Source organism: Xanthomonas sp. CFBP 8152 (genome assembly GCF_014199025.1).
GTDB classification, from domain to species: domain Bacteria; phylum Pseudomonadota; class Gammaproteobacteria; order Xanthomonadales; family Xanthomonadaceae; genus Xanthomonas; species Xanthomonas arboricola_B.
On sequence record NZ_JACHNO010000002.1, the window covers coordinates 1 to 57,671 of the forward strand.

Annotated in this window: 36 protein-coding genes, 3 pseudogenes and 1 riboswitch (1 of these 40 running past the window's edge); of the genes and pseudogenes, 18 read left to right on the top strand and 21 right to left on the bottom strand. The window is 66.8% G+C overall.

The genetic code is table 11. The features are described 5' to 3' along the window. Positions 1–384 precede the first annotated feature (384 nt). Positions 385–2,403: a M2 family metallopeptidase gene (locus FHT09_RS07550; protein ID WP_104604581.1), complete on the top strand. Its 2,019-nt coding sequence runs from the start codon at positions 385–387 to the stop codon at positions 2,401–2,403. Between the two features lie 130 nt (positions 2,404–2,533). Next, positions 2,534–4,468 carry an XVIPCD domain-containing protein gene (locus tag FHT09_RS07555; RefSeq protein ID WP_104604579.1) on the top strand — a complete coding sequence of 645 codons (1,935 nt, stop codon included), beginning with the start codon at positions 2,534–2,536 and terminating at the stop codon, positions 4,466–4,468. Positions 4,469–4,589: 121 nt separating this feature from the next. On the opposite strand, the gene FHT09_RS07560 is transcribed toward FHT09_RS07555, so the two are convergent. Together FHT09_RS07560 and FHT09_RS07565 are read right to left on the bottom strand one after the other, a co-directional pair. Next, on the bottom strand, positions 4,590–4,991 hold the full coding sequence (locus FHT09_RS07560) for a hypothetical protein (RefSeq protein ID WP_104604577.1): 402 nt from the start codon (positions 4,989–4,991) through the stop codon (positions 4,590–4,592). A gap of 16 nt (positions 4,992–5,007) precedes the next feature. Next, positions 5,008–6,261, bottom strand: a complete 1,254-nt coding sequence (locus FHT09_RS07565; RefSeq protein ID WP_104604575.1) for a multidrug effflux MFS transporter — start codon at positions 6,259–6,261, stop codon at positions 5,008–5,010. Positions 6,262–6,516: 255 nt separating this feature from the next. Next, positions 6,517–6,632: riboswitch (glycine riboswitch) on the top strand. A 98-nt stretch (positions 6,633–6,730) separates the two neighbouring features. On the opposite strand from FHT09_RS07565, the gene gcvP reads away from it, so the two are divergent. From gcvP to FHT09_RS07585, 4 genes are all read left to right on the top strand, one after another. Further along, positions 6,731–9,664 (top strand): aminomethyl-transferring glycine dehydrogenase, encoded by a 2,934-nt coding sequence (gene gcvP / locus FHT09_RS07570; RefSeq protein WP_104604612.1) that lies wholly within the window; start codon positions 6,731–6,733, stop codon positions 9,662–9,664. A 427-nt stretch (positions 9,665–10,091) separates the two neighbouring features. Next, positions 10,092–11,741, top strand: a complete 1,650-nt coding sequence (locus FHT09_RS07575) for a carboxylesterase family protein (RefSeq protein WP_104604610.1) — start codon at positions 10,092–10,094, stop codon at positions 11,739–11,741. 22 nt (positions 11,742–11,763) lie between these two features. Further along, entirely contained in the window at positions 11,764–12,618 is an 855-nt protein-coding gene (locus FHT09_RS07580; RefSeq protein ID WP_104604573.1) for an aldo/keto reductase, read from the top strand. A 206-nt stretch (positions 12,619–12,824) separates the two neighbouring features. Next, positions 12,825–14,933, top strand: coding sequence for a catalase (locus tag FHT09_RS07585; RefSeq protein ID WP_104604571.1), 2,109 nt, complete (start codon positions 12,825–12,827; stop codon positions 14,931–14,933). A gap of 818 nt (positions 14,934–15,751) precedes the next feature. Here the strand turns inward: FHT09_RS07585 and FHT09_RS07590 are convergent. Beyond that, complete coding sequence (locus FHT09_RS07590; protein WP_104604567.1) at positions 15,752–16,477, bottom strand: AraC family transcriptional regulator; 726 nt, start codon at positions 16,475–16,477, stop codon at positions 15,752–15,754. Positions 16,478–16,605: 128 nt separating this feature from the next. After that, positions 16,606–17,076, bottom strand: a complete 471-nt coding sequence (locus FHT09_RS07595) for a hypothetical protein (protein ID WP_104604565.1) — start codon at positions 17,074–17,076, stop codon at positions 16,606–16,608. A 320-nt stretch (positions 17,077–17,396) separates the two neighbouring features. On the opposite strand from FHT09_RS07595, the gene FHT09_RS07600 reads away from it, so the two are divergent. Beyond that, positions 17,397–17,801 (top strand): hypothetical protein, encoded by a 405-nt coding sequence (locus tag FHT09_RS07600; RefSeq protein ID WP_104604608.1) that lies wholly within the window; start codon positions 17,397–17,399, stop codon positions 17,799–17,801. A gap of 104 nt (positions 17,802–17,905) precedes the next feature. On the opposite strand, the gene FHT09_RS07605 is transcribed toward FHT09_RS07600, so the two are convergent. The 9 genes and pseudogenes from FHT09_RS07605 to lexA form a co-directional block, all read right to left on the bottom strand. Beyond that, complete coding sequence (locus FHT09_RS07605) at positions 17,906–20,026, bottom strand: S9 family peptidase (RefSeq protein WP_104604563.1); 2,121 nt, start codon at positions 20,024–20,026, stop codon at positions 17,906–17,908. Positions 20,027–20,387: 361 nt separating this feature from the next. Beyond that, on the bottom strand, positions 20,388–21,233 hold the full coding sequence (locus tag FHT09_RS07610; protein WP_104604606.1) for a transporter: 846 nt from the start codon (positions 21,231–21,233) through the stop codon (positions 20,388–20,390). Between the two features lie 657 nt (positions 21,234–21,890). After that, a complete protein-coding gene (locus FHT09_RS07615; protein ID WP_104604561.1) occupies positions 21,891–23,843 on the bottom strand; it encodes an oligopeptide transporter, OPT family in 1,953 nt (650 codons plus the stop codon). 591 nt (positions 23,844–24,434) lie between these two features. Further along, positions 24,435–25,253, bottom strand: coding sequence for an HDOD domain-containing protein (locus FHT09_RS07620; protein ID WP_104604604.1), 819 nt, complete (start codon positions 25,251–25,253; stop codon positions 24,435–24,437). 330 nt (positions 25,254–25,583) lie between these two features. After that, a pseudogene (locus FHT09_RS20225) lies at positions 25,584–25,802 on the bottom strand (S9 family peptidase); the annotation flags it as partial. A 251-nt stretch (positions 25,803–26,053) separates the two neighbouring features. After that, on the bottom strand, positions 26,054–29,302 hold the full coding sequence (locus tag FHT09_RS07630; protein ID WP_181141203.1) for an error-prone DNA polymerase: 3,249 nt from the start codon (positions 29,300–29,302) through the stop codon (positions 26,054–26,056). A gap of 156 nt (positions 29,303–29,458) precedes the next feature. Then, a complete protein-coding gene (locus FHT09_RS07635; RefSeq protein ID WP_104604559.1) occupies positions 29,459–30,877 on the bottom strand; it encodes a DNA polymerase Y family protein in 1,419 nt (472 codons plus the stop codon). A gap of 9 nt (positions 30,878–30,886) precedes the next feature. Then, positions 30,887–31,540 carry a translesion DNA synthesis-associated protein ImuA gene (gene imuA / locus FHT09_RS07640; RefSeq protein WP_181141202.1) on the bottom strand — a complete coding sequence of 218 codons (654 nt, stop codon included), beginning with the start codon at positions 31,538–31,540 and terminating at the stop codon, positions 30,887–30,889. A gap of 1 nt (position 31,541) precedes the next feature. After that, positions 31,542–32,147, bottom strand: a complete 606-nt coding sequence (lexA, locus tag FHT09_RS07645; RefSeq protein WP_104604557.1) for a transcriptional repressor LexA — start codon at positions 32,145–32,147, stop codon at positions 31,542–31,544. Between the two features lie 154 nt (positions 32,148–32,301). On the opposite strand from lexA, the pseudogene FHT09_RS07650 reads away from it, so the two are divergent. Both FHT09_RS07650 and FHT09_RS07655 read left to right on the top strand, forming a co-directional pair. After that, a pseudogene (locus tag FHT09_RS07650) lies at positions 32,302–32,515 on the top strand (AbrB/MazE/SpoVT family DNA-binding domain-containing protein). Positions 32,516–32,523: 8 nt separating this feature from the next. After that, positions 32,524–32,933: pseudogene (locus FHT09_RS07655) on the top strand (Fic family protein). A 61-nt stretch (positions 32,934–32,994) separates the two neighbouring features. Here FHT09_RS07655 and FHT09_RS07660 read toward each other — a convergent pair. The 4 genes from FHT09_RS07660 to FHT09_RS07675 form a co-directional block, all read right to left on the bottom strand. Further along, the gene (locus tag FHT09_RS07660) at positions 32,995–33,498 is read right to left on the bottom strand and encodes a DUF6496 domain-containing protein (protein ID WP_104604555.1); all 504 of its coding nucleotides are present in this window, start codon (positions 33,496–33,498) and stop codon (positions 32,995–32,997) included. 162 nt (positions 33,499–33,660) lie between these two features. Continuing rightward, positions 33,661–34,002, bottom strand: coding sequence for a cupin domain-containing protein (locus tag FHT09_RS07665; protein ID WP_104604553.1), 342 nt, complete (start codon positions 34,000–34,002; stop codon positions 33,661–33,663). Between the two features lie 64 nt (positions 34,003–34,066). Continuing rightward, a complete protein-coding gene (locus tag FHT09_RS07670) occupies positions 34,067–34,657 on the bottom strand; it encodes a GIY-YIG nuclease family protein (RefSeq protein WP_104538292.1) in 591 nt (196 codons plus the stop codon). Then, positions 34,654–35,982 carry a DUF763 domain-containing protein gene (locus FHT09_RS07675; protein ID WP_104604551.1) on the bottom strand — a complete coding sequence of 443 codons (1,329 nt, stop codon included), beginning with the start codon at positions 35,980–35,982 and terminating at the stop codon, positions 34,654–34,656. Before FHT09_RS07675 ends, FHT09_RS07670 begins: the two co-directional genes overlap by 4 nt. A gap of 287 nt (positions 35,983–36,269) precedes the next feature. Here FHT09_RS07675 and FHT09_RS07680 point away from each other — a divergent pair, with 287 nt between their 5' ends. Genes FHT09_RS07680 through FHT09_RS07690 form a run of 3 tightly spaced genes read left to right on the top strand, consistent with a single transcriptional unit; the run spans position 36,270 to position 40,200 of the window. Continuing rightward, entirely contained in the window at positions 36,270–36,845 is a 576-nt protein-coding gene (locus tag FHT09_RS07680) for a (2Fe-2S)-binding protein (RefSeq protein WP_104604549.1), read from the top strand. Continuing rightward, a complete protein-coding gene (locus FHT09_RS07685) occupies positions 36,818–37,906 on the top strand; it encodes a xanthine dehydrogenase family protein subunit M (RefSeq protein ID WP_181141201.1) in 1,089 nt (362 codons plus the stop codon). The genes FHT09_RS07680 and FHT09_RS07685 overlap by 28 nt, the downstream gene beginning before the upstream one ends. Next, positions 37,903–40,200: a xanthine dehydrogenase family protein molybdopterin-binding subunit gene (locus FHT09_RS07690; protein WP_104604547.1), complete on the top strand. Its 2,298-nt coding sequence runs from the start codon at positions 37,903–37,905 to the stop codon at positions 40,198–40,200. Before FHT09_RS07685 ends, FHT09_RS07690 begins: the two co-directional genes overlap by 4 nt. A 261-nt stretch (positions 40,201–40,461) precedes the next feature. On the opposite strand, the gene FHT09_RS07695 is transcribed toward FHT09_RS07690, so the two are convergent. Further along, the gene (locus FHT09_RS07695; protein WP_047124158.1) at positions 40,462–41,205 is read right to left on the bottom strand and encodes an FCD domain-containing protein; all 744 of its coding nucleotides are present in this window, start codon (positions 41,203–41,205) and stop codon (positions 40,462–40,464) included. Positions 41,206–41,289: 84 nt separating this feature from the next. Beyond that, positions 41,290–44,073: a TonB-dependent receptor gene (locus FHT09_RS07700; RefSeq protein WP_308686680.1), complete on the bottom strand. Its 2,784-nt coding sequence runs from the start codon at positions 44,071–44,073 to the stop codon at positions 41,290–41,292. 364 nt (positions 44,074–44,437) lie between these two features. On the opposite strand from FHT09_RS07700, the gene FHT09_RS07705 reads away from it, so the two are divergent. Genes FHT09_RS07705 through FHT09_RS07725 form a run of 5 tightly spaced genes read left to right on the top strand, consistent with a single transcriptional unit; the run spans position 44,438 to position 52,177 of the window. Continuing rightward, positions 44,438–46,630 carry a polysaccharide lyase 6 family protein gene (locus FHT09_RS07705; RefSeq protein ID WP_258077159.1) on the top strand — a complete coding sequence of 731 codons (2,193 nt, stop codon included), beginning with the start codon at positions 44,438–44,440 and terminating at the stop codon, positions 46,628–46,630. Continuing rightward, positions 46,627–48,870, top strand: a complete 2,244-nt coding sequence (locus FHT09_RS07710) for an oligoalginate lyase (protein ID WP_104604541.1) — start codon at positions 46,627–46,629, stop codon at positions 48,868–48,870. Before FHT09_RS07705 ends, FHT09_RS07710 begins: the two co-directional genes overlap by 4 nt. Then, the gene (locus FHT09_RS07715) at positions 48,867–50,177 is read left to right on the top strand and encodes an MFS transporter (RefSeq protein ID WP_104604540.1); all 1,311 of its coding nucleotides are present in this window, start codon (positions 48,867–48,869) and stop codon (positions 50,175–50,177) included. The genes FHT09_RS07710 and FHT09_RS07715 overlap by 4 nt, the downstream gene beginning before the upstream one ends. Before the next feature lie 50 nt (positions 50,178–50,227). After that, positions 50,228–50,980 carry a glucose 1-dehydrogenase gene (locus FHT09_RS07720; protein WP_104604539.1) on the top strand — a complete coding sequence of 251 codons (753 nt, stop codon included), beginning with the start codon at positions 50,228–50,230 and terminating at the stop codon, positions 50,978–50,980. 18 nt (positions 50,981–50,998) lie between these two features. Next, positions 50,999–52,177, top strand: coding sequence for an SGNH/GDSL hydrolase family protein (locus FHT09_RS07725; protein ID WP_258077158.1), 1,179 nt, complete (start codon positions 50,999–51,001; stop codon positions 52,175–52,177). Between the two features lie 90 nt (positions 52,178–52,267). On the opposite strand, the gene FHT09_RS07730 is transcribed toward FHT09_RS07725, so the two are convergent. Then, positions 52,268–52,768 (bottom strand): YetF domain-containing protein, encoded by a 501-nt coding sequence (locus FHT09_RS07730; protein ID WP_104604537.1) that lies wholly within the window; start codon positions 52,766–52,768, stop codon positions 52,268–52,270. Between the two features lie 173 nt (positions 52,769–52,941). On the opposite strand from FHT09_RS07730, the gene FHT09_RS07735 reads away from it, so the two are divergent. Further along, positions 52,942–55,224 carry a glycoside hydrolase family 3 N-terminal domain-containing protein gene (locus FHT09_RS07735; RefSeq protein ID WP_104604600.1) on the top strand — a complete coding sequence of 761 codons (2,283 nt, stop codon included), beginning with the start codon at positions 52,942–52,944 and terminating at the stop codon, positions 55,222–55,224. A 504-nt stretch (positions 55,225–55,728) separates the two neighbouring features. Here the strand turns inward: FHT09_RS07735 and FHT09_RS07740 are convergent. Beyond that, on the bottom strand, positions 55,729–57,671 hold the 3' portion of the coding sequence (locus FHT09_RS07740) for an excinuclease ABC subunit UvrA (RefSeq protein ID WP_104604535.1). 595 nt of this gene lie beyond the right edge of the window; 1,943 of the gene's 2,538 nt are visible here — the last part of the coding sequence; its start codon lies beyond the right edge, outside the window; it ends in the stop codon at positions 55,729–55,731.

Sequence of the window (57,671 nt, forward strand, 5' to 3'; positions counted from 1 at the left end):
CACCGTCGCGGGACCTTACGCGGCATGGATGCCGCGTAAGAGCCTACAGGGACGTACTTGCGGCGTGTCCTGCGATGGTGGGCGGGCAAGGGCCCTGCAACCAAGCGGCAGATCATCCGCTCTGCAACTGATCCGCCTGCACCGTTCCATCAACCCAATGCAACCGGTCCCCCAGTCTTGAAGCAGCTGGCAGTACATCGCGAGCAAACAGGTAACGGCCGTGCCCGCCCGCGGTGGGCATGCAATGTGGCGCTTGCTCTGACGAGCACACATGGCGAGCACAGATGGATTTGCAGCCCACCCAAGTCGCGTGCACCGTGACAGCGCTTGCGGTGGAACCCGACGCGCTCTAGCCTGCGTCGGACTTCACCGCAAGGACCATCTGTGAATCCTCGTTTGTTGTGGCTGGCACTGGCCGTGGCCACCGGCACCCTGTCACTGTCGGCCTGCCGTCAGGACGCGGCAGCACCCGCCAAGCCTACTGCCACCAAAACTGCGCCGGAGGAAAGCGCCGACCAATTCGTCGCACGCATCAGCGCCGAGTACAAGGCCGCGTATCCGGAACTCACCGCCGCGCAGTGGTTGTCTTCGACCTATATCAACGGCGATTCGCAGCTGCTGGCCGCCAAAGCCAACGAGCGCTCGCTGACACAACTGGACCGCTGGATCGCACAATCCAAGCAGTATGCAGGCACCCCGATGTCGGCCGACAGCGCGCGTGCATTGCAACTGCTGAAATTGATGAGCGCCCTGCCCGCCCCACGCGACCCGGCCAAGCTGGCAGAGCTCACCCGGATCGCCGCCAAGATGGAAGGCGATTATGGTGCGGCCAGTTATTGCGTGGGCGATGGCGAACAACGCCGCTGCCGCCAGCTTGGCGAGCTGGAACACGTGCTGGCCAGTAGCCGCGATTACGCCGAACAGCTGGATGCCTGGCAGGGCTGGCATGGCACCGCAATCCCGATGCGCAAGGACTACCAGCGGTTTGTCGAGCTCGCCAACGAGGGCGCGCGCGGGTTGGGCTTTGCCGATGTCGGCGTGCTGTGGCGCAGTGGTTACGACATGCCGCCAGCGCAACTGGCCAGCGAAACCGACCGTCTCTGGGAGCAGGTCAAGCCGCTGTACGCACAACTGCAGTGCTATGCGCGCGGCAAGCTCGATACGCAATACGGCAAGGACAGGGGCGAACTCGCCGGTGGCATGTTGCCCGCGCATCTGATGGGCAATATGTGGCAGCAGGACTGGAGCAATCTGTGGGACCTGCTGCAGCCGTACCCGGGTGCGGGCGATCTGGACATCACCGCGGCGCTGGAAAAACAATACCAGGGCAACCTGAGTGCGGTGCTGGCACGCAATACCGGCACAGACGGCGGCAGCGGCGCCCGCTTCCAGGCCGAGCGCGAAGCGCAGCTGCGTACCGCAAAACAGATGACCGAGCGTGCGCAGGATTTCTACACCTCGCTCGGCATGCCCAAGCTTCCCGACACCTATTGGCAGCGTTCGCAGTTCATCAAACCGCTGGACCGCGACGTGGTCTGCCACGCCAGCGCGTGGGACATGAACATGGGCGGCGAAGCGACGCAGAACATCGGTGCGGACGTGCGCACCAAGATGTGCATCAAGCCGACCGAAGAGGATTTCACCACCATCTATCACGAGCTTGGGCACATCTATTACGACCTGGCTTACAACCCGCTGCCGCCCCTGTTTCAGAACGGTGCCAACGATGGCTTCCACGAAGCGATCGGCGACACCATCGTGCTGGCGATGACGCCCAAGTATCTACAGTCGATCGGCATGGTGGGCGAACAGCAAACCAGCCGCGAGGCGCTGATCAATTCCCAGATGCGCATGGCGCTGAGCAAGGTCGCCTTTCTGCCGTTCGGCCTGATGATCGACCGCTGGCGCTGGGGCGTGTTCGACGGGTCGATCCCCCCCGAGCATTACAACCAGGCCTGGTGGGAACTGAAAGCCAGGTACCAGGGCGTGGCACCGGCGAGCCCACGCGGCGAAGAGTTCTTCGATGCCGGCGCCAAGTACCATGTGCCCGGCAACACGCCGTACACCCGGTATTTTCTCGCGCACATCCTGCAGTTCCAGTTCTACAAGGGCCTGTGCGAAGCCGCCGGCCATCAGGGCCCCTTGTACGAGTGCAGTTTCTACGGCAACAAGGACGCCGGGCAGAAGTTCTGGTCGATGCTGCAACGTGGTTCCAGCCAACCCTGGCAGACCACGCTGAAGGAACTCACCGGCAACGACCGCCTGGATGCCGGCCCGATGCTGGACTACTTCGCACCGATGAGCGAGTGGCTGAAGCAACAGAACCAGGGGAAATTGTGCGGCTGGCAGGCAAGCGCACCCGCGGCCACCAGCACTACGCCTGTGCCTGCCGCAACGCACTGACGCACGCGCTTCTCGCGGCATGCGGCGGCCGTCACCCTGGCCGCCGCATAACGTTGATTTGATAAACGCATAAAACGCCGGCGATATACTGCGCGCCCGCTGCACCGGCGCAGCATGCAGGACGCATCCAATGAACAACGCCTCCACCGGCCCGGACCCGCGCGACGTAGACCGCGACAAGCAGTTCATCGACGACGCAAACGACCGCGCATTCGACCCGATCTACAGCAGCAAGCGCAGCGACTACGCGCTGGAAGTGGGTGGCAGCAACATCGAGCTCAGCCCCGAAGATCAGACGGTCAAGTATTCCCATACCAGCCAGCACAGCAGCGGCAGTCCGACGCAGCCGCTGGGCGAGAACAGCCTGCGCAGCAGCCGCTCGCTCGGCCTGGGCAAGCTCAGCGACGCCGAGGCGAAGACCACCACCTTCAACCTCGAGGCCGATGCCAACACCGGCCAGCAGCAACGCCTGCAGACCAGGCTCGGCGACAGCAAACTGAGCATCGAGGCCAGCACCAGTGCCGGGCAGCGCATGCGGTACGCCCTGACGCTGCCCGGTGCCGACCAGCCTGCAGAGGCGGCCACCCGCGTCAATCCGCTGCAGCCGGAAAGCCTGCCGATCGGCGCGCGCGCGGTGATGGACGCTCAGACCTACACTCAGCGCGACGCCTCGGCGAGTCTGCAACACCTCACCATGCAGAGCGAGATCACCGAAGCCAGCGGCCGCAGCTACCTGATCGAGCGGGTGGACGAGCGCCACGTGCGTGTGGTGACCGGGCCCAACGCAGCCATCGAGGCGGTGAACGCCGTTGGCCTGAAGGCGGGACCGGCGCAGGCCCTGCTCGGGCGCGCCGACGCCCTGGGCCAGTCGCGTGTAGAAAGCGCGCAGTTCGACCTGGCCGATCCGCGTGCGCGCGCAGCCATGGGCGCGTTCATGCGCGAGGGCAAGATGGCACCGGGCGTGCCCGGCGTCGATGAACTGCAGACGCTGGAGCGGGTCGACTTCAGCTCGCAGCAGCGTCTGCAGCTGGAATTGGGCCCGCTCAGCGCCGATGTGGCCGGCAACCGCAACCAGGGCAGCCAGGTGCGCATCAGCACACCGGGCCAGGACGGCTACACCGTGGTGCAGCAGCTGCAATACGGCGACAATGTGCCGCTGACGATCGTGCGCCAGTACGACGGCAACGACACCGAACGCGTGCAGGAACGCAGCTACCGCTTCGAGATCGATGGCGATGTTGCCGCGCCGGGGCTGCTGCAACGCCTGAGCGGGCGCAACGAGGCCAGCGAGGAAAAGGCGATTGCACAGAATCTCAACAGCGCGCTGAGCGGCGACATGGCGGGCACCGGTGCGATCGTGCCAGGGCAGAAGACCACGCTGGCCTTCAGCGAGGCGCAGATGCAGGCGCTGCTGCAGCAGACCCAGGCCGGGGTGGAAGCCGGCAGGATCGGCGGCAGCGCGCTGACGGCGCTGGTCGGCGACCGCAACGCCGCGCCGCAGTCACCCGAACGCTTCGCGATCGCGATGGCCCGCAATGTGGGCGGCGAGCCGTATGCATTCGTCGAGCGGCTGCAGCGCATCGCCGACGGCGCCGATGGAACATACGACGGCCAGTTGCAGCGCATCGATGCCGAGGTACTTCCGCGCCAGGCGGGTACGGCAAGCGCGGCTTCGGACCTGCGCAATCCGGCCAGTCCGGACCATGCGCTGCTGAGCCAATGCACCGCAGCCGTGGAACAACTGGAAGCCGCGCGCGGCCGCGTACCCGATGCGGACAGCGAGCGCCTGGCAGCCGGCGCGCTGGTGGCCGCACGCGAGCACGGGCTGCAGCGTGTCGATCACGTGGTGCTCGGCCGCGACCCGGCGCAGGGCTTCGTGGTCCAGGGAGCGCTGGATTCGCCGGCGCACCTGCGCGGACCCTTCGATGCCCGGGCCGCGCAGCAGACGCCGGTGGACAACAGCCTGCAGCGCGCGCAGGCACTGGGTGCCCAGCAGGAGCGCAACGCCGCCGCGCAGGAACAGGCGCAGCAGCAGGACGTCCAGCGACAGGCGCCGGCGCGCTGATCCAGCGCAGCATTGGCCAATGCTGCGATGAGCGCTGGCGCACTTCGGTCTCCAACACCGCCCATCGACGTTGAATGGGCAGTGTCCGAGCCGGCGTCGCTGACACCGCGGCGTGTACGCCTCAGTTGGTACGCGCGGGCACCAGCTTCTGCGCGAACTCGATCCGGAACGCCTCGAAATCCCTGCCGTCGGCGGCCGCCTCGGCATGCGCCGCGTCCTTGAGTGCGTCCGAATAGGTCAGCCGTACCGGCGTGCCCTGGAGTTCGTGCAGCTCGGCCGCGCGCATGATCAGGGCCAGCACCTGGGCGGCACTGGTGCTCTCGCCGGCGATGCGGCCGTCCATGCCCAGCACCCATTCGCCGTCGCGGCGGACGATGCCGGCCAGCAGCGTGCGCTGCTGGTCGCGCAGTTCGGCATGCGGCTCGATCGGCGAGACCGGCGCGGGATTGGCGGCGGCCTGGTTGCGCTGGCGCTCGGCGGCGCGCTTGCGGGCATCGCGGCGCAGCTTGGAATCGGTGGACATGCAGGCTCCTGTGAGGTCAGAGATGGTCGGCCGGCTCCAGAGGCACTGCCTCTTCGGCCTGGCGGCGGCGCAGACGGCGGCCGCTGCGGCGTTCCCAACGCCAGAATAGCCAGCCCAGCAGGAAAAAACCGGTCATGCCGATCGCCAGATGGCGCGGGTGTTCACTCAGCAGCGGCGACAGCACCCCGGCCACCAGCGTATTGGTCATCAGCTGGGTGAAGGCCTGCAGCGAGGAGGCCAGGCCGCGCTGATGCGGATACATGTCCAGTACGGCCAGCGCCAGGATCGGGAAGATCAGCGCCATGCCCAAGCCGGCCAGGAAGATCGGCAGCACCGCCCAGGGCAGGGCGATCTGCGCCGCCGTCATGGTGTAGCCCAGATTCGCCAGCGCCGCCACGCCGCAGCAGATGAAGCCGATGCGGATCTGCCGCACCGGCTCCATGCTGCCGGCCATGCGCCCGGACAGGAACGAGCCCAGGGTCATGCCGCCGATGGTGGGAATGAACAGCCAGGCGAAGTCGCCCTCGCCCAGGTGCAGGTGGCGCATGATCAGCACCGGCGCCGAGGCGATGTACAGGAAGATGCCGGCGAAGTTGAACGCACCGGCCGCGGCCAGCCGCTGGAAACGCGGGTTGAAGCCGATCCGCACGTAGTCGTGCATCAGGCGGCGCAGCTGCAGCGGCGTGCGCGCCTCCGGCGGATGGGTCTCCGGCAGCCAGGTCAGCGTAGCGATCAGCAACACCAGCCCGAATGCCACCAGAAACCAGAAGATCAGCGGCCAGCCGGCACCGCTGAGCAGGATCCAGCCGCCGATGATCGGCGCGATCGCCGGGGCGATGCCGAAGATCATCGACACCTGGCTCATCAGCCGTTGCGCGTCCGCGCCGTGGAACAGGTCGCGGATCACCGCCCGCCCGACGATCATGCCCACCCCGGCCGACAGGCCCTGCAATGCGCGGAACGCCAGCAGGGTGGACAGATCCTGCGACAGCGCGCAGCCCACCGAGCCGACGATGAACAGCACCAGCCCGCCCAGGATCACCCGCTTGCGGCCCCAGGCATCGGACAACGGGCCGTGCGCGATGCTCATCAGCCCGTAGGCGAGCAGATAGACGCTGATGGTCTGCTGGATCGCCACCTCGTCCACCGCCAGGCTGCGGCTGAGCCGCGAGAACGCCGGGAAGATGGTGTCGATGGAAAACGGGCCGAACATCGCCAACCCGGCGAGCAGCAGCGCCATGCGACGGGTGGAAGGCGTGGTGGGGGGCATGCAGGGATCCGAAACGTGGTGCATCGGGGGGACGCACGCCGGCGCTGGCCTGGGGGCAGCGTCGGGATGAGCACAGGGGCGTCGATGATAGGCGCTCGCCGTTGCAAGGTTAAGCAACCCCGGTGACTGCGCCCGCCTGCCACCGCTCCTGGGGCCCCCCGCAGGCTATAATCGGCCGGCAACATGGTGGGAGAAGCGGCACTGCCGCTGCCGAAGGCGCAACAGCCCGTAATCGCTCAGGCCCGATACCATCCGCAGTACAACTCTGGAGAGACCGGCCGATGCCGGCGCCGAAGGGGCACGGAACGCAGGCAGGCCCCAGCGCCATGCCGCGTTCTTAAACTCTCAGGCAAAAGGACAGAGGGGCGCGAGGAAGACTGTCGCTGCGACAGGAGGTGATGCGCTGCGCGCGTCACGCCGGTCCGGTGGCGGTCGACCATTCGTCTGCCCTCTGCCCCGGATGCCCGCCATGTCCCAGACCACGTCCTGCTTGCGCGACCTCGAACATCACAGCGCGTTCGTCGAACGCCATATCGGCCCCAATGACGCAGAAATCGCACAGATGCTGGAGGTGGTCGGTCACGCCTCGCTGGATGCGATGACCGATGCGATCGTGCCCGGCAACATCAAGTCGCCAGCGGCGCTGGCGCTGCCGGAGGCGATCACCGAAGAAGAGGCGCTGGCCAAGATCCGCGCCATCGCCAGCAGGAACCAGGTGCAGCGCAGCTTTATCGGCCAGGGCTATTACGGGACCCATACGCCGAAGGTGATCCTGCGCAATATCCTGGAAAACCCGGCCTGGTACACCGCCTACACCCCCTACCAGGCGGAAATCTCGCAGGGCCGGATGGAAGCGCTGATCAACTTCCAGACCCTGTGCGCCGACCTCACCGGCATGCAGATCGCCAATGCCTCGCTGCTGGATGAGGCCACTGCCGCGGCCGAAGCGATGACGCTGGCCAAGCGCTCGGCCAAGTCGAAGTCGGACACCTTCTTCGTGCACGACGCGGTGCACCCGCAGACGCTGGAACTGCTGCGCACCCGCGCCGAGCCGCTGGGCATCGTGCTGCGCGTCGGCACGCCGGAAGAAGCCTTGCAGGCCGAGTGCTTCGGCGTGCTGCTGCAGTATCCGGACAGCTTCGGGCACATCGGCGATCACGCCGCGCTGGCCGATGCCGTGCACGCGCGCGGCGGCCTGGTCGCGGTGGCCACCGACCTGCTGGCACTGACCCTGATCGCCGCGCCCGGCGAATGGGGCGCCGATATCGTGGTCGGCAACTCGCAGCGCTTTGGCGTGCCGTTCGGCTTCGGTGGCCCGCATGCGGCCTTCATGGCCTGCCGCGATGCCTACAAGCGCTCGATGCCGGGCCGGTTGATCGGCGTGTCGATCGATGCCGCCGGCAACCCGGCGTACCGCCTCACCTTGCAGACGCGCGAACAACACATCCGCCGCGAGAAGGCCACCTCCAACATCTGCACCGCGCAGGTGCTACTGGCGGTGATGGCCTCGATGTACGCGGTCTACCACGGCCCCGAGGGCCTGACCCGCATCGCACGCCGCACGCATCGCCTTGCTGCGATCCTGGCCGCCGCCCTGCGCGGTGCCGGCGTCACTGTGGGGGAGCATTTCTTCGACACCCTGCATGTCAAGGCGATCGATGCCGACGCCATCCACGCCAAGGCCCGCGCGGCCGGCATCAACCTGCGCGCGATCGACAGCGAAGCGGTCGGCATCAGCCTGGATGAAACCAGCACGCGTGCCGATGTGGTCGCACTGGCCGCGCTGTTCGGTGCGCAGGCAGACGTGGACGCGCTCGATGCGGCCACTGCCGACGCGTTGCCGCACGGCCTGCTGCGCAGCAGCGCGTTCCTGACCCACCCGGTATTCAACACCCACCACAGCGAGCACGAACTGCTGCGCTACATGCGCTCGCTGGCCGACAAGGACCTGGCGATGGATCGCACCATGATCCCGCTGGGCAGCTGCACGATGAAGCTCAACGCCACCGCCGAAATGATCCCGGTGACCTGGCCCGAGTTCGGCGCGATCCACCCGCTGGCCCCGGCCGAGCAGTCGGCCGGTTACGCGCAGCTGATCGAGGAACTGGAAGCGATGCTGGTCGAATGCACCGGCTACGATGCGGTGAGCCTGCAGCCCAACTCCGGCGCGCAGGGCGAGTACGCCGGCCTGCTGGCGATCCGCGCCTATCACCGCGCGCGTGGTGAAGCGCATCGCGACATCTGCCTGATTCCCGAATCCGCCCACGGCACCAACCCGGCCTCGGCGCAGATGTGCGGCATGACCGTGGTCGTGACCAAATGCGATGCCAACGGCAATGTCGACGTCGACGACATCCGCGCCAAGGCGGAAAAGTACTCCGAGCGTCTGGCCGCGTTGATGATCACCTACCCGTCCACCCACGGCGTGTTCGAAGAGGATGTGGTGGCGATCTGCGAAGCCGTGCACGCGCATGGCGGCCAGGTCTACACCGACGGCGCCAACATGAATGCCCTGGTCGGCGTGGCCAAGCCCGGCAAGTGGGGCTCGGACGTGTCGCACTTGAACCTGCACAAGACCTTCTGCATTCCGCATGGCGGCGGCGGCCCGGGTGTGGGCCCGTGTGCGGTGAAGTCGCATCTGGCGCCATACCTGCCTCGTGCCGGCATCCATGCCGGCGAAGGTCAAACTGCCACCATCCATGACGGCGGACTCAACTCCGAAAGCGGGAGTGGACACTCCTCGCGCATCGGCGGCATGGTCAGCGCGGCGGCCTACGGCTCGGCCTCGATCCTGCCGATCAGCTGGATGTACGTGACCATGATGGGCAGTGGCGGTCTGCGCAAGGCGACCCAGGTGGCGTTGCTCAATGCCAACTACATCGCCAAGCGCCTCAGCTCTCATTACAAGACGCTGTACACCGGCCGTAACGGCTTGGTGGCGCACGAGTGCATCCTCGACGTCCGTCCGCTGGAAAAGGCCAGCGGCATCGGCGCCGAAGACATCGCCAAGCGCCTGATCGACTTCGGCTTCCACGCGCCGACGCTGAGCTTCCCGGTCGCCGGCACCTTGATGGTGGAGCCGACCGAAAGCGAATCGCAGCACGAACTGGACCGCTTCATCGACGCGATGATCCAGATCCGCGAAGAAATCCGCGCCATCGAAGACGGCCGCCTGGACCGCGACGACAACCCGCTCAAGCACGCCCCGCATACCGCCACCCAGGTGTCGGCCAGCGAGTGGACCCATGCCTACCCGCGCGAACTGGCCGCCTTCCCGCTGCCGGGCCTCAAGCAGCAGAAGTACTGGCCGCCGGTGGCGCGCGTGGACAACGTCTACGGCGACAAGAACGTGATGTGCGCCTGCATCCCGGTAGACGCGTACAAGGACGACGTGGAGGCGTAAGCGCCACCACCAGGTAAAAAAGCGAAACCCAGCCGGTCACACGGCTGGGTTTTTTGTTGCCGTGCCGGGAGGGGCCGGCGCTTCTGCCAACATAGGTTTTGCGTTTGTCACAGCCGGGGCGATGGGCGGCGCTTCATGGGCAGCGGTGAAAAATTGCCCTCCGGCGCGTGCTGCGCTCATCGCAGCATCGCACTCGACCAGGCGATAGCGATGCCATCTGCGCCTCGCCGGTGGATGCATCGACAGTTCCGGCAGGACAACTGCGCCGGAAGCTGCACATGCGCCGCAGGAAGCGATACCCGCTCACTCCCCAGCGATGCGTGTACCCGGCCATCGCATGCGGGTGCCTGCCAACCACACGTTTTCCTGCCCTACACGTGCGAAAGAGATGATGACCGACGTCCTCACGCACATGGCAGACCTGCGCATGCTTCAACTGAAACACATCGGCATCCTCCTGCTGGCGGCTTGCACGCTGACCGCCTGCGCGCCACGCCGCCCTGGCGAGGTGCCGGCACTGGTGCATGCGGCCGATGCGCAGGCCGAGGTGGTGCAGACCGATGCCGGTGCAATCCGCGGTGTTGCCGGCGCGCAGGGGCGGGTGTTTTTGGGCGTGCCGTTCGCCGCGCCGCCGGTGGGCGCTTTGCGCTTTCGCGCGCCGCAGGCGGCGCCAGCCTGGACGGGAGTCCGCGCTGCCACCCAGGCCGGGCCGGCGTGCCTGCCGCGTTATCGCTTCGGGCAGAAGCAGGTCTCCGAGGATTGCCTCACCCTCAACGTCTATGCGCCGCCCGGCCCCGCGCCGGCGCATCCGCGCGCAGTGATGGTGTGGATCTACGGTGGCGCGCTGGAGCTGGGCAGCAATGTCGACTACGACCTGAGTGCGTTGGCGGCACGGCAGAACGTCATCGTGGTGGCGCCCAATTATCGGCTGGGGGTGTTCGGTTTCTTTGCGCATCCGGCGCTGCGCGGCGAAGGCGAAGGCGCGTATGCCTTGCAGGATCAGCAGGCTGCGTTGCGCTGGGTCAGGCGCAATATCGCCGCCTTCGGTGGCGATGCGCACAACGTCACCGTGTTCGGCGAATCGGCCGGTGCCTGGAGCATCTGCTATCAACTCGCCTCCCCGGGCGCGGCCGGTCTGTTCCAACGCGCAATCCTGCAAAGCGGCAGTTGCCTGGCCAGCGATTCCAGCCTGCCGCGCGCCGAGGCCGAGCGCGGCGGTGCGCGCATGGCGCAGACGCTTGGCTGCGAGCGCGCAAGCGATGTTGCCGCATGCCTGCGCGCACTGCCTGCCGACACCGTGGCCGACGCCAAACCGCAGCGACGTGGTTTGACCGGCAGCGACGCGTGGGCGCCGATGTCCGGCGGCGAGGTCTTGCCGTTGCCGCCCGCCGAGGTGATCGGCAACCTGCAACATGCGCAGGTACCGGTGCTGATCGGCACCAACCGCAACGAAGGGCGGCTGTTTGCGCAGTTGCTGTCCTACATCGGCAAGCTCAACCTGCGCAGCGGCTATGAGGCGCGCCTCAAGCGCATGCATGCCGACCCCACAGGGATCTTGGCGCGCTACGCGGACGTTGCCGCGCAATCGCGCTGGGATGCATTCGCCGACATCGTCACCGATGGCGGATTCGCCTGCCCGACACGTCGACTGGGCCAGGCCTTGCGTACCCACGCGCCGGTGTATGCGTACGAATTCGACGACCCGCAGGCGCCATACGGCCTGTTGCGCCTGCCGCTCTCGCATCCGTTGGGCGCGTATCACGCATCCGAGCTGGTGTACCTGTTTCAGCGCCCGTGGGTGCTCAGTGGCAAACCGACGTTCACTCCGGCGCAGCAGGCCTTCGCCGACACGCTGCAGGATTACTGGGGCGCATTTGCCCGCACCGGCGACCCCAATGGGGCTGGCCGTCCGCAGTGGCCGCGCTTCGATGGCGACGCTCCGTTGACGCTGTCGCCCGGCAGGATCGGCGCAACGCCCGACTTCGCGCAGCGGCATCGCTGCGCGTTCTGGGATGCACAGGCAACGCTAACGCTGCCGCACGCGGCAGCAACGCCGGCACAGTCACCCTCGCATTGATCGCATCGTCCAGGAGCCACCCATGTCCGTCCCCACCTCATCCCCCTGCCCCACGGTACGCCTGCGCAACGGGCGCAGCGTGCCGGCACTCGGGCTCGGCTCGTGGAATCTGGGCCAGGGGCGACACGCGCCGCAGCAGGAGATCGAGGCGCTGCAGACAGGCCAGCAATTGGGCATGCGCTTGATCGACACTGCCGAGATGTATGGCAATGGCCGGTCCGAGCAACTGATCGGCCAGGCCATGGATGACGTGCAGCGGCCTTATCTGGTATCGAAGGTCCTGCCGAGCAATGCCAGCGCGCGCGGCATCGCGCGTGCCTGCGAGGCCAGCCTGCAGCGGCTTGGCGTGCGCACACTGGATCTGTATCTGTTGCACTGGCGCGGCGGCAGCGATCTGCGCGAAGTGGTCGATGCCTTCGAGGCCCTGCGCGATGCCGGCAAGATCCGCGACTGGGGCGTGTCGAACTTCGATGTGGACGATCTGCAGGACCTGTGGCGCATCGATGGCGGGCAACACTGCCTGGTCAATCAGGTGCTGTATCACGCCGGTAGCCGTGGCATCGAGTTCGACCTGCTGCCATGGTGCGCGCAGCACCAGGTGACGGTGATGGCGTACTCGCCGCTGGGCAGCCGCGCATTGCTGGATCATCCGGTGCTGCACGCGATCGGCGAGCGACGCGGCGTGGCCGCCACTGCCGTGGCACTGGCGTGGGCGATCCGCAGCGGCCAGGTCATTGCCATTCCCGAATCGGGAACGCCTGCGCACGTGCGCGCGAATGCAGCGGCGTGCACGCTGCAACTGGAGGCGCAGGACCTTGCCGAACTGGACCGTGCGTTTCCGCCCCCGACCCGCAAGCAGCCGCTGGATCTACTGTAGTCAGCCGGCAACGGTTGCGTTCGCTGCTTGAGATGCAGACCTTGCGTCAGTGCATTGCGTGACAGACGCATCAGGCAGCCGCGACCCAGCGCAAGTTTCTGGCGGTATGTGAGTATTCGTTCGCATGCAGACACGCGTACTTAACAGCGCCACTCCCAGGCTCGGCGGACCAGCCCGCATTTTCAAGCCCGCCAGAGTGGAGTCCCATGCCCAAGTCCCCCAGCAAGTCCGCGCAACTTCCGTCCACCGCTGCCGCCAGCGCAACTCCCGACACGTTGCGCGGTGCGGGCGATGAACTGCATCAGAAGGCCGGCGGCACGCATCCGCAGCTGACCACCAACCAGGGCATTCCGGTTGGCGACAACCAGAATTCGCTGCGCGCCACGCCGCGCGGGCCGACGCTGCTGGAAGACTTCATCCTGCGCGAGAAGATCACCCACTTCGATCACGAGCGCATCCCCGAGCGCATCGTGCATGCGCGCGGAAGCGCGGCGCATGGCTATTTCGAGCTGACCAAGTCCTTGAGCCAGTACACCACCGCCAAGATCTTCACCGAAGTCGGCGAAAAGACCCCGCTGTTCACGCGCTTTTCCACCGTCGCCGGTGGCGCCGGCTCGGTGGACACGCCGCGCGACGTGCGCGGGTTTGCGGTGAAGTTCTACACCAAGGAAGGCAACTGGGATCTGGTGGGCAACAACATCCCGGTGTTCTTCATCCAGGACGCGATGAAGTTCCCCGACCTGATCCACGCGGTGAAGATGGAACCGGACCGCGGTTTCCCGCAGGCCGCCAGTGCGCACGACACCTTCTGGGATTTCATCTCGCTGAGCCCCGAATCGATGCACATGATCATGTGGGCGATGAGCGACCGCACCATTCCGCGCTCGCTGCGCATGATCGAAGGCTTCGGCATTCACAGCTTCCGTTTCCTCAATGGAAATGGCGACAGCACCTTCGTTAAGTTCCATTGGCGCCCCAAGCTCGGCCTGCAGTCCACGATCTGGGACGAGGCAGTGAAGATCGCCGGCGCCGATCAGGACTTCCATCGCCGCGATCTGTTCGAATCGATCCAAAGCGGCGACTTCCCCGAGTGGGAACTGGGCGTGCAGCTGTTCACCGAAGCGCAAGCCGATGCATTCCCGTTCGACCACCTGGATTCGACCAAGGTCATTCCCGAAGAACTGGTGCCGTTGCAGATCGTCGGCCGCATGGTGCTGGACCGCTGGCCGGACAACTTCTTTGCAGAGACCGAACAGGTGGCGTATTGCCCCGCCAACATCGTGCCGGGTATCGACTTCAGCAACGATCCGCTGCTGCAGGGCCGCCTGTTCTCGTATCTGGATACGCAGCTGAGCCGCCTGGGTGGACCGAACTTCCACCAGATCCCGGTCAATGCGCCCAAGTGCCCGTTCGCCAACAATCAGCGCGACGGCCATATGCAGATGGGCGTGCCCAAGGGCCGTGTCGCGTACGAGCCCAGCTCGCTGCAGGCCGATGCACCGCGTGAGGCGCTGCCTGGATTCCCCAGCCACGCAACACCGGCCGAAGATGGTGCCAAGGGCCGCGTGCGCGCAGAAAGCTTTGCCGATCACTATAGCCAGGCACGCATGTTCTTCCGCAGCCAGACCGCACCGGAACAGGCGCATATGGCATCGGCGCTGGTGTTCGAGTTGTCCAAGGTGGAAACCGCGCACGTGCGCGAAGCCATCGTCGGCCACCTGCGTCACATCGACCCGACGCTGGCGCAGCGCGTGGCCGATGGAATGGGCATGACCACGTTGCCGCCTGCACCGCCGGCTGCGGTCGCGCCGACCGATATGCCGCTGTCGCCAGCCTTGCAGCTGATCGGCAAGATGAAGGACACCTTGCAGGGCCGCACGGTCGGCATCCTGATTCACGACGGCTCCGATGCAGCGACGATCAAGGCCGTGCGCAAGGCCGCCGAAGCTGCCGGCGCCGCGGTCAAGATCGTGGCGCCGAAGCTGGGCGGCGCCAAGCTCAGCGACGGCAAGCAACTGGCCGCCGATGGTCAGCTGGCCGGCACACCGTCGGTGGTGTTCGATGCGGTGGCGGTGGTGTTGTCGTCCGAGGCAGCCAAGGCGCTGACACGCGAATCGGCAGCGCTGGACTTCGTCAGCAATGCGTGGGCGCATCTGAAGGCGATCGCCTACGACGACGGCGCACAGCTGCTGCTCAAGGCAGGGAATGTCGGCAAGGACGCAGGCGTGATCGCGGCGGCAGATACCAACGCATTCATCACTGCCGCCAAGACCCGCCAGTGGGCACGCGAACCGAAGGTGCGCATGCTGGCGTAATCGCATCCGCATGGATTGCACAGGCCTGGGCGCGAACGACTTCTATGTCGTTCGCGCCCAAGTCGTTTATGCAGGCAGCACTTCATCGTCGATAGTGCAGCCAACGCATCCTCTGCGATGGCCAGCTTTCAACCCTTCTTTTAGCCGCACCTGATAAACGACGCTGCGATTTGGAATCCCGGCTGTCTTTACGTTGTTGCGCGGTCATGTCTTTGGGGTGTCGGTGCGCGGCTGGGTCGGTAGCAGAGCGGCGGGCTGCGACTCGGCTGGGAAGGCCCTTGCCGGGCCACCATCGCGGGACACGCCGCAAGTACGTCCGTGTAGGCTCTGGCGCGGCATCCATGCCGCTAAAGGTCCCGCGACGGTGAGCGGGCAAGGACCCGTCGAGAGGGTCGGTGCGCATGGTTGCAAGCAGGAACATGCGGTGCGCTGGGCGGATCACTCTGGGTCCAGGCAGCTTCTTAGAGCCTTCCCAATGCAAGCGGAGGCGCCAACAGGCTTTCAACACGCGACCTACCAACTTCTCTTCTGCCCAGGCTGAGCAACAAGCTTTCAAGAAAGCAGCCGACCAACTGTCTGGTGCGGTGCCCTCGCCGCTTGCGGGACCGTGTGGCGGCATGGATGCCGCCACCGAGCCTCCACGGACCGATTCACGGCGTGTCCCGCAAGCGGTGAGGGCGCCGCACACTCGACGACTAGACTTTTGACTGCATCTACCAGACGGGGATGCAACCCGGAATCCCGATGGATTCACCCAGTTCCCCGCAAGCACCGTGCTCGGCTAACTCAGCAGCTGAGCAGCCGTCTTGTCGGATGCGCTAAGCCGGTTCGACAGGAAACTGTGCCGCGTTCGCCAGCGCGCGGTATTCGCGTGGCGTCATGCCGGCCGCCAGCTTGAATTGCCGCGCAAAGGCGCTTTGATCGCTGAAACCGCAGGCATGCCCGATTTCGGTGAGGCTCTTGTTTCCGTGCAGCAGATGCATCGCCATCTGCAAACGCAGCTTGGCCAGCACCTGCTGCGGGGTCAGTTGGAACACCTTGCGGAACGAGCGTTGCAGCTTGGACATCGAAAAACCGGTGATCTCCACCAACGCCTGCATGCGCACGTTCTGCGCGTAATTGGCGTTGAGGTACGCCAGCGCGAGCCGCAATTTTTCGTACTGCGATTCGTGCCCGTCCTGCGGCCCCAGATCGCGCGAGATGCCGATGATGCCCTGCACCTTGCCGTCGACCAGCAGCGGACGTTTGCAGGTCAGGCACCAGCCCGGTTCGCGGTTGGCGAACAGATGCAGTTCCAGCAGGTTGTCGATCACTTCACCGGCCAGCACCTGCTCGTCCTGATTGGCGTAGTTGGTGCCCAGTCCGCTGGGATAGACCTCGGCAACGCGCTTGCCGATCAGTTCCTTGCGCGATTTCAGGCCCAGGCGCCGCAGCATGGTCTGGTTGACGTGGGTATAGCGGCCCTCGCGATCCTTGACGAAGAACAGCACGTCCGGCACCGCATCGAACAACGCTTCCAGATCGGCAGGATCGATGCTCTTCATGGAGGTCATGCAGGACTGGACTCGGGATCAGGAAAGACGCAGCTGGCGATGACACGCGCCACCGAGGCAGGCCGCAGCGCATGCAGCGCCATGATACGCCGCGCGTACCAGACGCCGGCGCACCGCGCTCAGCGCGGGGTGTCGGCCGCGTTGGACGCGGCCGGCGCAGCCTTGCTGTCCACCGCCGCTGCGGTGGGATTGCCGATGCGATCCAATGGCACCTGTTGCGCGCGCCACCCACTGACCACCGCCGCACCGGACTGCGAGCCGACCTGCACCTGCAGGCGCGCACTGCCACCGGGGGCGATGAACTCGATGGCGCAATCGCCGGCGGCCATGCAGCTGTCGGCGGCGAGCGGATCCACCAGCTGCCAGCCCTGCTCCATCACCGCATGCGCAAACGCGCGGTAGCCCATGCCGGCCTTCAGCGCTGCCGGCAGCGGCACCTCCGGATCGCTGGTCACCGCATCGGTGCCGACGGCGGCAGGCGCAGACACGGGCGCACGCGCGGGCACGACCGTGGGCCGCGATGCGGCATTCAGGGCAGGACTACAGACTAGGGCGAGCGCCCACAGTGAAGGGCGGAACAACGTGCGCATGCGGACGGCCTTGCGATCCTGGCAGGAGACTGGTGATGTTAAAGAATCGCTATTTTGACATGGCTTGGGTGCGCTGCGGCACTGCTGGCTCATGCTGACATTCAGCCAGATACGGTGCACCAGGCCATCTCGGCCTGCTGCAAGCGGACTCATCCTGTCAGGCTCGACGTGGCACCTGCGGACATCGCCTGACGGGCGAGGCGCGGCTGCGCATGCGTCGGGTTGTGCACCTGACTAACCCCCCTTGATGGCCGGCACGGCGCGGAGCCGCCATCTCCGCAAGCACATTGCATCATTGCGGTTTGATCGTGGAGTACCCGATGCTCGACACCACCTCTCCAGCCTATGCGGTCGGCCAGCTCTGGCGCTGCCGTGGGCGTACCGCGTCGGAGACGCCGCTGCTGCTGATCAACCAGATCGATGTGCATCCCCACGGCGGCCAGATCCTGCACGTGCGTATCAGCGACATCCAGGTACGTCACGCAGGATTGCCCGATGGGATTGTGGATGCGCTGCCGCACATCCCGGTGATCGCGCAGACCCTGGAGCGCAGCGCTGCCGAACACGTCGGCACTGCCGCGCCCAATCAGGATTACCTGCCGGGCTACGCGGAATGGAAGGCCGCGTTCGACGCCGGCAATGCCGGCGCGTTCGGCATCGCGGTGGCGGAGATCCTGCAGATCGTCGAAGGCCAGTTGGCCAAACGCGATCAGTTGCCGAACTGAGCAAACCGAACGAACGCCTTACAACCCGCATTGAAGGCTGAGTCCTAACGCGTCATCGCCGCACCAACCGGCACGCCGCTCCGGGCGGCGTGCCGGTCGCGACCTCACTGGCCGATATGCTGCTTCAGCCAGCTGTTGACGGTGTCGTGCCACAGCACGCTGTTGTCCGGCTTGAGCACCCAGTGGTTCTCGTCCGGGAAGTACAGGAACTTGGAGTCGATGCCCTTGCGCTGCAGCGCGGTGAACGCGGCCAGGCCCTGTTCGACCGGGATGCGGAAATCCTGCTGGCCGTGGATGACCAGCATCGGCACCTTCCACTTGTCAACGTGCAGCACCGGGTTGAACTTCTCGTAGCCGGCCGGGTTCTGCCAGGGCGTGCCGCCGTTTTCCCATTCACTGAACCACAGTTCCTCGGTGGCGTAGCCCATGGTGCGGTTGTCGAACACGCCGTCGTGGTCGACCAGGCACTTCCATGGCTGATTCCAGTTGCCCGCCATCCAATAGACCATGTAGCCGCCATAGCTGGCGCCCAGCGCGCAGGCCTTGTCGCCGTTGAGGAAGCCGTACTGCTTCTGCGCGGCGGTCCAGCCCTTCTGCAGATCTTCCAGCGGGCGGTCGCCCCAATGCTGGCTGATCGCGTCGGTGAATTCCTGGCCGTAGCCGGTGGAGCCATGGAAGTCGATCATCACCACCGCGTAGCCCTGCCCGGCATAGGTCTGCGGATTCCAGCGGTTGCTCCAGCCGTTGCCGAAGCTGCCCTGCGGCCCGCCGTGGATCAGGAATGCCACCGGGTAGGTCTTGCCTTGCTGGTAGTTGTACGGCTTGACCACATAGCCGTGCACGGTGTCGTTGTTCCAGCCCTTGAACTGGAACTGCTCGTAGTCGCCGAACTGCACCTCCGGCAGCAACTCGCCGGCGCTCTGGGTGATCGCACGCAGGCCCTGGCCCTGCACATCGCTGACAAAGACCTGGTCGCCGCTCTTGAGCGAGTTGCGGGTGAACGCCAGCGTGTTGCCGGCCAGGGCCGGCGCATGCACGCTGCCCTCGCCCACCAGCTTGGTCGCCTGGCCGCTGGCGATGTCGATCTTGAACAACGGATGCTCGCCGAGGTCGTCGGCGCTGGTGTAGAGGCTGGCGCCATCGGCGCTCAAGACGATCTCACCGGCCGAGCGGTCCCACCTGGGGGCGATCTCGCGGCTCTTGCCGCTGGCCACGTCCATCGCCATCAGGCCGAAGCGGTCGGCTTCGAAACCGGGGCGCTTCATCGCGCGGTAGTACAGCGTCTTGCCGTCGCTGCTGAACACCGGGCCGGCATCCCAGGCCGGGTTGGCCGCCGTCAGATTGACTGGCGCGGCCTTGCCGGCCGCATCCAGGCGGTACAGATCGAAGTTGGTCTGCCACGGCTCGTCGTTGCCGGTGGATTTGGCGCCGGCGGTTGCCTGCTTGCCGGCCTCGGGTCCGTGCGGCTGCGGCACGCGCACGCTGGCGACCACACTGCCGCCGTCGGGCGACCAGGCGTAGTCGTCGTTGCCGCCGAACGGCTTGGAGGGCGCATCGCCGGCCAGCGTGGCGCTGATCGCCGAAGCACCGATCACGGCCTTGCCGCCGGCAGCCGGCAGGTCGGCGACGAACAAGGTATTGCGGCGGCCATCGTTCCAGGTATCCCAATGCCGCACGAACAACTGGTCGTAGACCACGCCGCTGGCCTTGGCGTCCTTGACGCTGGCGAGTTTCGTTTTGGTGCAACCCAGGTCCGAACCGCAGTCCTGGAACACGCCGGCACTGAAGGCGATGCGCTTGCCGTCGGGCGAAAGCTTGTAGCTGTCCACATCCACCGCAAACGCGGTCAATTGCTGCGGCGTGCCGCTGGCCAGCGATTGCGCGTACAGCTGCTGGGTGCCGGATTTACTGCTGAGGAAGTACACCGTCTTGCCGTCCGGCGACAGCGCCGGGCTGTTGACGTTCCAGCCTTCGGGAGTGAGCCGCCTGGGCGGCGCCGCATCGCGGGTACGCAGATTGCGCATCCACAGGCCGGTGGCCGGCTTGCCGTTGCTGCTCTTGGCCTGGCGCTTGGCGAACACCAGCACGCTGCCGTCGGGGCTGAGCGTGGGCGAAGACACCCGGTCCAGCGCAACCATGTCGCGCACATCGAATCCGCGCGCAGCGGCGAGACTTGGCAAGGCGGTCAACAGACACAGGGGCAGCACGGCGTAACGAAGCTTCATCGAGAGTTCCCGCAACGGCAAAACGTCGATGGTAGGCGTTGCTGTGGCGAGCGTGCAAAGGCTTGCGGTTGGGTCTGCCTGTATGGCTGCGTGTGGATGCCGGGCAGCTGGCAAAAGCGCGCCTCGCCACGGCGTGGGATGTCAGCTGTGCTGCATCGAGGCAACTCTTGCGGCCGCAGCGGCGTGCCATCTGCCACAGCGCTTGGTGCAACTGCACCGCAGATGCACGCGTGTAGTCGTCAAGCGCAGCGCGTGCGGCGCGGCGTGCAGGCTGAGCGGTGCCGGTCACCTGGCACCGCTCAGCCTGCAGCATCGCTGCCACACCGCAATGCATGTCGCAGTGCCCAACCCGCTTAACGCGTCAGAAGCGGTGCGACATCCCCACATACACCTGCGCGTCCGGGGTGCGGTCGTTGAGGCCGAAGTTGGCGCCCACGTCCAGCTGCAGCAGCGGATTGAGCAGATACGCAGCGGCGATGTCGGCCGAATACTGTTCGAGGGTCTGCGCCGGGTCGCGGTTGATCGAGGACCACACTTCCACCGCCATCGACAGCTTGGCGGTGAGCGGATGCCCCAGGTTGATCGCATTGATCAGCGCGACATGCTTGCCGCTGCCATCGCTGTCGGCCAACCAATCCACCTCGGGCCCGAAGGTCAGCGAGAAACTATTGGGCAGCGCGAAGTTGATCGGCAATGCGACACCGCCTTCCCACTCGTCGTTGCCCAGGCCGGTGCGCGCGGTCGGCGCCTTGACGAACGGCAGCAACGCCACGCTGGCGGTATCGCTTTCGTAGAAACGCGCCTTCATGCGCAGAAAGATGTCGCCGCCGCCGCTCAGGCTGCTGCGTGCGCCGGTGGCGCGGTCGGTGGTCTTGACCTGCAGCTGCGGGGCCCAGTTGAGCTGCAGATCGATGCGGTCGCTGACGCCGTATTTGAGCGTGGGGTTGGTGAAGTACGAGGTTTCGACGCGGGTGGCGGGCTGGCTGTCGCGGGTGTAGCTGCCGATGTCGGTTTCCAGCTGCCAGGCGCCGGCAGGCACGGTACAGGTGGAATTGGCCTTGGTCGGGCGATCGGTACACAGCGCCGCGTCGGTGGCCTCCTGTGCCTGCGCCTGCAGCGCAAGGCTGCACAGCACCCCGGCCAGGGCGATGTTCAACAAGGGGGAGCGTTGTGTGCGGGTGGGGCGGTGGGAGATAGCGGTCGGCATTGCAGTGGTTTCCATGGCAAGACGCTGGACAGGTCGCGTGGACGCTCAGCGTTGGGGAGGGGGAATGCGCGTGGATGTCGAACGACTGCATGGCCGCCTGAGGGGCGGCGTGTTGCCTGTCGATCTTATAGGCGTCGGCAGGTCCGAAGATGCCGCCGATGACAAAAGCGACCTCAACGGCGCACCAATGTCGCATAACGTGATGTAGGTCGCTTTTCCACACCCATCGTTTCGTGGGGGGTTTACGCGCCGCAAAGACGTGCGTCGTGGCGCGTCATCGGGATCGATCAAGGCATGTGGGTAGCCGTCGTGCACCATCGTTGCGGGAGACGGCACGATACGGAGCAGCGACATAAAGTCGCTATGCACGACGCCTGTATGGGCGTAAAGCCTGCGCAAAGGCATCGCGATGGCGCAGACGCGATGGCCTGCGTGTCGCCCGCTGCCCGCGGGAGCAGCATACGCTTGATGCGTCGGCGACTTGCAGCTGTGCTCGCCGCGTTCGACATCAGGGCCGTATTCGCACGGCGCCTGCTGCGATGCACTCAGAACAACGGCAATCCGGTCGTACACACCAACAAAAAACGGACACGCATCCAGTGATGCGTGTCCGTCCAGATCCGGCATGCAGGGGTATGCCTTATCGAAGCGTTGCCCTCAGGCGGTCTGTTCGCCGCGCTTGCCGACGCGGTACAGCAGCCAGCCGACCAGGACGAGGATCGCCAGGCCGAACCATTGATTGAGCTGAAAACCTCCAGGCAATGCCAGCACATTCTTGTTATTAGTGATCACGATCGGCAGCGCAATGCCAATACCCATCAATGCCTCGCCGGTGATCAGGCCGGCGGCGAACAGCACGCCCGGGCGGTGCACGCGGTCACGGCCATCTTCGTCATCGGCGCGGATCTTGTGGAAGCGCTCCACCAGATGCGCGATCAGGCCGCCGATGAAGATCGGCACCATCAGCTCCAGCGGCAGATAGATACCGATCGCTGCCGCCAGCACCGGCACGCGGAAGCGCTTGCCGGTTATCTTCAGCCACTCATCCACAGCGATGATCACCGCACCCACACCTGCACCGATAGCGATGATGGCCCATGGCAACTGACCCCCAAACAATCCTTTTGCCACCGACGCCATCAGCATCGCCTGCGGCGCCGGCAGTGTCTTGGAGCCAATACCGTAAGCCTCAGCAAGTAAATTGAGCACGGGCGCCATGATCAGCGCGCACGAGAAAGCGCCAATAGCCAGCATCAATTGCTGCTTCCAGGGTGTCGCCCCAACCAGATAACCGGTCTTGAGATCCTGCAGATTGTCGCCGCCCACCGCCGCCGCGCAGCACACCACCGCGCCGATCATGATCGCCGCCACCGCGCCCAACGGCGCCGCGCCGATGCCCACCGGCACCAGACCGTCCTTGCCGAGCAGCAGCACCAGCACCGCCGAGGCGAACAGGATGGTGGAAATGGTGATACCGGACACCGGGTTGTTGGACGAACCGATCAAGCCGGCCAGATAGCCGGACACCGACACGAACAGAAAGCCGGCCAGAATCATGATGATGGTCATCGGGATCGATACGTGCCATTGCTGCACGATTGCCTGATACAGGCCCAGCAGCGGCAAGGTGCACAGCACCAGCGCCACCAGCATCCACTTCATCGGCAGGTCGCGTTCGGTCTCGGCGACCACACCGCCACCGCTCTTGCGCGCGGCGGCAAAGCCGCTCTTGACGCCGGACAACAGCGACTTGCGCAGCGAGAACAGCGTCCACACGCCGCCGATCAGCATCGCGCCAACACCCAGGTAACGGATCTTCTCGCCCCAGATCCCGAACGCCGCATCGGCCGCCGGCGCACCGACCAGGCTCTGCGCCAATGCCGGGTCGCTACCCATGAAGAACTGCTGGTAGAGCGGAATGGCGACATGCCAGGACAGGATCGACCCGGACAGCACCACGATGCCGACATTCAGGCCGACGATGTAGCCCACGCCCAGCAGCGCCGGCGACAGGTTGGTGCCCAGATAGCCGACCAGACGGCTGCTGCCCAGATACGTGGCCTGCGCCCAGGTGTCCGGGATCACCCGCAGGCCGCTGGCCGCACCCAGCTTGACCAGCGCGCCGATCGCAGCGGACATCGCCAGGATCTTCAGGCCCGGGCCGGGGTTTTCGCCGGCCTTGAGCACCTCGGCCGCCGCCTTGCCTTCGGGAAAGGGCAGCGGATCTTCGACGATCATCGAACGCCGCAACGGCACCGAGAACAGCACCCCGAGCAACCCGCCCATGCCGGCGATACCGAGCACCCACCAGTACTTGAAGTCCGGCCAATAGCCCATGATCACCAACGCGGGGATGGTGAAGATGACCCCGGCTGCGATCGACGAACCGGCAGAGGCACCGGTCTGGACGATGTTGTTTTCCAGAATGGTGCCGCCGCCGAGCAGGCGCAGCACGCCCATCGAGACGACCGCGGCAGGAATGGCGGTGGCGATGGTCAGACCGGCGAACAGGCCCAGATAGGCGTTGGCGGCCGAAAGTACCACCGCCAGCACGATGGCCAGCACGACGGCGCGGAAGGTGAGCTGGCGCGGCTGCGCGTCATGGCTCATGGGCAGTTCCCCTGTGGCAAAAAATCCGGACCACGCTAGCGCCTATGCGGGTTTCCGTCCAGCTGCGCCGCGGCGTGACAGTGTGCCTGCTGTGGCGGCCGGCAGTGCATTGCGCTGTGCCAACCGGGGTGACAAGCGCGCGCCAGCGGCGGCTTCGCGCATGCGGATCGCAAGCGCATGAGGTCGCACAGCGTGGAGCTGGCCGACACTACTGCGTGGCATGCACACCAGCGGCACATGGCGTCAGGGCGTGGCCATGCGGTTTCCGGCTCGTCGACCGACGGAGCGGCCATGAGCGAGGCGCGACGTGGCCGCTAGGTAACGACGAGCGAGCGGCTCGTCGTCACGTGCCGCCCGCTCGCACCGGTGTGGCCGCCGGCTGCCCGTGCTGGCTTACGGCCAGCGCTGGCGAAGGGCCGCGCCCGTGATGGCCGACCAGTCTGCAGCGGCAGCGGCGGACACGCATCGCCGCACATCGCGGCGGCCATGATCGCCGGACGTTGCCGTCTTTGCTGCACGCCAGGGATCTGCTGCCGGCGACGGTGCGTCAGCGGCTGCGCCGACGCTGGCGGCAGCGTCGCAGCTGTTGGATCAATGCAGCAGTTCGGCAAATGCGCGGTCGGCCTCGATCACGTCCGGCAATGCGGCGAACAAGGTCTCCAGATCCACCGTGTCCATCAGCGGACCGCGCACCGCGTCCAAGGCCGCCGGCGTGGCACCGCCATGCGCGTGCAGCGCATCGGAGACCTGCACCGCCTGCGCAACCACCAGCGGCATACGCGCACCGTCCGGCGCGGCGGCCGGGCGGACCTGATAGGCGATCGCTTCCTGGATGACGACAGGCAACTGCCAGCGACGCACCAGCTCGGCGCCGACTTCCGGGTAACCGAACCCCAACTGCAGGGTTTCTTCGGCGGCATGGCCGGCCGACGAGGCGTCGTGATTGAGGCGGCTGGCGTAATCCGGAGCGCCGGACTGGATCAGCAGCTCGCCGATGTTGTGCATCATGCCGCAGGTGAATGCGGTTTCCGGATCCAGGCCGTGCTGGCGCGCCAGCAGGCGGCAGATGCCGGCCACCTCGAAACTGTGCCGCCAGAACGCCTTCAGATCGAACCCCGGCACGGCACGGAACACCCCGGTCATCGCCGAGGCCAGCACAAGGGTGCGCAGCGTGTTGAAGCCCAGCCGCATGGCCGCGTCTTCCACGCTGGTGGAATCGCGCAGGCCGCGGAAGCGCGCCGAGTTGGCCAACCGCAGCACCTTGGCCGCGATCACCGGATCGCGCTCGATCGTGTGCGCCAACGCATCGATATTGGTCTCCGGATCGTCGAACCGGGCAATCAGGTCCTGCGCCACCTCGGGCACCGTGGGCAAGGTGTGCAACTGGTCGAACAATGCCTCCAACTTCATGATCGCCTCGCGGGTGAAGGTAGCCGGCGCGGCCGCGCCGGCCTGCATGGTGTAGCACAGACCGGCCGAATGACGATAACCCGTCACGGCCGCTCTTCACCCGGGCTTTGCGTCATCGCCTTGCGGCAGGCTGCTCCGTCGGGCGCGTAGCGACGGTCATCATGGACAGCGCGGTCGACAAGATTCCGATATGCGTGCGCCGACGCCACTCGTTGGGTTTTAGTTGGCCTTGGCACCACCCAGGAACCTGGCCAGAAACGCCAGCACCTGCGTATAGAACGCACGCCGATGCGGCTCGGCATAGAAACCGTGGCCTTCGGTGCCGTAGTGCCAACTGTCGAAGATCTCGAACGGGCCGCCATGCGGCATCACCGCCATCGGCAGGTTCTTTCCCGTGCCGGTGCGCGGCAGCGAGAGGTCGCCATGCAACGGCACACCATCGCGCGCCTGCAGCGCGATGGGCTGTACGGTCGCGGTGCGCTCGGGATCGAACCAGTTGCGCCGGCCGATCACATGCTGGGCCTTTTTCTCCTGCGTATCGAACACATATGCCAAGCCCGGTGCCTCGGGCACCATAGCCCACCGGCAACTCGACACCGGTGCCATCGGCATTGATGGCGTACGGCTCGCCGCTCGGCAACGGTTTGTCGAGCAAACCGTGCTTCTGTGCAATGGAGATCAATACACGCGCATCGCTGACCCAGGCAAAGTCGCTCGCATCCGTGTTCGTATCCAGCACAAAGATCGCGCCCCTGCTACTGAGCACGCAATTCAACGGCAATCGCAGACCAGACAACGTTTCAATGAAAATCCCGCGAGGGCAGCTGCATGTCGCCGAGCAGGTCGCTGAGGTCGTGCAGATCGCCGGCGATCAGATGCTCCACCCCGTCCACGCGCTCCCAGCGGCCGCGTACGGCCAGCAGGCGCGATTCCAGCAGTGCGCGGCGGCGACGCAGCGCCAGGTGCGACCAGACGATGACGTTGATCATGCCGTGTTCGTCTTCCAGGGTGACGAAGATGGTGCCCTTGGCCGTGGCCGGGCGCTGGCGCTGGGTGACCAGGCCGGCGACATGCACGCCGCTGCCGTGACTGCGGCCTTGCAGCTCACGCAGGCCGAGGATGCGCCGCTGCCGCATCTGCGGGCGCAGCAGCGCCATCGGATGCTGGCGCAGACTCAGACCGACCGAGCGATAGTCGGCCAGGATTTCTTCGCCCGCGCGCGGCGCTTCAAATTCCACCGGGCGCTCCTGCGGACTACCCGGCAGCAGCGGCCGACGCGCTTCCACGCCGGCCATCGCCCAGCGCGCGGCGTTGCGGTTGCCCACCATGCCCTGCAAGGCGCCGGCTTCGGCCAGTGCCAGCCGCGCCTTTTCGTCGAGTGCAGCGCGCAGGCACAGATCGCCGATATCGGCGAAGGCCCGCTGCGCGCGTGCGGCCACAATGCGATTGGCCACCACTTCCGATAAGCCAGCGACCTGCCGCATGCCCAGACGGATCGCCGGTTGTTCGCCAGGGTCTTCGTCGCTGCGCCAGGGCCGGCCACCGACCAGCGTGTTGTCCCAGACGCTGTGCAACACATCCACCGGCAGCACCTCCACGCGCGCGCGCTCGGAACTGCCGCGGCGTGCGTCCTGCACGATCTGGCTGGCCGAGTAGAAGCCCATCGGCTGCGCATTGAGCAGCCCGCAGGCGAAGGCCGCCGGCTCGTGCCGTTTGAGCCAGCAGCTGGCGTAGACAAGCTTGGCGAACGAGGCGGCATGGCTTTGCGGGAAGCCGTAGGAGCCGAAGCCCTTGATCTGCTCGAAGATCTGGTCGATGAATTCCGGCGAGTAGTCGCGGGCGGCCATGAGCTGGCGAATCCGCACACGGTGCGGCTCCATATCGCCGCCGCGTCGCCAGGCCGCCATCGAGCGACGCAGCTGATCAGCCTCGCTATCGGTATAGCCGGCATGGATCACCAGTTCCATCACCTGCTCCTGAAACAGCGGAATGCCCAGCGTGCGACCGAGAATGGCTTCCACGCCGGACGAGGGGAAACTGACCGGCTCGTAGCCCTGCCGCCGCCGCAGATACGGGTGCACCATGTCGCCCTGGATCGGCCCCGGGCGCACGATCGCCACTTCGATCACAAGATCGTAGAACTCCCGGGGCTTGAGCCGCGGCAACATCGCCATCTGCGCGCGCGATTCGATCTGGAATACGCCCACGGTATCGGCGCGCTGGATCATCTTGTAGGTGGGCGCATCCTCGCCCGGCAGCGTGGCGATGCTGTAGTCGCGCCCACGATGCCTGCGCACCAGGTCCAGGGTCTTGCGGATGCAGGTCAACATGCCCAGTGCCAGGCAATCGACCTTGAGCAGCTTCATGGTTTCCAGATCGTCCTTGTCCCACTGGATGATGGTGCGGTCGGCCATCGCCGCGTTTTCCACCGGCACCAGCATCGACAGCGGTTCATCCGAAATCACGAAGCCGCCGACATGCTGCGACAGATGACGCGGGTGATCGCGCAGGTGCTCGGTGACTGCCAGAATCTTGTTGATCAGCGGATTGGCCAGATCGAACCCGGCCTCTTCGATGCGCTGTTCCATCGGGGCATCGCCATTGCCCCAGCCGTAGCAATTGGCCAGCAACGCGATCTGGTCCGGCGGCAGGCCGAACGCCTTGGCCACATCGCGCACGGCGCTCTTGCCCCGATAGCAGATCACCGTCGCCGCCAGTGCCGCGCGTTCGCGGCCGTATTTGCTGTAGACGTATTGCAGCACTTCCTCACGGCGCTCGTGCTCGAAGTCCACATCGATATCCGGCGGCTCGTCGCGTTCCCTGGATAAGAATCGCGCCATCAACAGACGGGTTTCGCCGGGATTGACCGCAGTGATGCCCAGTGCATAACACACCGCCGAATTGGCCGATGAGCCACGGCCCTGGCACAGGATGTGCTTCAAGCGCGCAAAGCGCACCACATCCTGCACGGTGAGGAAAAACGCCTCGTATCCCTTGTAGGCGATCAACTCCAGCTCGCTGTCGATCTGCGCCACTACCTGGGCCGGCGCCCCGTTGGACCAACGCTCACGCATCCCCTCTTCAGTGAGCTGTCGCAGATAACTCGCCGGCGTATGCCCTTCCGGCACCAGTTCGCGTGGATAGGTGTATTCAAGCCTGGAGATATCGAAGCTGCAGCGCTGCGCCAGGTCCACCGTGGCCTGCAATAGCGCGTCCGGGTAGATGTTGCCCAAGGCACGCCGCGTGCGCAGATGGCGCTCGCCGTTGCGGAACAGGTGCGCGCCGCACTCGGCCAACGGCAAGCCGTGGCGGATGGCGGTCAGGGTGTCCTGCACGATGCGCTCGCGCCGCTGCGCCATATGCACATCGCCGCTGGCCAGTGCGCTCATGCCCAGTTGCTGCGCCAGCAGCTGCAGGGCAAGCAACCGCGCCGCATCGTCCTGCTCGCGATGCAGTTCCACCGCCAGGAATGCACGCTCGCCGAAGACCTGCTGCAACCAGGCGCCCTGCTCGGCCTGCGGCTGCGCACCGGGCAACCACACCGCGAACACGCCGGGTTCCACAGCGCCAAACTGCGCCTCCACCTCGGCACGCCCGAGCCGATACGCACCCTTGCTTGCCGCACGCCGCGCAGTGGTGATCAGTGCGCACAACTGCGGATAGCCGTGCGCGTTTTCCACCAGCAGGACGAAGCGGGTGCCATCGACCAGGGCGAATTCGCTGCCGACGATCAGGCGCACACCGGTGGCGCGCGAGGCTTCCAGGCCACGCACGATGCCGGCCAGCGAGCATTCGTCGGTGATCGCCAGGGCGCTGTAGCCGCAGTGTTGCGCGCGCATGAACAATTGTTCGGCACTGGAGGCGCCACGCAGGAACGAGAAGTCCGACAGGCAGTGCAGCTCGGCATAGGCGGGCAGCCCATCGGCAACCATGGCATGGGCGATGTCGTCGTTTGCCGCGCGCAACCGTGCGGCGACCGTCCAGGCGCGCGGCATGCGCCCACCGGGCGTATCGCGGTCCACACCATCGACCGCGTCATCCCAGCTCATGCGCGCACCCTTTCAACATTGCGCTGCCACCACACAGGCGCTGCAGATCGACGCGTTGCGGTTGCTTCTTCGCTGCGTGGCATCGCACGCGTACGGCACCGCTGCGACGACCGGCCCGGCAGGCAACGCTGCGATGCTGCAACGGAGTGCGCCGGATCATGCGAACCACCCGTGCAGCATCCAGCCATCGACACGGCCTGGCGCGGCAAACACCCAGGCCTGGCGTCCGCGTGCGGTTTCCACCACGTAGTAATCGCGGCGTGCCTCGTCGTCGTCCCACCAGCCGCTTTCCAGCCGCTCCGGGCCGGAGATGATGCGCAGCTGCGTCTCGTGCAGGGGCATCGGCTGCGGCAACAGCCAGGTCGGGCGCGGCGGACGCGGCGGCGCATGGGTTTCGCGCACCGCATCGCCGATGACGCGCCGCCAGGCACGTTCCGGGCGCGGGTCGTCGGCCGGCAGCACGCGATACACCGCCTCATCGCCGAGCCGCGCACGCAGGCGCTCGCGCAATTGCGGCCACTCCACCGATTGCTGCGCACGTTGATCGAACAGATCGCGCATGGCCGGCACGAACGGCGGCAGCTGCCGCGCCAGCAGGCGCATCGCCACCACCGGGCGCGGGATATCCACCCGCTCCAGCCGGTTGCGCGCTAGCTCGAACAACAACGTCGGCGCGCGCTCCGGGGTCAGCAGGCCGATCTCGACATCGGTGGCGCCTTGTTCGTGTTCCAGCCGCAGCAGGAACCGTTGCACGCCACCATCGCGGATGGACAGGTAGGTGCACAGGTCGCCGATCAGGCGCCGCAGCGGGAACAGCAGCGCCGGATGCATTTCCACCTCGTAGCCGAGTTCCACGCGCTGGTCGAAGTGGTCCGGTGGCGCGTAGCACTCCAGGGGATCGTCGACCTGGCCGTAGAGGCGGTCCAGATGCTCGAGCAGGCCCGCACCGAACCGCCGGCGCAGCCCATCGCGCGGCAACGCGCGCACCGCCGCCAGCGTGCGCACGCCCATGTGCTGCAGGTGCTCGCCGGCATCGCCCGGCAACGCGGCGCGGCGCACCGGCACCTTGTCCAGCGTGCTGTGCAAGGCCGGCAACTGCGTCACCACCATGCCATCGCGCAAACCGGCCAGCACGCGCGCGGCGCGCGGCGTAGGTGCCAGTGCGAGCCGGTGCCGGAAGCCCAAGGCCTGCAGTTCATCGCGTAGGCGGCGCTCGAAACGCGGCCACGGGCCGAACAATCGAAAACTGGCACCGGCCTCCAGCACGATGGCGCGCGACCATTGCTGGCTCACCAGCGAGCTGTGCCGGTACGCCCACGCCGCAAGAAACCGCTGCGTGCGCGCCTCAGCCTGCGCCTCGTAATCGATGGTGCGTACATGGGACATCAGCGCATGCGCCGCCGACAGCCGCATGCCGGCTTTCAGACCGGCAGCGGCGGCCGCTGCATTGACCGAATGCAGGCTGCGCAACTGCGCCGGCCCTTCCACCAACACCAGCGGTGCCAGCGGTTCCTCCAGACGCCGAAGGACGGCGTCCAGCGCCAGCTGCGGCAGCAAGATGCAGGCCCACAACATGCGCGCGCCTCAATGCGCCAGCCGCAACGGCTGCGACGGAACCTGCCCGCCGCGGCACTTGCGCACTTGCCAGGCATCGCGCTCCGGCAGGAATTCCAGCCGCAGCGCGGCCGGCGATGCGTTGACCGCATGCTTGCGATCGCGCAACGCGAACGCGCAGCAGTTGCCGCTGTCGGCGGCGACCTGCAGCCGCCGCAATGCGCGCGCATCGCCGGTCTGCGGCCAGCCCAGCACCGCCGCGCATGCGCCACTGCGCAGGCATTGTTCGAACGCCCACAAGGCATCGCGCGGCTCGGCCTGCACCACTTCCAGATGTTCCAGCACCACCCCGCCCGCCTGCCAGGCCGGCGCGTAGGGAATGAACGGCGGCGCCACCAGCACCACCCGGTTGTTGGCGCCGGTCATGCGCGCCAGCGTGGGCAACAGCAAGGCGATCTCGCCCACGCCGTGCGCGGGCAGCAGCAACTCGGTCAGTGCCCGCCGCGGCCAGCCGCCATCGGGCAGCAGCGCATCCAGTGCCGCATGCCCGGTGGATTCGCCGCCATGGGCGATGGCGGTGCCATGTCCCGCGCGCCATACCGTGCGCGCGGCCAGCAGGGCGTCCAGCGGCAGAGCGACTGCCGCGTTGCCGTCCTGCCTGATGCGCGCGGGCTCCTGGCTCATTTCAACCCTGCCGGATCAGACCGCAGTACAGTCCTTCGATCGCGAAGTCGGCATCGGCCGCCACCACGATCGGCGCATGCGCGCGGTTGCGCGGCAACAGGCGGATGCGTTCGGCACCGCGCTCCAGCCGCTTGATGGTGATTTCGCCATCCACCCGCGCCACCACGATCTGCCCATCGCGCGCCTCGCTGCTGCGATGCACGCCGACCAGATCGCCGTCCAGGATGCCGTCGTCGATCATCGAGTCGCCTTGCACCTGCAGCAGATAGTCCGGGCGCAACGCAAATAGCGCGCGGTCCAGCCACAGCTGCCGGTCCAGGCCGATATCCGCCCCGATCGGCACACCGGCCGCCACCCGCCCCAGCACCGGCAAGGCCAGCAACGCATCGCGCGCGGCGCCGCCCGGCATGCGGATGCCCCGCTTCTGATTGGGCAGCAGCTCGATCAACCCGGCCTCGGCCAGCGCCTGCACATGCTTCTGTGCGGCATTGCGCGAGGCGAACCCGAACGCCTGCGCAATCTCGGCCAGGCTGGGCGACACCCCCGCGCGGGCTTGCTCCTGCAGGAAAGCCAGCACGGCCTGACGCTTGGGGGAGAGAGGTTCCATGGGAGTGCAACGGCCGGCCGGGACAAGGTGTACATTTGTACACCCCTTGGTCGCAGCAGGCGAGATCGGCGCATGCAGGTTGCTGAGCCGCTTCAGCCAGGACGGGCTTGCGCTCTGCCGGATACCAAGTTGTTACCTAACGAAGGGGTCGGCCATGAAGCTCAAGATCGCCTCCATCGGCACTTCCGCTGGCGTCATCCTGCCCAAGGAACTGCTTGTCCCTGGGCAAGGGCGACGAACTGTATGCGCTTGAGATGCCCGACGGCATCAAGCTGACCGCGTTCGACCCGACCCTGGCAGCGCAGATGGCTGTGGCCGAGCAGGTGATGCGCGAGGACCGTCAGGTGCTGAACAAGCTGGGCAGATGAACACCCGCATGGTCGTGTGGATCACGCATGGACTTGCCTTGAGCGTCAATTGAGCAAACACGGCGGTGTTGCCGGCGTGCGCGACGAGGCATTGCTGGACTCGACACTGGCCCGTCCGCAACAGCTGTTCTCCTATGGCGATCCCCTGCCGGACCTGGTCCAGTTGACCGCAAGCCTTGCCTATGGGCTGGCACACCATCGCCCGTTCGTGGATGGCAACAAGCACACTACCCATGTGTGCTATCGCGTATTTCTGATGCTCAACGATGCCAAGCTCATGGCGTCGCAGGAACAAAAATACGTCGCCCTGATGGGATTGGCCGGTGGCGTGTGGGGCGAGGCCGACTTTTCCTTATGGCTGCGCCCACGTGTGCGCTTGCACGGGCAAGGTCATCTGCCCTCCGAGCTTGACGGCTGACGCCCCGTGCGTGCATTCGAATATGCCGCACGCGTTGGAGCTTGCGTCTTGCTTGTTGCATTTAACCGGTCTGTTTACGCGTCCTGGCTGCTTTCTTGGCAGCCTGTTTGCGTACTGCCGGGCCCTTGGTCTTGGCTGCCTTTTTTGCAGCCGCCGAACGATTGCCGGACGTGCGTTTTTCTGCCGCCTGCTTGCCCTGGGCCGACAATGCCTGCTTGCCGACGGTCGTCCTGGCGGTGGTCTTCTTGCTCGCCGTTTTCAGGGCTTTCTTGGCGCCTGCCGAGCGCGTGGGCGACGTCGGCGTGCCGTTCTTGGCTGCCGCCGTGTCCTGGGCAGCTTTGTTTTTGGTGGCTTTGGATGCGGACCTGGACGGTGCGGCATCCACGCCGTCGCGGCGCGCCTTGGACAGGCCGATTGCGATCGCCTGCTTGGTGTTCTTGACGCCGTGTGCGCCCATGCGTACCTGGTCGATTTCTTCTTTGACGTATTCGCCGGCTTGCGTGCTTGCCGACTTTCCTTCGCGCTTGTCCTTGGCGGCCGCGCGGCGCGTACTGGCTTTTGGCATGAGACATCCCCAGGCGTGAGTGATGGCTGGATGTAGCAAGCCCGGCGTCAATGCACAGTGGTTGTGGTGCTCACAAAACGTTGAAGCGCCAGCGATGCCCGCCGATGCAGCCGGCACTGCGTCGGCACCTGCACACGCGGCGATGCACACGACAACGCCGGCTTATGACGCACCGGCCGGCAACGGTTCTGCTTGCGCATCGTATGCAGGCGGATGATAGAAGTTCACCGTCTTCAACGGGGTGGTACCGGTGTTGCGGATCTCGTGCGTTTGACCACACTCGATCACAATCAAGCTGCCGGCCTGCAACGGATGCGTGCGTCCATCCACCACGGCAGTGCCGCTGCCGTCGACCACATACACCCATTGATCAGAACCGCGGTGACGGTTGTCCGGCCCACCTTCGCCATCGCCAGGAGCAATCACCATTTCGGCCGCCTGCACCTGGCGCACCGAAAACAGCACCTTGAACGCGTCAGTCAACGTCAGCTGTGCGCTTTGCATGCGGCATCTCCTGATGAACTGCGGCGATGCTGACCGCGCATGCGTCAACGCGTTGGCAACATGCCTACCGGCTGCGGCAATACCAGGTCCAGACCTGCCCGGGCAGGTGCGCCTGCAGCGGCAGATCCAGTGCAAGGTAGCCATCGAGGACATCGCGCAGCGCGCGTTGCGCTGCTGTCGTTGCCACCAGACCATCCAGTTCGTCCTGGCTCAACTGCACCGCCGACCAGTCGTAGAGCCGATCGATCCGCTGCGCCATCGCCGCCTGCAGCCAATCGCGCAGCACGAACACGCGATACCCGCGCGCCTGCAAGTCCTCCACCGCCAGCTGCAGTGCACCGCTCGCCCCACGGAACCACTCGGTATGTCCACCGGCTATCGCCCGGATCGCCATAGGCGCCGGTGCGTTGTGCGCAAGCAGCGGGCGACGTAGTTGCAGCTCCAGATCGCGCGCATCGCGCTCGCGTTCGGTTTCCACCAGCAGCCCACGCTCCAGATCGAAAAAATCGAACCAGCGCGGATGCAGGCTGCCGATGCGTCCCAACGGATCGCGCGAAAAACCGATCTTGCAATGGTCTTCCCACTGGCACGGAAACACATAGGTAAAACAGCGGCCATCGGTCGCCACGGGTGTGGTGCTGCGCCGCGCACTCATCGCCGGCCTGCACGTGCACGCGTCGGCACCGCGGCTTGCCCCGTCTCCGGCGCCTGCTCCCAACCGAACACACTGCGCCCGCCGTAACGGTGCGACCCAGCGCGCTCCTGCGCGATGTAGTCCTCAACCGTTGGGCCCTGCGCGGTGGCCTCGAGCCGGCGTGCCTGCGCATCCAGCCGCGCAATCGCCTGTAGCCGTTCCTCGTTGCCCAACCTGGCCTGCTGCATCGCATGCTTGAGCACACCGATAGTGTGGTCGAGCACACGGGTCGGCACCGGAAACGGATGCCGGTCCTTGCCGCCATGGGCTAGCGAAAAGCGCGCCGGGTCGCTGAAACGGCAGGGCGTGCCATGCACCACTTCGGCCACCATCGCCAGCGAGCGCAACGTGCGTGCGCCGACGCCTGGCACCTGCAGCAATGCGGTGAAATCCGTCGGGCCTGCCTCTGCTGCCGCAGCCAGACTCGCGTGCAATCGCCGTGCAATCACGTTCTCGCTGCGCACCTCATGGTGATCGGGCATGGACAGATGCGGCGGCTGCGCCGGGTCCCAGGCATGGCCGGCAAACAGATCGCCGGTCACCGGCACTTGCACCGCGAGCGGCGCAGGTGCTGCCGCATCGGCGATGCGCTGCCATTGCCGGGCCAGTTGATCCGGCGCGGTGGTGCGCAACAACGCCACCTGCGCCTCACGCGAGGCCGCGGCGCGATGGTCGGCAAGATTGACGATATTGCCTTGGTGCCGGCCGTCGATTGCCGCATGCGGCGCATCGACAAAACTGCTCAACCCTTCGGAAAGCCAATGATAACGGCGCGCCTGCTTGCGCTCACCATGCATGCCCTGCTGCACCACCACCCAGCGCCCGTCATCGCTGACGATGAAGCCATGCAGATACAGGTCAAAGCCATCCTGCACCGCAGCGCTATCCACCTTGGCCACCAGGCGGCTGGCCTGCGCCAAGGCGGCGCCATCCAGCCCGACCGCATCGCCCACTGCCAACAACTCGGCAGGCGTGGCGCGCGAGTGCCGGCCGCGCCCGCCACACACATGGATGCCAAGCTCGCCCGCCAATGGCGTCAATCCGCGCTTGAGCGCGCCGATCACACTGGTGGTGATGCCGGACGAATGCCAGTCCATCCCCATCACCGCACCAAACGATTGAAACCAGAACGGGTGTGCAAGGCGCCGCAACAATTCGTCGCGCCCGTAGCTGTGCACGATCGCCTCGCACATCACCGTGCCCAAGCGTGTCATCCGCTCGCCCAGCCACTGCGGGACGCGCCCGCCGTGCAGCGGAAGATCTGCACTGCCGCCGCGCTGGCTCATTGCTGCCACTGCTTGTTCATACGGTAAGGATAGCGGCGCGGTGTCGCAGCAGCTGGGACGCACGCACAGCAGCATGCAGGGGTATCTGAGGAGTTCAGCTCGAGGCGTCAGGGTGTACTGCGCGTGACGCCTGCCCGTACGTGCAGGCGTGCAACCACCACAGTGCCGCAGCTGGACTGCGATCAGGCTGCCATCTAGGCACATGCATCACGCATGCGGTCACTCCGCGTTGACCACATCGCCGTCAAGGTGGTGGCCCTCCTCCCAGCCATCGCCACGGGGTTCGCATGAATGCCACGCCCGCCACTGCCACTCATCTGGCGCCGGCCACCGCCACTGCTGCGCCGACCTACCCGGTCAACCTGCGCATCAATGGTCAGCCTTACCAATTGCAGCTCGAAGCCTGGGTCAGCCTGCTCGATCTATTGCGCGACCGGCTCGACCTCACCGGCACCAAGAAAGGCTGCGACCACGGCCAATGCGGCGCCTGCACGGTGCTGGTCGATGGACGCCGCATCAACAGCTGCCTGACGCTTGCCGTCATGCAGGACGGCGCCGAGATCACCACCGTCGAAGGCCTGGCCGAGGGCGAACAGCTGCATCCGCTGCAGCGTGCCTTCATCGAGAACGATGCCTTCCAGTGCGGATATTGCACGCCCGGGCAGTTGTGCTCGGCAGTGGGCCTGATCACTGAAGGCAAGGCGCACGACCGCGACCAGGTGCGCGAATTGATGAGCGGCAATCTGTGCCGCTGCGGTGCCTATCCGCAGATCACCGATGCGGTGATGCAGGTCATGGGCAAGCCCGCCGACAGCAGCCAGAGCGCCGCCACGCCGTGGACGCCAGGGACGGTGCCGGCATGATCCCGCTCACCTATACGCGCGCGGACAGCGTCGATGCGGCGTTGACTGCCCTGTCGGTGCACGGCAGCGACCCGCACCCGGTACCTGCCGAAGCGCCGGTGCGCCTGATCGCCGGCGGCACCAATCTCACCGACCTGATGAAATTGCAGTTGATGCGGCCGGGCAGCCTGGTCGATATCAATCGCCTGCCGCTGGACGGCATCAGCGCGCTTGCCGAAGGTGGCCTGCGCCTGGGCGCGCTCGCACGCAATGCCGACACCGCCTACCACCCGGATGTGGAGACGCGTTACCCCTTGCTGAGTGCGGCGATCCTGGCCGGCGCCTCGCCGCAGATCCGCAACATGGCCAGCAATGGCGGCAACCTGCTGCAGCGCACGCGCTGCCTGTATTTTTACGACCACGCCACCCCGTGCAACAAGCGTGCGCCTGGGACCGGCTGCTCGGCGATCGGCGGGCTCACCACCTACAACGCCATCCTCGGCACCAGCGCGCAGTGCATTGCCACGCACCCGTCGGACATGTGCGTCGCACTGGCCGCACTGGACGCGGTGGTGCACGTGCAAGGCCCCAACGGCGAGCGCGACATCCCCTTCGCGCAGTTCCACCGCCTGCCCGGCGAGCACCCGGAGCTGGACAGCACCCTGGCTCCGGACGAGTTGATCGTGCATATCGATCTGCCCGATGCGCAGCGCTTCGTCGCGCACAGCGCCTACCTGAAAATCCGCGAGCGCCTGTCGTATGCCTTCGCGCTGGTATCGGTGGCGGCGGCGCTGGACCTGGCCGAGGACGGCAGCATCGGCGAGGTGCGCGTGGCCCTGGGCGGCGTGGCGCACAAGCCCTGGCGCAATCCCGACGCCGAAGCGCAGCTGGTGGGCAAAGCTGCCACGACCGAGAGCTTCGGCAACCTGGCCGATGCCTTGCTGCAGGGTGCGCAACCGCAAGGCAACAACGCCTTCAAGCTGCCGCTGGCACGCCGCGCGATCGTGCGTGCCCTGGACGTTGCCCGCGCGGGCACCATCGACAACCGCGGGCGAACCAGCGCGCTGGAGGAAGCGCCATGAACGCACGCAGCACCGATATATCCAACAACGACCTGAGCCCGCCGGTTGCCGACAGCGGCACCGGCTATCGCCCCACCGGCACCGGCGTCACCCGCATCGACGGGCGCGCCAAGGTCACCGGCCAGGCGCGTTATGCCGCCGAATGGCCGGTCGCGGATCTGGCCTACGGCGTGGTGGTCAACAGCAGCATCGCCAAGGGCGAGATCGTCGCCTTCCATCTCGCTGCCGCGCGTGCGGTGCCCGGCGTGCTGGAGATCGTCACCCATGAAAACCGCCCGCATATGCGCGGCATGGACGTGTTCTACAAGGACATGACCGCACCTGCCGGCTCGCCGTTCCGGCCCCTGTACGACAACAAGATCCTGTACAGCGGCCAGCCGATCGCCCTGGTGGTGGCCGACACCTTCGAAGCGGCGCGCCATGCGGCGCACTTGGTGGAGGTGGAACTGCTGCAGGACCCGCACGACACCAACCTGATGACCAACCTGGACCGTGCGCACAAACCCAAGGCCATGAAGGCCGGTTTCTCGCCGCCGCCCAAGGACAAGGGCGAGCCGGATACCGCCTTTGCCAATGCCGCTGTCCAGGTGCAGGCCGACTACTACGGCGGCGTGGAGCACCACAATCCGATGGAGTTGTTCGCCTCCACGGTGATCCGCGACGCCGATGGCCACTTCACCATCTACGACAAGACCCAGGGCTCGCAGAACAGCCGTTGGTACGTCTCGCATGTGTTCGGCCTGAGCAAGCGCAAGGTCACCGTGCGCAATCCGTACGTGGGTGGCGCCTTCGGCTCCGGGCTGCGCCCGCAGTATCAGTTGCCGCTGGCGGTGATGGCCTCGATCCTGCTGGACCGCTCGGTGCGCGTGGTGCTGACGCGGCAACAGATGTTCACCTTCGGCCATCGCCCGGAAACATTGCAACGGCTCAAGCTCGGCGCCGACCGCGACGGCAGCTTGCGCGCGATCTGGCACGAGGCCATCGCCGAAACCTCGCGCATCGAGGATTACGTCGAGGTGGTGGTCAACTGGAGCGGGCAGCTGTATGCCTGCGACAACGTGCATCTGGGCTACAACCTGGTGAGCCTGGACCAGTTCAGCCCGATGGACATGCGCGCACCCGGTGCCGCACATGGCATGCATGCGCTGGAAGTGGCGATGGACGAGCTGTCCTATGAGCTGGGCATGGATCCGCTGGCGCTGCGCCTGAAGAACTATGCCGAGGTCAACCCGGCCGACGACAAGCCCTACTCCACCAAGGCGCTGCGCGCGTGCTACCAGCAAGGTGCCGAACGCTTCGGCTGGGCGCAGCGTCCGCTGCAGCCGCGCGCGCGCAAGGAAGGCAACGAATGGGTCGGCTGGGGCATGGCCACCGGGCAATGGGATGCGATGCAGATGTTTGCACGCGCGCATGCCGTGCTGCACGCCGACGGCCGGCTGGTGGTGAGCAGCGCAGCCAGCGATATCGGCACCGGCACCTATACGGTGATGGCGATGATCGCGGCCGAAGCACTGGGCCTGCCACTGGAACAGGTCACCTTCCAGCTCGGCGATTCGTCCCTGCCGGTCGCGCCGATCGAAGGCGGTTCGTCGCATGTGACCACGGTGGGCTCGGCGGTGGATGGCGCGTGCGCGAAGCTGCGCGCGCGGCTGCTGCGCCTGGCGCAGGCATTGCCGAATTCGCGCTTTACCAAGGCCAAGCTGGACGAGGTGGTGTTTGCCGATGGCACGCTGGCCTTACGCGCCGATGCCGGTACCACCATTGCCCTGACCGAACTGTTGCGCGCCGCTCAGCTGGAACAGATCGAGGACAAGTTCCTGCTGCTGCCCAATGTACTCAAGCAACGCAAGTACACCCGCGCCACCCATGGCGCGGTGTTCGTGGAAGTGCGGGTTGACGACGAGCTGGGCACGGTGCGGGTCACCCGCGTGGTCAGCGCGGTTGCAGCCGGGCGCATCCTCAACCCGATCACCGCGCGCAGCCAGATCGTCGGCGGCGTGGTCTGGGGCATCGGCCAGGCGCTGCACGAACACACCCAGTCCGATCACCGCTTCGGCCGTTTCATGAATCACGATTTTGCGATGTATCACGTCTCGGCCAATGCCGACATCCACGACATCGATGTGATCTTCGCCGACGAGGACGACCGCATCGTCAGCAGCCTGGGCGCAAAAGGCGTGGGCGAAATCGGCCTGGTCGGTGTTTCGGCGGCGATCTGCAATGCGATCTTCCATGCCACCGGCAAGCGCATCCGCAGCACCCCGATGACGCCGGACAAGGTGATGGCGGACTGAGGCCTGCACTGCAGGTGCCCACGCCCCCTCAGGTAGAGCCATCTGCCTGAGGGCGGACGCGCCTGCAGTGTCTTGTCCTGCAGCGTCCGCGGTGACCGCTGGCGCAACAACCGGATCAGCCGCGTGTCGGTGGTGCCGAACCAGGGCAGACGCCACATCTGGCTGACTGGAGTATGGGTCTTTCGCAGGATCGAGCGGCAGCGGCACGCAAGCGGTGCCGCTGGCGTTGGACGCAGCGCGTCAACACACCATCACATGCGGTCAGGTGCGCGTGGCCGCCAGGAAATGCGCGCGGTCCTGCTGGGTGCGGCGGCGGATCTCCGCCAGTGCGTCGTTCTCGGTCGCTTCCAGCATGGATTCGAACAGGCGCTGGAAATGGTTGCGCATGGCCGTGCGTGCCGCCACCGGGTCGCGTTGCTGCAGGGCCTGCAGGATGGCGGTGTGTTCGTCCACGCGGGTGGCGCCGTCGTCGTGGCAGACCCGCGCGTATACCTCGCGCACGCGCGGCAATTCGTTGCGCATGCGCCAGATCAACTGCACGCAGTACGCCACTACCGGGTTGCCGCTGATACGCGCGATCGCCAGGTGGAAGGCGCGGTCGTACTCGGCAGCGGCCGCATCGCTGAGCCCTGGTGCGGACAGCGCCTGGATCATGCCGCCCAGTTCGTCCAGTTCCGCATCGGTGATGTGGCTGGCCGCCAATGCGGCCGCCTCCGCCTCGATCACCGCGCGCGCGGATGTCAGCTCGAACGCGCTGACATCCGGCAATGCGCCCTCGTCCGAGGCCAGGCGAGGCTTGACGTACACGCCCGAGCCGATCTTGATCACGATGCGGCCCTGCGCCTCAAGCGCGATCTCGGCCTCGCGCACGGTCACGCGGCTGACGCCGAAGCGCTCGGCCAACTCGCGCTCGCCCGGCAGGCGCGAGCCGACCGGGAATTCGCCCGTGTCGATCAGCGCGCGGATCTTGGCGGCAACGGAGTGGTACAGGCGGTTTTCGGACATCGGCGACTCAAACCCTCAGGGTGATCGGCCCGGCACGCGGGTGCCGGACAGGTGGCGCAGCGGAAGCGGCGCCGGTGGGCGACGCTAGAAGCGGTAGCGCACCCCCAAATAATAGCGTCGCCCGTAAGTGTTGTACTCACGGAAGCTGCCGGGCACCGGCATGTCGGAGATCCGCGGCTCGTTGGTCAGGTTGGAAGCCTCCAGCGACACCGACAGCTGCGCATTGACGCGGTAACTGGCGCGCAGGTCCAGGGTGCCGCTGTCGCGCACGTAGCGGTTCTGCGCCGGGGCGCCGACGAACTTCTGGAAATACTCGGAGCGGTACTTGTAGATGGCCTGCAGGTCGACCGCGCCGATGGCGTAATACAGCTGGCCGGAGAACACGTGCCGCGACAGGCCGAAGATATTGGCCGGCGCGACGATGCCGCCGCTCACCAGGCCGGTGGCCGGGTCGACCTGGTCGCCCAGGCGCAGATCCTGGGTCTTGTAGTTGGAATCGGCGTAGTTGTAGCTCAGCTTGACGCCCAGGCCGTCGAACGGCGCAGGCAGGTAGGAGAAGCGGTGGGTGCCGGTCAGCTCCAGCCCGGTGAGGTCGCTCTTTTGCCGGGTGGTGACGTCCTGCACCACCGGCACCACCACCGCCGTGCCGTCGATGACGAAGCGCTCGTCCACCACCGTGGGCACCGCGCCACCGGTGAACTGCTTGTAATACACCGCGGCGCTGAGCAGGGAGTCGGCATTGGGATACCACTCCAGCGACACGTCCGCATTGGACGACAGCAGCGGCTGCGTGCGCGGGTTGCCGGTGGCGGTGATGCTGCCGATTGCCTCGCCGACACTATTGAATTCGGTCCCCGGTTCCAGGATGAAGGTGCGTCCGGCAGACAGCGCCACCAGATCCGGGCGCGCCATGGCCCGGTACAGCCCGACGCGCAGCTGGGTCTGCTCGGTGAGGCCGATGTTGGCGTTGAAGCTGGGCAGGAACACGCGGTTGGACGCGCGCACCGTCTGCGCGGCGAAGCGTCCGGTTTCCACCAGCTGGATGGTGCCGTCGGGGTTGTCGATCACGTCCAGCTCGCCGCGCAATCCCACCGAGCTGACGTCGGTGCGCACCCAGCGCACGCCCAGGTTGCCATCCAACGGCAGCCCGAACAGCGTGCTGGCGAACTCGCCCATCACATACAGCGCGCGGGTCTTCTCCTCCACGTCGGCGTCGGCGGTGCCGCGCGGGTCGGCATTGCGGCCGGTGTCGTCCACGCCGGTGATGGCGGCAAACAGACAGCGGCTGTCGAAGGTGGCCCACTGCCGGATGGTGTTGCCGCTGGCGCTGGAGAGGAAATCCTCCTGCGGAAACGGTTGCCGGCAGGCCAGGTTGGCGGCGCGGATCGTGGCCGGATCGGTGACATTGCGCTCGACGCGGTCGTCCAGGTCGCGGTAGGTCGCCTCGGACAGGCGCACGCCGCCCTTGATGGAGGTGAGCAGCCCGCTTTCCGGGGTGAAGGCGCCATCGAAACGCCAGGCCCGGATGGTGTGCTCGCGGCGCAACTCGTCGCGGCGCGCACGCGCGGCGGCGCTGAAGTTGTCCGGGTTGTTCAGGTCGAACGCGGGATCGACCACGATCCCCGGCACGTCGCCGGCATAGGTATAGGTGTAGTCCACGCGTTGCCCGTTGATCCCGGGTACGCGGTTGCCGTTGATGTCGGTGGCATTGGAGCGCAGCCGCATCAGGCGGTCGATCTCGCTGCGCTCGGTGCGCGAATACGACACGTCGGTAGACAGCATCCAGGCCGCGTTCGGGCGCCATTCCACGCGTAGCCCGCCACCGCGGTATTGCTCGTCGCGCACCTTGTAGTCGGTGGAGGATTCCACCGTGCTGCTGCCGGTGTGGCCGAGCAAGGCGCCGTTGTCGCCCACCTGGCGGTTGTTGAGGTTGCGCAGGGTCTCGGAGAAGTTGAGCTCGGCGCGGTCTTCGGTCACGGTGCGCTGCGAGTCCTGGTAATCCAGGGCCACATCCAGGCCGTCGAAGGGCCGCCATTGCAGCGCGGCGAAGGCCGCGTCGCGTTGATCGTGCTCGCTGATCTGGCGGTACACCCGGCTGCCGGGCGCCAGGTAATACGGCGTCCCCGCCTGCACCTGCGCCGGGGTCACGGCGGTGCAGTTGCGGCTGGCGCCCACCACCTCGTTGGCGTTGCAGGCCGTCCAGGTGGAGCTGCTGCTCATCACCTCTTCCGGGTTGGTGCCTTCCAGCCGCTGCAGGCCGAGCGAGACCCCCAGCTTGCCGGCCCCGCGCAGATCGAACTGGTCCAGGTAGCTGACGGTGCCGCGCCAACCCACCCCATCGGCGTCGCGCAACTTGCTATCGCCATCGGCATAGGTCGCCCGCCCGTCCAGTTGTACGCGGCGCTTGCCGAATTCCAGCGGCCGCACGGTCTGCATGTTGACCGTGCCGGCGATGCCGCCTTCGACGAAGTCGGCGCGCTGGGTCTTGTAGATCGCCACGGTGTTGATGAGTTCGGAGGGGAACTGGTTGAAGTTCACCGAGCGGTCGCCGCTGCCGTTGCTGGCCTCGCGCCCGTTGAAGGTGGCCGAGCCCAGGAACGGGCCCAGGCCACGGATGGAAATCTCCGACGCGCCGCCTTTTTCGCGGTGCGTGGCCGCACCGGTGATGGTCTCGATCGCTTCGCCGATCGACAGCGCCGGCAGGTCGCCGATGTCTTCTGCCGACAGCACGTCGGCCACCACCGTCTGCTCGCGCTTGCTGTCGATGGACGACTGGATCGAGCTGCGGATGCCGGTGACCTTGACCTGGTCCAGCGTGGTGGGCGCTTGCTCCGGTGCCTGCTGGCCAGCACCGTTTTGCTGGGCCACGGCTGCCTGTGCACTTGCCAGCGCAAGCACGCTCAGTAGCGACCGGGCCAACGCATTACGGTTAATTGGTCTACGTGATTGGTTTAGTTCTAAACACCGCACAATTCCTCCTCCCAAAGGACGCTCGAGACCGAGCGTGGTGGAGACTCCACGCGGACTAACGCCAAGTCAATCATTTCTTTGATTTACCCGACCAACCGCATCACTAGGCCAGTTTTCGTAATTTTTTTGTGCATTCGCAGCATGACATCGAGCGATTCACAGGCTTCAATACAGACCAACTGGACTACTATTTTGGTTGACGATCCAGTCTGCACTGTTACCCTCGTCCATCACCGACGCGCCAGCGTCCAGGAGCATCCCGATGCGATCCCCCGTCTCCCTTGCCTGCCTGTTGCTGCTGTGCGCGCCCGCCTGGATCGGCTCGGCCCAGGCCACCTCTTACCTGGTGCACGACCAAAGCGAGTACGCCGTGGCGGCGGCGGCGCTGCGCGCCGGCGATCGCATCGTGCTGGCCGATGGGCAGTGGCGGGATTTCGCCATCGTGTTGCGCGGGCAAGGCACCGCCGAGCAGCCGATCACCCTCACCGCGCAAACGCCCGGCAAGGTGATCATCAGCGGCACCTCCGACCTGCAGATGGCCGGCACCTACCTGGTGGTATCGGACCTGGTGTTCCGCGACGGCCATAGCCCGGGCGATGCGGTGCTGTCGTACCGCATCTCCAGCAAGGAACGCGCGCGCCACAGCCGCATCACCGGGGTGGTGGTGGACGGCTTCAGCAAGCCCACCCGCAGCGATTCGGACAACTGGGTGGCGCTGTACGACAGCGACAACCGCTTCGACCACAACCAGCTGGTCGGCAAGACCAATGCCGGCCCCACCCTGGTGGTGGTGCGCGACGCCACCCAAGGCCTGGACAATCGCCATCGCATCGACCACAACTGGTTCGGGCCACGTCCCAACCTGGGCGCCAATGGCGGCGAGACGCTACGCATCGGCACCAGCAGCGATGCCGACAGCGCCTCCAACTCGGTGGTGGACAACAACTGGTTCGAGGGCTGCGACGGCGAGGTGGAGGTGGTCTCCAACAAGTCCGGCGGCAACACCTACCGTGGCAATGTGTTCAAGCAGTCGCGCGGCGCGCTGGTGCTGCGGCATGGCGATGGCAACCTGGTCGAGCGCAACGTGTTCTTCGGCGACGGCAAGGCCGACACCGGCGGCATCCGCGTGATCAACCGCAAGCAGACCGTGCGCCACAACTACCTGGAAAACCTGGCCGGCGATGGCTATTCGTCGGCGCTGAGCATCATGTACGGGGTGCCCAACTCGCCCGCCAACCGCTACGTGCAGGTGGACCAGGCGCGCATCGAGCGCAACACCTTCGTGACCGTCAACCAGCTGTTCTTCGGCGCCGGCATGGATGCCGAGCGCACCGCCGCGCCGATCAACAGCCGCTTTGCCGGCAACCTCATCGTGGCCGCGTCCGACCCGGTGCGCGTGCTGGGCGATCTGTCCGGCATTGCCTTCACCAGCAACCTGCAAAGCCCGCTGGCCTCCACCCGCCTGCCCGGCGGCGTCAACAGCCGCCAGGTGACGATGACCCGCGCCAGCACCGGCTTGCTGGTCGCCGACAACGCCACTGGCGTCGGTGCCGACCCGGCGCTGAGCTACATCGCGCGCACGCAGGTGGGCGTGAGCTGGTACCCCAAGCAGGCAGCGCCGGCAGTCACCGACAGCGGCCGCCGCACCCGCGTGCGGCCGGGGCAGTCCAGCCTGACCGACGCCGTGGCGCACGCCGGCCCCGGCGATCGCCTGCAACTGGACGCAGGGCGCTACCAGGTCGATGACATCCTCGACGTGGACCGGCCGCTGACGCTGGAAGGCCCGCAACGCGGCCGCGCGCGCATCCGCTTTTCGCAGCCGGCGCTGTTCCAGATCGCGCCCGGCGGCTCGCTCAACCTGGCCCGGCTCGAGATCGATGGCCGCGCCGCGCCCGCGCAGCCGGGCAATGCGGTGATCCGCACCGCACCCGGCAGCGCGGTGGCGCAGTACCAGCTCACGTTGCGCGACACCCACCTGCATCATCTGCACGCGCAACCCGGCTTCGATGTGATCGCACTCGGCAAGAGCAGCCTGGCCGACCATATCCTGCTGGACAGGTTGCTGGTCGAGGACGTCTCCGGCCGGGTGCTGTCCGCGCACGCCGAGACCGACGACCGTGGCACCTACAACGTCGAACGGGTGACGGTGCGGCAGTCGCAGTTCCACCGCGTCGCCGGGCCGGTGCTGGACCTGTATCGCGGTGGCCGCGACGAAAGCACCTTCGGCCCGGTGCTGCAGGTGAGCGACTCGCACTTCGCGCAGGTCGGCCGCCACGCAAGTGCGTCGTTGCGCCTGCACGGCGTGCAGCGCATTGCGCTGCGCAACAACCGCTTCGTCGACAGCGCCGCGATCCTGGCGCAGCGCACCACCGGCACGCCCCACCTCATCGCCAGCGGCAACCAGTTCGTCGGCACCCCGGCGCTGCATGCCGACGCAGCGGAGCCCCTGCTATGACCCGTTCCACCCGCCTGTTGCTGCTGGTCCTGGTCAGTGCCGGCAGCGCCCTGCCCTGCAGCGCCGCCCCGTCACCCGCAGCCGAACAAGCGGCGCAGCCGCAACCGCGCGCCACCGACGCCACGCCGGTGCTGGTCACCGCCCGGCAATGGCGCGAGATGGCCAGCGATGGCGCCAGGCTGCCGTTGTTCGCCCGCGAACAGGCACGCGCGCAAGCCAGCGTGCGCGCGGCGATGCGGGCCGGGGTGGACGTGCCGGTGCCCAGCGATCCCGGCGGCGGCGCCAGCCACGAGCAGCACAAACGCAACTACCAGGCCATCCAGGCGGCCGGCGCGCTGTACCGGCTCACCGGCGATCGCGCCTATGCCGACTATGCGCGCGACGTGCTGCTGGCCTACGCACGCCTGTATCCCACGCTGGGCGCTCACCCGGCCGGGCGCGGCCAGGTCCCGGGGCGGCTGTTCTGGCAATCCTTGAACGACTCGGTGTGGCTGGTCTACGCAAGCCAGGGCTACGACGCCATCCGCGACACGCTCAGCGCGCAGGACCGCGCCACCATCGACCGCGACGTGTTCGCGCGCATGGCGCAGTTCCTGTGCGACGAAAGCGCCGACAACTTCGACAAGATCCACAACCACGCCACCTGGGCGGTGGCCGCGGTCGGCATGACCGGCTACGTGCTGCGCGATCAGGTGCTGGTGGACAAGGCGCTGCGCGGCAGCAGGCGCGATGGCAAGGCCGGCTTCCTGGCGCAGGTGGACCAGCTGTTCTCGCCGGACGGCTACTACGCCGAAGGCCCGTACTACCAACGCTATGCCCTGGCGCCGTTCGTGCTGTTCGCCAATGCGATCGAGCGCAACCAGCCGCAGCAGCACATCTTCCAGCGTCGCGACGGCGTGCTGCTCAAGGCCGTAAACAGCCTGGTGCAGAGCAGCTACGGCGGCTATTTCTTCCCGATCAACGACGCCATCCTCGACAAGGGCCTGGACACCGAAGAACTGGTGGCCGGCATCGGCATCGCCTACGCGCAGACCCACGATCCGCAGCTGCTGTCCGTCGCACAACGCCAGCGCCGCGTCCTGCTCACGCCCGAAGGCCTGGCCGTGGCCAGCGCGCTCGCGCAGGACCGCGCCCAACCGTTCGCCTTCGGCAGCGTGTTGCTGCGCGATGGCGCACAGGGCGACCAGGGCGCGCTGGCGATCCTGCGCAGCGGCGGCGAAGACGGCCAGACGCTGGTGATGAAGAACACCTCGCAAGGCATGGGCCACGGCCATTTCGACAAGTTGCACTGGCTGTTCTACGACAACGGCCAGCGCGTGGTCACCGACTACGGCGCGGCGCGTTTCTTGAACGTGGAAGCCAAGGCCGGCGGCATCTATCTGCCGGAAAACACCAGCTGGGCCAAGCAGACCGTTGCGCACAACACGCTGGTGGTGAACGAGACCAGCCACTTCAACGGCGACTGGAAAGTGGGCGAGCAACACGCGCCGACGCAGCTGCTGTTCGCCAGCACTGCCGACACCCAGATCGTGTCGGCGCGCATGCAGCAGGCCTACGACGGAGTCACCTTCACCCGCACCCAGGCGCTGCTGTCGCACCCGGAGCTGCGCCTGCCGGTGGTGGTCGACCTGCTGCGCGTCAACGCCGGCGCTCCGGCACGTTACGACCTGCCGCTGCATTTCAACGGGCAGATCATGCAAGTCGGCTTCAAGGCAGAGCGCGCACTGACGCAACGCCCGGTACTGGGCAAGGCCAACGGCTATCAGCACCTGTGGGTGGACGCCTCCAGCGACGCCAGCACCGACACGCGCAGCCTGAGCTGGCTGCTCGCCGGCCGCTTCTACAGCTACCGCTTCGGCAGCAGCGCGCCTGCGCGTGCCTTGCTGGTGGAAAGCGGAGCCAACGACCCGAACTTCAACCTGCGCCGCGAACCGGCGCTGATCCAGCGTGTCGATGGGCAGGCCAATGTCAGCTTCTTCGGCGTGCTCGAACCGCATGGCGAATACAACGGCACCGCCGAGTACGTACGCGGTGCCAACAGCCGCATCCGCGCCATCGAGCGCGTGCGCGGCGACGATGCCGAGGTGATCGTGCTCACCCTGGTCGGCGGCCAGCGCATCGCGCTGGCGGTGGCCGACGACGCCGATGCACAACGCAGCCACCAGGTGCAGGCCGCCGGTCAGCACTACAGCTGGCGCGGCGGCTATGCGCGCTTCGATCGCACCGCAGGTGCGCAATGAGCAGCGTCTCCACCGGCGCCACCGGCACGCGGCCCGCGGGCAAGCGCTCGGCGGTGCGCTGGCTGATCGTGGCGCTGATCGCGGTGGCCACGGTGATCAACTACATTGACCGCAACGCGTTGGCGGTGATGTGGCCGGCAATCTCGCGCGACATCGGTGCCACCAAGGAAGACTACGCGCTGCTGGTCACCATCTTCATGCTGTTCTATGCCGCCGGGCAGTTCGTGTTCGGGCGGCTGTTCGACATCATCGGCACCCGGCTCGGCTTTGCCTTGTCCATCGCGGTGTGGTCGCTCTCCATCGCGCTGCATGCCCTCACCCATTCCATCATGGCGTTCTCGGTGGTGCGCGCACTGCTGGGCATCAGCGAAGCCGGCGCCTGGCCAGGCGCGGTCAAGGCCAATGCGGAATGGTTTCCCGCCCGAGAGCGTGCGTTGGCGCAGGGCATCTTCAATGCCGGCGCCTCCATCGGCGCGATCGTCTCGGCGCCGCTGATCGCGCTGCTGTTCCTGTCGTTCGGCTGGAAAGGCACGTTCGTGCTGATCGGCGTGCTGGGCATGCTCTGGTTGCTGCCGTGGCTGGTGATTTACCGCGCCGGGCCGGACCGGCATCCCTGGGTCGACGCGGCCGAGCGTGAGTTGATCCTGGATGTACCCGACGCCGGCAGCGCGCCGCCGCCGGCCTACCTGCCCACGCTGCGTCAGCTGATGTCGCACCGGCAAAGCTGGGGGATCGTGCTGGCGCGGTTCTTCCTGGACCCGATCTGGTGGCTGTTCGTGTCGTGGTTGCCGATCTACCTGGCCGAGACCTTCCACTTCGACATCAAGCAGATCGGCGCATTCGCCTGGGTGCCGTTCGTCGGCGCGATGCTGGGCAGCCTGTGCGGCGGCTGGCTGTCCGGGCGGCTGATCGCGGCCGGCTGGAGCGTGGACCGCGCGCGCAAATGGACCATCACCCTGGGCGGGGCCATCATGACGCCGGCGCTGCTCGGCGCCGTGCAGGCAGCCGACCCGCGCATGGCGGTGCTGACGATTGCCGCCGTGCTGTTCGGCTTCCAGATCGCCATCGGCAATATCCAGACCCTGCCCGGCGACCTGTTCGCCGGTAAATCGGTCGGCTCGCTGGCCGGCATCGGCGGCATGGCCGCGGTGGCCGGCACCTTGATCACCACCTGGCTGGTCCCGGTGATGACCGCAACCTCGTACGCACCGATGTTCATTCTGGTCGCCGCGCTGGTGCCGGCCTCGCTGGCCGCGCTGTGGCTGGTCACTGGCCGTATCCACCGACTCGACGCGGCGGGCACCTGAGCGTGCCCGCTGCCTACTCCGCTTTCCCCACACCAACAGGACACACCCGCATGCATTTCCACGACAAGGTCGCCATCGTCACCGGCGGTGGCCGCGATATCGGCCGCGCCATCTCGCTCAAGCTGGCTGCGGCCGGCGCCAAGGTCTGCATCAACTACGCCAACGACGACGCCAGCGCGCGCGATACGCTGGCGCAGCTGCAGGCCGCCGGCGGCCAGGGCATCCTGCACCGCGCCGACGTCACCGATGCCACCGCCGTGGCCGGCCTGCTGACCGCCACGCGCACCGCCTTCGGCCAGCACATCGATGTGCTGATCAACGTGGCCGGCGGCATGCTGGCGCGCAAGCCGCTGGCCGACATCGACGAGGCCTTCTTCCATCAGGTGATGGACCTCAACCTCAAATCGGTCTACCTGACCACCCAGGCGGTGGCGCCGCATATGCGCGAAGGCGGCGCGATCGTCAATTTCGCCTCGCTTGCCGGGCGCGATGGCGGTGGACCGGGTGCGGCCATCTACGCCACCGCCAAGGCGGCGGTAATGACCTTCTCGCGCGCGATGGCCAAGGAACTGGGCCCGCGCAGCATCCGCGTCAACGCCCTGTGCTGCGGCATGATCTCCACCCGCTTCCACGACGACTTCACCAAGCCGGAAGTGCGCGCCTTCGTCGCCAATGCCACCCCGCTACGACGCGAAGGCCGCCCCGACGAAGCCGCCGATGCGGCGTTGTACCTGGCATCGGATGCGGCCAGCTTCATCAATGGTGCCAACCTGGACGTCAACGGCGGCGTGTTCTTTTCCTGATCGACAAAGGAGTGCTGCATGCGCTGGCGATGGATGATGACTGCGACGCTGAGTGTGGTGCTGGCAGGCCCGGCCACGGCGCACCCCGCGCCACGCTGGGTGCCGGCCTGGATCGCCTCGGCAACGCCGGACCGGCTCGACGGCGGCGCCGACACGCCGCTGCAGTTTGCCGATGAAACGGTGCGCCAGGACATGCGCCTGGGCAGTGCGGCAGTGGCCCTGCGCGTGCGCATCAGCAACGAGCTGGGCACCGCACCGCTGACGGTCGCTGCGGGCACGGCGCGTCTGCTCGGCGGCGCCGGAGACGCGCAACCGCTGCGCTTCGACGGGCGCGCCAGCGTGACCGTGCCGCCCGGCGGCGTGCTGCTCAGCGACCCGGTGCCGCTGCGTGCACCGGCATTGGGCGATGTGGCGGTCAGCCTGTATTTCCCCACACCGGCGCGCCCGGCGGTACGCCGCACGGCGGTGCGGGTGGTCAAGGGCCAGGGAGAGGTACCGGACAGCAACGCGTTGGCGTATCGCCAGAACGTCATCTCGGCCCTTTACGTCCAACCGCCGCATCCACGCCAGACGGTGGTGGTGGCGCTGGGCGATTCGATCACCGAAGGCGCCACCGCCACACGCGGTGCCAATGGCGATTGGCCGGCCCTGCTGGCCAGGCGGCTGGAGCAGCGCTGCCCCGGCAGCGTGGTGGTGCTCAACGCCGGCATCAGCGGCAACAAGCTGCTCGACGACGGCCGCAGCCCCAGCGCGCTGGCGCGGCTGGATCGCGACGTGCTGGCGCTGCCCGGGGTGGACCGGGTGATCCTGTTCGAAGGCATCAACGACATCCGCCACAGCGGTCCGCCGGATGCAATTGCCGGCCGCAATGCCGCCGACATGGTGCTGGGATATCGCCAGATCGTGGCCCGGCTGCAGCAACACGGCATCGCCGTGATCGGCGCCACGCTGACCCCGTTCGGCAACTCCGACCGCTACGAACCGGTGGCGGCGGCCACACGCCAGACGCTCAACGGGTTCATCCGCGAGGGGCAGGCATTCGATGCGGTGATCGACTTCGACGCCGCGCTGCGCGACCCCGCCAGGCCGGAGTGGTTGCCTGCAGCGCTGACCCGCGACTTCCTGCATCCCAACGATGCCGGTTACCAGCGCATGGCCGAGTCGGTGGACCTGGCGTTGTTCTGCAAGGCCCGCTGAGCCGCCAGTCGGCGCGCACCGGCGCGCATGCGCCAGGCTGGCCGCCACAACGACGCGGCGGCACGTCCCGCGTGCACGCTGGCCTGCGCGCTAGCGTTTTTTCAGGATGCTGATCTCGCCGGAGGTTTCCAGGATCGCCATGTCGATATCGGCATCGTCGCGGCAATCGGCCTTGCGTTTTGCCACCTCGAAATCGGCATAGCTGACGTTGTGGCGAACCAGCTCCTTCCAGTAGATCTCGCCACCGCGCGCCAGCAGCGCGGGGGTGCCCTGCACCCAGGTATCGAGCCGCCGGCTGCGCGCGGTCGCCATGCCCACCAGCCAGTTCAACGCAAGCAGGGTGACGGCCAGGATCATGCCGCCCAGCAACGAAACGTCCTTGCCGATCAACGAGTTCTGCACCGCGGTTCCCAGCAGCACGATGAGCAGCACGTCGAACGGCGTGGACTGGCCTAGCGCGCGTTTGCCGGTCATGCGCGTCAGCAGCAGGACCACGGTATAGACCGCTACCGCACGCAGCACGAACTCCCACCATGGCATGCCAAGGTGCATCATTTCGTAGAAGCGCACGCGTGTTTGCACGTCCAGCATCGTGTGTCCTGACCGCCGTTGATTGATGGCGCACGCTAGTGCGGCAACGGTGAAGGCGTTGTGCTGTTGCCATCGTTGCCGAGACGGCCTGCTAGGCATCCATCGTGCACCGCATCACGGCTTTTGCCTGGCGATCCGTTAGCGTCTGGCCTGGACAGACGGGGATGGCGGGCATGGGGACAGGAATCACGCGTCGCGGGTTGCTGCTGGGCACCGCGTCGGCAGCCGTGTTGGCACAGGTGCCGGTGGGGGTTGCGCTGCCGCGCCGTGCGGCCGCGGCGCCCGCCTTCATCGATGCCTTGATCGCGCGCATGAGCACGGAGGAAAAGGCCGGGCAGCTGACGCTGTCCGGTTCGGCGCAGCAAACCGATGCGGCGGCGGCGGCCAACCCGATCAATACCGTGCCCACGGCCGAGGGCCAGCTTGCCGCCGCGCGTGCCGGGCGGGTGGGCGGCATTTTCAACGGCTCCAATGTGCTGTGGCATCAGCAACTGCAGCAGGCCGCGCTGCAGAGCCGGTTGAAGATTCCGCTGCTGTTTGCCGCCGATGTGATCCACGGGTTCACCACGGTGTTTCCGGTGCCGCTGGCCGAGGCCGCCAGCTTCGAGCCGGCGCTGGCGCAACGCACCGCGCGTGCGGCTGCACTGGAGGCCAGTGCGGTCGGCATCGACTGGACCTTCGCGCCGATGGTGGATATCGCACGCGATGCGCGCTGGGGGCGCGGCGTGGAAGGCAGCGGCGAAGACGTGCTGCTCGGCCGGCGTTTTGCGCAGGCACGCGTGCGCGGCTTCCAGGGCGAAGGCCTGGGTCATGCCGATGCACTTGCAGCCTGCCCCAAGCATTTCGCTGCCTACGGAGCCGCCGAGGCGGGGTTGGACTACAACACTGTCGACATCTCCGAGCGCAGCCTGCGCGAGGTCTACTTCCCGCCGTTCCAGGCTGCCTTCGATGCCGGCGCGGTGACCACGATGGCGGCCTTCAACGAGATCGCCGGCGTCCCTGCCACCGCCAATCGCTGGTTGCTGGGCGAGGTGCTACGCGGCGAGTGGGACTACCGCGGCCTGGTGGTGTCCGACTACACCGGCGATCTGGAACTGATCGGGCACGGGTTTGCCAGCGATGCCCGCGAGGCGACCAGGCTGGCGTTTTTGGCCGGTGTGGACATCAGCATGCAGAGCGGGCTGTACCTGCAGCATCTGCCGGCGCTGGTGGCCGCCGGCGACGTGACGATGGCGCAACTGGATGCCTCGGTACGGCGCGTGCTGCAGTTCAAGGCCGAGCTTGGATTGTTCGACGATCCGTTCCTGCGCATCGTGCCGGCGCGCGCGCAGGCGCGGCAGCGGCGTCCGGACAGCTTGGCACTGGCACGCGAGGCGGCGCGCAAATCCATCGTGCTGCTCAAGAACGATGGCGAGCTGCTGCCACTGAAGACGCAGGGCCAACACATCGCGCTGATCGGGCCGATGGCACGCAACTGGACCGACACCGCCGGCCCATGGACCCTGTTCGGCGGCGACGACAGCGGCAACGACCTGGCCACCGCACTGCGCGCGCGGCTGGGCAACCCGGGCAGCCTGCAGGTGGTGGAAGGCTGCGACTTCGAACATAGCCTGCCCGGCGGCGTGCAGGCGGCCGTCATGGCAGCGGCGTCCGCGGATGTGGCGGTGCTGGCGATCGGCGAGCCGATGCGCTACTCCGGCGAAGCGCAGTCGCGCAGCGAGATCGTCATTCCCGCCGTGCAGCAATCGCTGCTGGCCGCGGTGGCAGCCACCGGCACGCCGGTGGTGGTGGTGCTCAGCAACGGCCGTGCGCTGGTGATCGATGGCCCGGTGCTCAAGGCACCGGCAATCCTGGTCGGCTGGTTCCTGGGCTCGGCATCGGGCGCCGCGTTGGCGGACATCCTGTTCGGCGCACACGGTCCGTCCGGTCGCTTGCCGGTGAGCTTTCCGTATGCATCCGGGCAAGTACCCTATAGCTATGCGCACAAGCCCAGCGGCCGTGCCGACCCGCGCCCGGATGCCTTGCAGCCGTTCAAGACCCGCTACCGTACCGCGCCCAATGCCGCGTTGTTTCCGTTCGGGCATGGCCTGACCTATGGCCGCATCGAGTACGGCGAGCTGCGCTTGAGCGATGCACGGATGGCGGCGACCGGTAGCCTGCGCATCAGCGCGCGCATCCACAACCGCGGCACGCGCGATGCCGAGGAAGTGGCGCAGCTCTACATCCGCGACCGCAGCGCCAGCATCACCCGCCCGGTGCGCGAGCTGAAGGACTTCCGCAAGCTGGCGGTGCCGGCAGGCGGCAGCGCGGTGGTGGAGTTCGTGCTGCGCCGTGAGGACCTGCTGTTTATCGGCCAGGCATTGAAGCCAACGGTAGAGCCTGGCGTATTCGATGTGTGGGTGGCGCCCTCTGCAGAGGCCGAGGGCGTGTCGGCGAGTTTCGAATTGATGGGCTGAGCGCCAGCCGCCATCGGGATGGCTCAGCGCAGGGGATGGATATGGGGCGTGTCTCGCTCACGCCGACGGCATCGCGCCCAGGGTGGCTCGGGCACATCTACATTGCGCTGACGCTCACGCTCTCGGTCGTCTTGAGAGGGGATTGGACGGTGCGTGTGCCCCGTTGTATAGCGGACGATCTGCGGGTTTTCTGCGGGGTCCTTGCCCGCCCACCATCGCAGGACACGCCGCAAGTACGTCCTTGTAGGCTCTTACGCGGCATCCATGCCGCGTAAGGTCCCGCGACGGTGGGCGGGCAAGGGCCAGTGGAGATGGTCGGTGTGCATGGTTGCAAGCAGTGCATGCCGTGCGACCGTGCGATGCGATGCAGTGCGGTCTGATCGGCGTTCTTCGATGCGAGCAACTCGCTGCCATGCCGACATCGATTCACTCGTCATCGAAGGCGCGTCTGGGCAACACGTTGACGTCATCGCTACACCCCTCGAAAGGGTTTGTGCGCCACTCTTATTTCCCGCGCAATACCTGCGCCAGGAACGGCGCAGTGCGGCTGCCACGCTGCCGCGCAACCGCATCCGGCGCACCCGCCGCCACGACAGCGCCACCCGCATCGCCCGCGCCCGGCCCCATGTCCAGCACCCAGTCGCTGCTGGCGGCCACGCGCATGTCGTGCTCGACCACGATCACCGTATTGCCGGCCTCCACCAGGCCTTGCAGCTGACGCATCAAGGTATCCACGTCGGCCGGATGCAGGCCGGTGGTCGGCTCGTCCAGCACGTACACGGTATCGCGCCGCTGCGCGCGTTGCAGCTCGGTCGCCAGCTTGATGCGCTGCGCCTCGCCACCGGACAGCTCGGTGGCCGGCTGGCCGAGCCGCAGATAGCCCAGTCCCACTTCGCGCAGTACCTGCAACGGGCGCAGCACGCTGGCGTCGTCGGCAAAGAAGCTGGCGGCCTGGTCCACGGTCATCGCCAGCACCTGCGCGATGTTGTGCCCACGCAGCGCGATCTCCAGGGTCTTGGCGTTGTAGCGCGCGCCGTGGCAGCTGGGGCATGGCGCGTACACGCTGGGCATGAACAGCAATTCCACATGCACCGAGCCCTCGCCCTCGCAGATGGCGCAACGGCCCTTGGCGACATTGAACGAGAACTGCCCCGGGTCGTAGCGGCGGCGGCGTGCGGCCGGTGTGGCCGCGAACAACTTGCGTACCGGATCGAACAGGCCGGTGTAGGTGGCCAAGTTCGAACGTGGCGTGCGGCCGATCGGTTTCTGGTCCACCCGCACCAGACGCCGCACCTGGTCGTGCCCGCCGACGATCGCCCCACCCAGCGGCACCTGCGTGCCACGCTCCAGCGGGTCCAGCGCTTCGTCTTCCTCTGCCTGGGTTTGTCCAAGATGGGCGGCCAGCAGTTCCACCAGTGCCTGGCTCACCAGCGACGACTTGCCCGAGCCGGACACACCGGTCACGGTGGTGAACACGCCCAGCGGCAGGTCCACATCCAGCTCGCGCACATTGTTGCGGGTAATGCCGCGCAGCTGCAGCCAACCGGTGGCCGCACGCGCGTGGCTGTGCACCTGCGGCGGGGTGCCGAACAGGTAACGGCGCGTGGACGAGGCCTCCACCTGCTCCAGTCCCGCGGGCGGGCCGCTGTACAGCACCTGCCCGCCGTGCACGCCGGCAGCCGGGCCGACGTCGACGATCCAGTCGGCGTGGCGGATCACATCCACCTCGTGTTCGACCACGAATACTGAATTGCCGGCGGCCTTGAGCTGATCCAGCGCGCCCAGCAAGGCCTGCGCATCGGCCGGATGCAGGCCCGCCGATGGCTCGTCCATCACATACACCACGCCGAACAACTGCGAGCGGATCTGCGTGGCCAGCCGTAGCCGTTGCAGCTCGCCCGGCGACAGCGTCGGCGTGCTGCGCTCCAGGCTGAGATAGCCCAGGCCCAGCGCCTGCACCACCTCGATCCGCGCGCGCAGGTCGGCGGCGATGCGTTGCGCGGCGATCGCCTGCTCGGGATGCGTGTCGGCCTGCCTGCGCTTGTCGTTGCGCTTGCCAGCGGCACCTTCCGCAGCCGGGCGCAGCAGGTCGGCCACCTCATCCAGCGGCCGTCGTGACAGCTCGCCGATGTCCAGGCCGGCGAAGGTCACCGACAGCGCCTCGCGCCGCAGCCGCTTGCCGTCGCACTGCGGGCACTGCGTGCTGATCAGGTACTGCGCCACGCGCTTTTTCATCTGCGCGCTCTGCGTGGTGGCAAAGGTGTGCAGCACATAGCGCCGCGCACTGGTGAAGGTGCCCATGTAGCTGGGCTCCTCCTTGCGGCGCAGCGCGCGCTTGGCCTCGTCCAGGCTGTAGCCGGCGTACACCGGCACCACCGGTTGCTCGTCGGTGTAGAGGATCCAGTCGCGGGTCTTCTTCGGCAGCTTGTGCCACGGCAGGTCGACGT

What these genes read in the sequence shown, in the direction of transcription:
- FHT09_RS07720 (WP_104604539.1), top strand. Translation starts at nt 50,228, where the DNA reads ATGCATTTCCACGACAAGGTCGCCATCGTCACCGGCGGTGGCCGCGAT.
- FHT09_RS07670 (WP_104538292.1), bottom strand. Translation starts at nt 34,657, where the DNA reads ATGAGTGCGCGGCGCAGCACCACACCCGTGGCGACCGATGGCCGCTGT.
- FHT09_RS07555 (WP_104604579.1), top strand. Translation starts at nt 2,534, where the DNA reads ATGAACAACGCCTCCACCGGCCCGGACCCGCGCGACGTAGACCGCGAC.
- FHT09_RS07615 (WP_104604561.1), bottom strand. Translation starts at nt 23,843, where the DNA reads ATGAGCCATGACGCGCAGCCGCGCCAGCTCACCTTCCGCGCCGTCGTG.
- FHT09_RS07705 (WP_258077159.1), top strand. Translation starts at nt 44,438, where the DNA reads ATGCGATCCCCCGTCTCCCTTGCCTGCCTGTTGCTGCTGTGCGCGCCC.
- lexA (WP_104604557.1), bottom strand. Translation starts at nt 32,147, where the DNA reads ATGGAACCTCTCTCCCCCAAGCGTCAGGCCGTGCTGGCTTTCCTGCAG.
- FHT09_RS07590 (WP_104604567.1), bottom strand. Translation starts at nt 16,477, where the DNA reads ATGAAGAGCATCGATCCTGCCGATCTGGAAGCGTTGTTCGATGCGGTG.
- FHT09_RS07725 (WP_258077158.1), top strand. Translation starts at nt 50,999, where the DNA reads ATGCGCTGGCGATGGATGATGACTGCGACGCTGAGTGTGGTGCTGGCA.
- FHT09_RS07665 (WP_104604553.1), bottom strand. Translation starts at nt 34,002, where the DNA reads ATGCAAAGCGCACAGCTGACGTTGACTGACGCGTTCAAGGTGCTGTTT.
- FHT09_RS07575 (WP_104604610.1), top strand. Translation starts at nt 10,092, where the DNA reads ATGCTTCAACTGAAACACATCGGCATCCTCCTGCTGGCGGCTTGCACG.
- FHT09_RS07580 (WP_104604573.1), top strand. Translation starts at nt 11,764, where the DNA reads ATGTCCGTCCCCACCTCATCCCCCTGCCCCACGGTACGCCTGCGCAAC.
- FHT09_RS07565 (WP_104604575.1), bottom strand. Translation starts at nt 6,261, where the DNA reads ATGCCCCCCACCACGCCTTCCACCCGTCGCATGGCGCTGCTGCTCGCC.
- FHT09_RS07620 (WP_104604604.1), bottom strand. Translation starts at nt 25,253, where the DNA reads ATGAAGTTGGAGGCATTGTTCGACCAGTTGCACACCTTGCCCACGGTG.
- FHT09_RS07635 (WP_104604559.1), bottom strand. Translation starts at nt 30,877, where the DNA reads ATGTTGTGGGCCTGCATCTTGCTGCCGCAGCTGGCGCTGGACGCCGTC.
- FHT09_RS07730 (WP_104604537.1), bottom strand. Translation starts at nt 52,768, where the DNA reads ATGCTGGACGTGCAAACACGCGTGCGCTTCTACGAAATGATGCACCTT.
- FHT09_RS07630 (WP_181141203.1), bottom strand. Translation starts at nt 29,302, where the DNA reads ATGAGCTGGGATGACGCGGTCGATGGTGTGGACCGCGATACGCCCGGT.
- FHT09_RS07690 (WP_104604547.1), top strand. Translation starts at nt 37,903, where the DNA reads ATGAACGCACGCAGCACCGATATATCCAACAACGACCTGAGCCCGCCG.
- FHT09_RS07605 (WP_104604563.1), bottom strand. Translation starts at nt 20,026, where the DNA reads ATGAAGCTTCGTTACGCCGTGCTGCCCCTGTGTCTGTTGACCGCCTTG.
- FHT09_RS07585 (WP_104604571.1), top strand. Translation starts at nt 12,825, where the DNA reads ATGCCCAAGTCCCCCAGCAAGTCCGCGCAACTTCCGTCCACCGCTGCC.
- FHT09_RS07675 (WP_104604551.1), bottom strand. Translation starts at nt 35,982, where the DNA reads ATGAGCCAGCGCGGCGGCAGTGCAGATCTTCCGCTGCACGGCGGGCGC.
- FHT09_RS07710 (WP_104604541.1), top strand. Translation starts at nt 46,627, where the DNA reads ATGACCCGTTCCACCCGCCTGTTGCTGCTGGTCCTGGTCAGTGCCGGC.
- FHT09_RS07660 (WP_104604555.1), bottom strand. Translation starts at nt 33,498, where the DNA reads ATGCCAAAAGCCAGTACGCGCCGCGCGGCCGCCAAGGACAAGCGCGAA.
- imuA (WP_181141202.1), bottom strand. Translation starts at nt 31,540, where the DNA reads ATGAGCCAGGAGCCCGCGCGCATCAGGCAGGACGGCAACGCGGCAGTC.
- FHT09_RS07595 (WP_104604565.1), bottom strand. Translation starts at nt 17,076, where the DNA reads ATGCGCACGTTGTTCCGCCCTTCACTGTGGGCGCTCGCCCTAGTCTGT.
- FHT09_RS07715 (WP_104604540.1), top strand. Translation starts at nt 48,867, where the DNA reads ATGAGCAGCGTCTCCACCGGCGCCACCGGCACGCGGCCCGCGGGCAAG.
- FHT09_RS07560 (WP_104604577.1), bottom strand. Translation starts at nt 4,991, where the DNA reads ATGTCCACCGATTCCAAGCTGCGCCGCGATGCCCGCAAGCGCGCCGCC.
- gcvP (WP_104604612.1), top strand. Translation starts at nt 6,731, where the DNA reads ATGTCCCAGACCACGTCCTGCTTGCGCGACCTCGAACATCACAGCGCG.
- FHT09_RS07610 (WP_104604606.1), bottom strand. Translation starts at nt 21,233, where the DNA reads ATGCCGACCGCTATCTCCCACCGCCCCACCCGCACACAACGCTCCCCC.
- FHT09_RS07600 (WP_104604608.1), top strand. Translation starts at nt 17,397, where the DNA reads ATGCTCGACACCACCTCTCCAGCCTATGCGGTCGGCCAGCTCTGGCGC.
- FHT09_RS07695 (WP_047124158.1), bottom strand. Translation starts at nt 41,205, where the DNA reads ATGTCCGAAAACCGCCTGTACCACTCCGTTGCCGCCAAGATCCGCGCG.
- FHT09_RS07735 (WP_104604600.1), top strand. Translation starts at nt 52,942, where the DNA reads ATGGGGACAGGAATCACGCGTCGCGGGTTGCTGCTGGGCACCGCGTCG.
- FHT09_RS07680 (WP_104604549.1), top strand. Translation starts at nt 36,270, where the DNA reads ATGAATGCCACGCCCGCCACTGCCACTCATCTGGCGCCGGCCACCGCC.